At 61.2% G+C, this 57,671-nt stretch carries 53 protein-coding genes (2 of these 53 only partly in view); 25 read left to right on the top strand and 28 right to left on the bottom strand.

The features are described 5' to 3' along the window. Positions 1–297 carry the final stretch of a ribulose-phosphate 3-epimerase gene (rpe, locus tag Q1B16_RS16705; protein WP_299791358.1) on the top strand. Its footprint begins 381 nt before the window's first position, so only the last 297 of its 678 coding nucleotides appear in the window; its start codon lies beyond the left edge, outside the window; the stop codon is at positions 295–297. Here rpe and Q1B16_RS16700 read toward each other — a convergent pair. Together Q1B16_RS16700 and Q1B16_RS16695 are read right to left on the bottom strand one after the other, a co-directional pair. Next, positions 294–728, bottom strand: a complete 435-nt coding sequence (locus Q1B16_RS16700; RefSeq protein WP_299791355.1) for a MaoC family dehydratase — start codon at positions 726–728, stop codon at positions 294–296. The two genes, rpe and Q1B16_RS16700, sit on opposite strands and share 4 nt — an antisense overlap. Then, positions 718–2,349 carry a long-chain fatty acid--CoA ligase gene (locus Q1B16_RS16695; protein WP_299791352.1) on the bottom strand — a complete coding sequence of 544 codons (1,632 nt, stop codon included), beginning with the start codon at positions 2,347–2,349 and terminating at the stop codon, positions 718–720. The genes Q1B16_RS16700 and Q1B16_RS16695 overlap by 11 nt, the downstream gene beginning before the upstream one ends. Before the next feature lie 91 nt (positions 2,350–2,440). Here Q1B16_RS16695 and Q1B16_RS16690 point away from each other — a divergent pair, with 91 nt between their 5' ends. Further along, positions 2,441–3,460 (top strand): NADP-dependent oxidoreductase, encoded by a 1,020-nt coding sequence (locus tag Q1B16_RS16690; RefSeq protein ID WP_299791349.1) that lies wholly within the window; start codon positions 2,441–2,443, stop codon positions 3,458–3,460. On the opposite strand, the gene Q1B16_RS16685 is transcribed toward Q1B16_RS16690, so the two are convergent. The 5 genes from Q1B16_RS16685 to Q1B16_RS16665 all read right to left on the bottom strand — a co-directional run bounded on the left by Q1B16_RS16685 (position 3,457) and on the right by Q1B16_RS16665 (position 9,668). Beyond that, complete coding sequence (locus Q1B16_RS16685) at positions 3,457–4,989, bottom strand: AAA family ATPase (RefSeq protein ID WP_299791346.1); 1,533 nt, start codon at positions 4,987–4,989, stop codon at positions 3,457–3,459. The genes Q1B16_RS16690 and Q1B16_RS16685 overlap by 4 nt on opposite strands. Positions 4,990–5,027: 38 nt before the next feature. Further along, positions 5,028–5,666, bottom strand: coding sequence for an acyl-homoserine-lactone synthase (locus Q1B16_RS16680; protein ID WP_299791343.1), 639 nt, complete (start codon positions 5,664–5,666; stop codon positions 5,028–5,030). 123 nt (positions 5,667–5,789) lie between these two features. Further along, positions 5,790–6,491 carry an autoinducer binding domain-containing protein gene (locus Q1B16_RS16675; protein WP_299791340.1) on the bottom strand — a complete coding sequence of 234 codons (702 nt, stop codon included), beginning with the start codon at positions 6,489–6,491 and terminating at the stop codon, positions 5,790–5,792. Positions 6,492–6,875: 384 nt separating this feature from the next. Further along, positions 6,876–8,162 carry a crotonyl-CoA carboxylase/reductase gene (gene ccrA, locus Q1B16_RS16670; protein ID WP_299791337.1) on the bottom strand — a complete coding sequence of 429 codons (1,287 nt, stop codon included), beginning with the start codon at positions 8,160–8,162 and terminating at the stop codon, positions 6,876–6,878. Between the two features lie 162 nt (positions 8,163–8,324). Continuing rightward, a complete protein-coding gene (locus Q1B16_RS16665) occupies positions 8,325–9,668 on the bottom strand; it encodes a 1-acyl-sn-glycerol-3-phosphate acyltransferase (protein ID WP_299791334.1) in 1,344 nt (447 codons plus the stop codon). 270 nt (positions 9,669–9,938) lie between these two features. Here Q1B16_RS16665 and Q1B16_RS16660 point away from each other — a divergent pair, with 270 nt between their 5' ends. The 4 genes from Q1B16_RS16660 to Q1B16_RS16645 all read left to right on the top strand — a co-directional run bounded on the left by Q1B16_RS16660 (position 9,939) and on the right by Q1B16_RS16645 (position 13,911). Next, on the top strand, positions 9,939–11,915 hold the full coding sequence (locus tag Q1B16_RS16660) for a protein meaA (RefSeq protein WP_299791331.1): 1,977 nt from the start codon (positions 9,939–9,941) through the stop codon (positions 11,913–11,915). A 273-nt stretch (positions 11,916–12,188) separates the two neighbouring features. Further along, the gene (locus tag Q1B16_RS16655; protein WP_299791329.1) at positions 12,189–12,500 is read left to right on the top strand and encodes an H-NS histone family protein; all 312 of its coding nucleotides are present in this window, start codon (positions 12,189–12,191) and stop codon (positions 12,498–12,500) included. 1 nt (position 12,501) lies between these two features. Then, positions 12,502–13,206: a purine-nucleoside phosphorylase gene (deoD, locus tag Q1B16_RS16650; protein WP_299791326.1), complete on the top strand. Its 705-nt coding sequence runs from the start codon at positions 12,502–12,504 to the stop codon at positions 13,204–13,206. An 81-nt stretch (positions 13,207–13,287) separates the two neighbouring features. After that, positions 13,288–13,911 (top strand): hypothetical protein, encoded by a 624-nt coding sequence (locus tag Q1B16_RS16645; protein WP_299791323.1) that lies wholly within the window; start codon positions 13,288–13,290, stop codon positions 13,909–13,911. Here the strand turns inward: Q1B16_RS16645 and Q1B16_RS16640 are convergent. The 13 genes from Q1B16_RS16640 to Q1B16_RS16580 form a co-directional block, all read right to left on the bottom strand. Further along, positions 13,908–14,762: a DUF1989 domain-containing protein gene (locus Q1B16_RS16640; RefSeq protein ID WP_299791320.1), complete on the bottom strand. Its 855-nt coding sequence runs from the start codon at positions 14,760–14,762 to the stop codon at positions 13,908–13,910. The genes Q1B16_RS16645 and Q1B16_RS16640 overlap by 4 nt on opposite strands. Positions 14,763–14,887: 125 nt before the next feature. Continuing rightward, positions 14,888–16,057, bottom strand: coding sequence for a type III PLP-dependent enzyme (locus tag Q1B16_RS16635; protein WP_299791317.1), 1,170 nt, complete (start codon positions 16,055–16,057; stop codon positions 14,888–14,890). 205 nt (positions 16,058–16,262) lie between these two features. Next, positions 16,263–16,469, bottom strand: a complete 207-nt coding sequence (locus Q1B16_RS16630) for a hypothetical protein (RefSeq protein WP_299791315.1) — start codon at positions 16,467–16,469, stop codon at positions 16,263–16,265. A 33-nt stretch (positions 16,470–16,502) separates the two neighbouring features. Continuing rightward, positions 16,503–17,213, bottom strand: a complete 711-nt coding sequence (locus tag Q1B16_RS16625) for a divalent cation transporter (protein ID WP_299791312.1) — start codon at positions 17,211–17,213, stop codon at positions 16,503–16,505. Positions 17,214–17,219: 6 nt separating this feature from the next. Then, positions 17,220–17,999 carry a succinate dehydrogenase iron-sulfur subunit gene (locus Q1B16_RS16620; protein ID WP_299791309.1) on the bottom strand — a complete coding sequence of 260 codons (780 nt, stop codon included), beginning with the start codon at positions 17,997–17,999 and terminating at the stop codon, positions 17,220–17,222. A gap of 10 nt (positions 18,000–18,009) precedes the next feature. Beyond that, complete coding sequence (locus tag Q1B16_RS16615; RefSeq protein ID WP_299791306.1) at positions 18,010–18,318, bottom strand: hypothetical protein; 309 nt, start codon at positions 18,316–18,318, stop codon at positions 18,010–18,012. Further along, complete coding sequence (gene sdhA / locus Q1B16_RS16610; protein ID WP_299791303.1) at positions 18,318–20,123, bottom strand: succinate dehydrogenase flavoprotein subunit; 1,806 nt, start codon at positions 20,121–20,123, stop codon at positions 18,318–18,320. The genes Q1B16_RS16615 and sdhA overlap by 1 nt, the downstream gene beginning before the upstream one ends. A 21-nt stretch (positions 20,124–20,144) precedes the next feature. Next, positions 20,145–20,516 (bottom strand): succinate dehydrogenase, hydrophobic membrane anchor protein, encoded by a 372-nt coding sequence (gene sdhD, locus Q1B16_RS16605; RefSeq protein ID WP_299791299.1) that lies wholly within the window; start codon positions 20,514–20,516, stop codon positions 20,145–20,147. A gap of 10 nt (positions 20,517–20,526) precedes the next feature. Beyond that, entirely contained in the window at positions 20,527–20,913 is a 387-nt protein-coding gene (sdhC, locus tag Q1B16_RS16600) for a succinate dehydrogenase, cytochrome b556 subunit (protein ID WP_299791296.1), read from the bottom strand. Between the two features lie 234 nt (positions 20,914–21,147). Beyond that, on the bottom strand, positions 21,148–22,227 hold the full coding sequence (locus Q1B16_RS16595) for a MaoC family dehydratase (RefSeq protein ID WP_366140160.1): 1,080 nt from the start codon (positions 22,225–22,227) through the stop codon (positions 21,148–21,150). Further along, positions 22,214–22,417 carry a DUF1737 domain-containing protein gene (locus Q1B16_RS16590; protein ID WP_299791294.1) on the bottom strand — a complete coding sequence of 68 codons (204 nt, stop codon included), beginning with the start codon at positions 22,415–22,417 and terminating at the stop codon, positions 22,214–22,216. Before Q1B16_RS16590 ends, Q1B16_RS16595 begins: the two co-directional genes overlap by 14 nt. A 3-nt stretch (positions 22,418–22,420) precedes the next feature. Continuing rightward, on the bottom strand, positions 22,421–22,969 hold the full coding sequence (locus Q1B16_RS16585; RefSeq protein ID WP_299791607.1) for an NnrU family protein: 549 nt from the start codon (positions 22,967–22,969) through the stop codon (positions 22,421–22,423). A 6-nt stretch (positions 22,970–22,975) separates the two neighbouring features. After that, positions 22,976–23,833: a CoA ester lyase gene (locus tag Q1B16_RS16580; protein WP_299791291.1), complete on the bottom strand. Its 858-nt coding sequence runs from the start codon at positions 23,831–23,833 to the stop codon at positions 22,976–22,978. 190 nt (positions 23,834–24,023) lie between these two features. On the opposite strand from Q1B16_RS16580, the gene Q1B16_RS16575 reads away from it, so the two are divergent. Beyond that, positions 24,024–24,338 carry a hypothetical protein gene (locus Q1B16_RS16575; RefSeq protein WP_299791288.1) on the top strand — a complete coding sequence of 105 codons (315 nt, stop codon included), beginning with the start codon at positions 24,024–24,026 and terminating at the stop codon, positions 24,336–24,338. On the opposite strand, the gene Q1B16_RS16570 is transcribed toward Q1B16_RS16575, so the two are convergent. Continuing rightward, positions 24,335–25,090 carry a sulfite exporter TauE/SafE family protein gene (locus Q1B16_RS16570; protein WP_299791285.1) on the bottom strand — a complete coding sequence of 252 codons (756 nt, stop codon included), beginning with the start codon at positions 25,088–25,090 and terminating at the stop codon, positions 24,335–24,337. The two genes, Q1B16_RS16575 and Q1B16_RS16570, sit on opposite strands and share 4 nt — an antisense overlap. A gap of 148 nt (positions 25,091–25,238) precedes the next feature. Between Q1B16_RS16570 and mdh the strand changes: the two genes are divergently transcribed. From mdh to lpdA, 8 genes are all read left to right on the top strand, one after another. Further along, on the top strand, positions 25,239–26,201 hold the full coding sequence (mdh, locus tag Q1B16_RS16565) for a malate dehydrogenase (protein WP_299791283.1): 963 nt from the start codon (positions 25,239–25,241) through the stop codon (positions 26,199–26,201). Between the two features lie 482 nt (positions 26,202–26,683). Beyond that, a complete protein-coding gene (gene sucC / locus Q1B16_RS16560; RefSeq protein ID WP_299791281.1) occupies positions 26,684–27,877 on the top strand; it encodes an ADP-forming succinate--CoA ligase subunit beta in 1,194 nt (397 codons plus the stop codon). Positions 27,878–28,052: 175 nt separating this feature from the next. Next, a complete protein-coding gene (sucD, locus tag Q1B16_RS16555) occupies positions 28,053–28,937 on the top strand; it encodes a succinate--CoA ligase subunit alpha (protein WP_299791278.1) in 885 nt (294 codons plus the stop codon). Between the two features lie 110 nt (positions 28,938–29,047). After that, positions 29,048–32,014 carry a 2-oxoglutarate dehydrogenase E1 component gene (locus Q1B16_RS16550; protein ID WP_299791275.1) on the top strand — a complete coding sequence of 989 codons (2,967 nt, stop codon included), beginning with the start codon at positions 29,048–29,050 and terminating at the stop codon, positions 32,012–32,014. A gap of 3 nt (positions 32,015–32,017) precedes the next feature. Then, positions 32,018–33,568 carry a 2-oxoglutarate dehydrogenase complex dihydrolipoyllysine-residue succinyltransferase gene (odhB, locus tag Q1B16_RS16545; protein ID WP_299791272.1) on the top strand — a complete coding sequence of 517 codons (1,551 nt, stop codon included), beginning with the start codon at positions 32,018–32,020 and terminating at the stop codon, positions 33,566–33,568. A gap of 74 nt (positions 33,569–33,642) precedes the next feature. Beyond that, positions 33,643–34,044, top strand: coding sequence for a hypothetical protein (locus Q1B16_RS16540; protein WP_299791269.1), 402 nt, complete (start codon positions 33,643–33,645; stop codon positions 34,042–34,044). 4 nt (positions 34,045–34,048) lie between these two features. Next, on the top strand, positions 34,049–34,438 hold the full coding sequence (locus tag Q1B16_RS16535) for an MAPEG family protein (RefSeq protein ID WP_299791266.1): 390 nt from the start codon (positions 34,049–34,051) through the stop codon (positions 34,436–34,438). A gap of 89 nt (positions 34,439–34,527) precedes the next feature. Further along, positions 34,528–35,916 (top strand): dihydrolipoyl dehydrogenase, encoded by a 1,389-nt coding sequence (gene lpdA / locus Q1B16_RS16530; protein ID WP_299791263.1) that lies wholly within the window; start codon positions 34,528–34,530, stop codon positions 35,914–35,916. Positions 35,917–36,275: 359 nt separating this feature from the next. Here lpdA and Q1B16_RS16525 read toward each other — a convergent pair whose 3' ends face one another. The 4 genes from Q1B16_RS16525 to Q1B16_RS16510 are packed head-to-tail and all read right to left on the bottom strand — an operon-like array spanning position 36,276 to position 39,181. Beyond that, positions 36,276–36,881 (bottom strand): pyridoxamine 5'-phosphate oxidase family protein, encoded by a 606-nt coding sequence (locus Q1B16_RS16525; RefSeq protein ID WP_299791260.1) that lies wholly within the window; start codon positions 36,879–36,881, stop codon positions 36,276–36,278. Further along, positions 36,868–37,602, bottom strand: a complete 735-nt coding sequence (locus Q1B16_RS16520) for a lysophospholipid acyltransferase family protein (protein WP_299791257.1) — start codon at positions 37,600–37,602, stop codon at positions 36,868–36,870. Before Q1B16_RS16520 ends, Q1B16_RS16525 begins: the two co-directional genes overlap by 14 nt. Beyond that, the gene (locus Q1B16_RS16515; protein ID WP_299791604.1) at positions 37,602–38,477 is read right to left on the bottom strand and encodes an FtsX-like permease family protein; all 876 of its coding nucleotides are present in this window, start codon (positions 38,475–38,477) and stop codon (positions 37,602–37,604) included. Before Q1B16_RS16515 ends, Q1B16_RS16520 begins: the two co-directional genes overlap by 1 nt. A gap of 26 nt (positions 38,478–38,503) precedes the next feature. Continuing rightward, a complete protein-coding gene (locus tag Q1B16_RS16510) occupies positions 38,504–39,181 on the bottom strand; it encodes an ATP-binding cassette domain-containing protein (RefSeq protein ID WP_299791601.1) in 678 nt (225 codons plus the stop codon). Positions 39,182–39,364: 183 nt separating this feature from the next. Here Q1B16_RS16510 and Q1B16_RS16505 point away from each other — a divergent pair, with 183 nt between their 5' ends. The 10 genes from Q1B16_RS16505 (at position 39,365) to Q1B16_RS16460 (ending at position 55,759) form a co-directional block, all read left to right on the top strand. Further along, the gene (locus Q1B16_RS16505; RefSeq protein ID WP_299791254.1) at positions 39,365–40,225 is read left to right on the top strand and encodes a zinc-ribbon domain-containing protein; all 861 of its coding nucleotides are present in this window, start codon (positions 39,365–39,367) and stop codon (positions 40,223–40,225) included. A gap of 168 nt (positions 40,226–40,393) precedes the next feature. Continuing rightward, positions 40,394–41,782, top strand: a complete 1,389-nt coding sequence (locus tag Q1B16_RS16500) for an aminotransferase class III-fold pyridoxal phosphate-dependent enzyme (RefSeq protein ID WP_299791251.1) — start codon at positions 40,394–40,396, stop codon at positions 41,780–41,782. Continuing rightward, complete coding sequence (locus Q1B16_RS16495) at positions 41,779–42,489, top strand: GNAT family protein (RefSeq protein WP_299791248.1); 711 nt, start codon at positions 41,779–41,781, stop codon at positions 42,487–42,489. The genes Q1B16_RS16500 and Q1B16_RS16495 overlap by 4 nt, the downstream gene beginning before the upstream one ends. A 247-nt stretch (positions 42,490–42,736) precedes the next feature. Then, positions 42,737–45,115: a glycogen/starch/alpha-glucan phosphorylase gene (locus Q1B16_RS16490; RefSeq protein ID WP_299791598.1), complete on the top strand. Its 2,379-nt coding sequence runs from the start codon at positions 42,737–42,739 to the stop codon at positions 45,113–45,115. Then, positions 45,112–47,313: a 1,4-alpha-glucan branching protein GlgB gene (glgB, locus tag Q1B16_RS16485; protein WP_299791245.1), complete on the top strand. Its 2,202-nt coding sequence runs from the start codon at positions 45,112–45,114 to the stop codon at positions 47,311–47,313. Before Q1B16_RS16490 ends, glgB begins: the two co-directional genes overlap by 4 nt. A gap of 39 nt (positions 47,314–47,352) precedes the next feature. Next, complete coding sequence (glgC, locus tag Q1B16_RS16480) at positions 47,353–48,612, top strand: glucose-1-phosphate adenylyltransferase (RefSeq protein WP_299791242.1); 1,260 nt, start codon at positions 47,353–47,355, stop codon at positions 48,610–48,612. 1 nt (position 48,613) lies between these two features. Next, on the top strand, positions 48,614–50,050 hold the full coding sequence (gene glgA / locus Q1B16_RS16475) for a glycogen synthase GlgA (protein ID WP_299791239.1): 1,437 nt from the start codon (positions 48,614–48,616) through the stop codon (positions 50,048–50,050). Then, positions 50,047–52,155, top strand: coding sequence for a glycogen debranching protein GlgX (glgX, locus tag Q1B16_RS16470; protein WP_299791236.1), 2,109 nt, complete (start codon positions 50,047–50,049; stop codon positions 52,153–52,155). Before glgA ends, glgX begins: the two co-directional genes overlap by 4 nt. Beyond that, the gene (locus Q1B16_RS16465) at positions 52,152–54,131 is read left to right on the top strand and encodes a 4-alpha-glucanotransferase (protein WP_299791233.1); all 1,980 of its coding nucleotides are present in this window, start codon (positions 52,152–52,154) and stop codon (positions 54,129–54,131) included. Before glgX ends, Q1B16_RS16465 begins: the two co-directional genes overlap by 4 nt. Then, positions 54,128–55,759 carry an alpha-D-glucose phosphate-specific phosphoglucomutase gene (locus Q1B16_RS16460; RefSeq protein WP_299791230.1) on the top strand — a complete coding sequence of 544 codons (1,632 nt, stop codon included), beginning with the start codon at positions 54,128–54,130 and terminating at the stop codon, positions 55,757–55,759. Before Q1B16_RS16465 ends, Q1B16_RS16460 begins: the two co-directional genes overlap by 4 nt. Positions 55,760–55,768: 9 nt before the next feature. On the opposite strand, the gene Q1B16_RS16455 is transcribed toward Q1B16_RS16460, so the two are convergent. The 3 genes in view from Q1B16_RS16455 to Q1B16_RS16445 are tightly spaced (each overlapping or abutting the next) and all read right to left on the bottom strand, a layout consistent with a single transcriptional unit that may run on beyond the window. Further along, complete coding sequence (locus Q1B16_RS16455; RefSeq protein WP_299791227.1) at positions 55,769–56,617, bottom strand: metal ABC transporter permease; 849 nt, start codon at positions 56,615–56,617, stop codon at positions 55,769–55,771. Then, on the bottom strand, positions 56,617–57,519 hold the full coding sequence (locus Q1B16_RS16450) for a metal ABC transporter permease (RefSeq protein ID WP_299791224.1): 903 nt from the start codon (positions 57,517–57,519) through the stop codon (positions 56,617–56,619). Before Q1B16_RS16450 ends, Q1B16_RS16455 begins: the two co-directional genes overlap by 1 nt. Continuing rightward, positions 57,516–57,671: the end of a manganese/iron ABC transporter ATP-binding protein gene (locus Q1B16_RS16445; RefSeq protein WP_299791222.1), read on the bottom strand. The gene runs 744 nt beyond the window's last position; the window shows 156 of its 900 coding nt (coding positions 745–900); its start codon lies beyond the right edge, outside the window; the stop codon is at positions 57,516–57,518. Before Q1B16_RS16445 ends, Q1B16_RS16450 begins: the two co-directional genes overlap by 4 nt.

Genomic DNA, 57,671 nt, shown 5'->3' with positions numbered 1-57,671 from the left:
GCGGCAACCCTGATGGACATGGTGGACCTGATTTGCGTGATGACGGTCAATCCCGGCTTTGGCGGACAGAAGTTCATTCACTCCTGCGTGCAGAAAGTGACCGAGCTGCGCGAGATGATCGGCGACCGCGAGGTGCATATCGAGATCGACGGCGGCGTCGATCCAAGCACCGCGCCACTGGTCGTGGCTGCCGGAGCCGATGTGCTGGTCGCAGGCTCCGCCGTGTTCAAGGGGGGATCGGTCGAAAACCCCGCACCCTATGGCGAAAACATCCGGGCGATCCGCGACTCCGTTTAGGCTGAGACTTCGAAAACATTGATCCAGCGCGCGACCAACGCTGGCCGCGCCGACCCTTCGATCTCGATCGAAACGTCCCAAACAACATCGTACCGCCCCGGTTTTTCCGTCACCTCGGCAACACTAAACCGTCCGCGTATCCGCTGCCCCGCACGCACTGGGCTGACAAAGCGGATGCGATCAAAGCCGTAGTTCAACCCTTGCACAAGCCCGGGAATATCCGGCTGCACATCGTAGGACATGGCCGACAGCATCGACAGCGTCAGAAACCCGTGTGCCATCGTTCCGCCCTGCGCTGCCATGCGCGCTTCATCCAGATGGATGAATTGCCAATCCTCGGTCACATCCGCAAAGGCACTGATCCGCTCCTGACTGATCTCGTACCACCGCGAGAGACCGGGCGGCATGGCGCGCAAGACTTCAGCGGACATCCGGCAGCACATACTCCGCGAATTGCTGGCGCAGGGTGAGCTTGGACACTTTACCGGTGGCGGTCAGCGGCAAGGCCTCAACGCAAACAAGGTCATCCGGCAACTGCCACTTGGCGAAATGCGGCTCCATCAGCGCGTGGATATCCGCCAGCTTGGGGTCACACCCTTCCTTGGGCACCACGACCAGAACCGGGCGCTCGTCCCACTTGGGATGTGCAATCGCGATCACCGCACAATTGGCCACATCGGGATGGGACATTGCCACATTCTCGAGATCGATCGAACTGATCCACTCCCCGCCCGATTTGATCAGGTCCTTGGATCGGTCCTGAATGCTCAGATACCCGTCGGGCGTGATGCTCGCCACATCTCCGGTGCCGAACCAACCTTCGGCATCCGTCGCCGCTTCGGTCGCCTCATCATTGTGGAAATAGCCGGAAATCACCGCATTGCCGCGCACGTAAAGCTCTCCCACAGCTTTGCCGTCATGTGGCAGACGCTTGCCAGTTTCATCGACGATCTTCAGGTCCACTCCGAACATCCGACGCCCCTGAAGCGCCTTTTTCGCCATGCGCGTGTCGAAGGGCGCATCGTCCATGGAATTCGGCAATTGCCCGGTTGTGCCGACCGGGCTCATTTCGGTCATACCCCAGGCGTGGCAAACGTCGATGCCCTTCTTCTCGAAAAACTCGATCATGCTGCGCGGCGCGGCGGAGCCGCCGATTACCACCTGATCCAGTTTCGACGGTGGCGTGCCCCGCGCTTCAATCTCGGCGCGCAAGCCCAGCCAGACGGTGGGAACACCCCAGCTTGCCGTGACCTGTTCGCTCTCCATCAGGTCGTAAAGCGACGGGCCATCCAGCTTGCCGCCCGGCATGACCAGCGACGCGCCGACAATCGGCGCGGCATAGGGCATGCCCCAGGAATTGACGTGGAACATCGGCACCACGGGTAATAGGCGCGCGCCTTCATGGAGGGAACGCGGCAATGTCACCGCAATGAAAAGCGCGTGCAACACAGTCGAGCGATGGGAATAAAGCGACCCCTTTGGGTTGCCGGTGGTCCCGGATGTGTAGCACAGGCCCGCCGCCGTATCTTCGGGCAGGTCTGGCCAGTCATAGTCAGTGGGTTCACCGCCTAGCAGGTCTTCGTAGCACAGCAGGTCCAGCGCCGTGTCCGGCATATGCGCCGCATCCGTCATCGCCACCAGCTTGAGATCGTTCGGCAGATGGTCCTTCAACGCCTCAAGGATCGGCACGAAGGTCAGGTCGACGAACAGCACACGGTCTTCGGCGTGACCGATGATATACAGCATCTGCTCGGCGGACAGACGCGGGTTGATCGTGTGACAGACGGCGCCCATGCCCGAAATCGCGTAGTAAAGCTCGAAATGCCGGTAGCCGTTCCACGCCAATGTCGCGATGCGGTCGCCTTGGGTTACGCCCAGCGATTTCAACCCATGTGCCAGTTGCGCGGTGCGTTTGAACGTGTCGGCGTAGCTCTGACGGTGCAGATCGCCCTCGGTGCGCACGGACACGATCTCTCCGGCACTGTGGATTTCCGCCGCGTAGCGAAGCAATTCGATCACCGACAATGGCCGGTTCATCATCATTCCCTGCATCAAGCCCTCCCTTGCCTTCTGCGCTGTGCTTCCAGATACACTGATGATCCGACCGAACACGCGCAACCCCAAACCTTGAGGAAGAGAATTCATGTCCGACACACTGTCCCGCATCACTCTGGCCCGCCGCCCGAAAGGAGACCCGGTTCCGGAGGACTTCAAGCTTGAGACAGGCGCATGTCCCTCGCCAGCCGAGGGGGACGTTCTGATCGAGGTCACGCATCTGTCGCTTGATCCGTACATGCGAGGCCGCATGGATGAAGCCAAGAGCTATGCCCCTTCGGTCGATCTGGGCGGCACCATGACCGGCCAGGGCGTCGGGCGCGTGCTAGAGAGCAAGGCCGACGATTTTGCCGAAGGGGACATCGTGACCGGGATGACCGGCTGGGCCAGCCACGCCTGCCTGCCCGGGTCCGAGCTTCGCAAGCTCGATCCCTCTTTGCCGCCTTCCACCGCGCTTGGCGTTCTGGGGATGCCGGGGCTGACGGGCTGGGTTGGCCTGCACAGCTTCGGCAAGCCCAAGAAGGGCGAAACGCTCGTTGTCGGCGCCGCCACCGGCCCGGTCGGGTCGATGGTCGGCCAATTGGCGAAACAGATGGGACTGCGCACCGTCGCCATCGCCGGGGGTGACGAGAAATGCCGCCTTGCCACGGACACATTCGGCTTCGATGCAGCCATCGACCACCGCGCGCACGACGACGCGAAGTCGCTGCGCGCCGCCATTGCCGATGCCGCACCGGACGGGGTCGATATCTACTGGGAGAACGTGGGCGGGAAGACGCTCGAGGCTGTGATGCCGCTGATGAATGTGCACGGACGCATTCCGCTCTGCGGCATGGTCGCGTGGTATGGCGGGTCGAACATCGCCACCGAAAACCAGCTTCCCGGCATGTGGCGCAATATCCTGGTGAAGCGGCTTCAGGTGTCGGGCTTCATCATCTTCGACCATTGGGACCAATACCCGGCCTTCCTCAAGGACGTGGCACCCAAGGTCGCGGCGGGTGAAATCACGTACATCGAAGATGTCGCGACCGGTCTCGAAAACGCGCCGGATGCCTTCATCGCAATGCTGAAAGGCGGCAACACGGGCAAGCAGATCGTCAAGCTTTAGAAATCGGCTTCGACTTCCAATGCAAGCGGGGCTGCGGGAGTGGCCTTCAGGTCATCGACCCGCAGCGGTCCGGTCGGCTTCGACAGCCGGTTGCGCACGACCCAGTGTAACCGCGTCGAGGCCCGCGTGATCGCGACATAAGCCAGACGTTTCCACAAGGGCTGGCCCGCCTCGCTTCGCCCCATGCGCGCAGCGGCGTAAAGATCGGGCGCAAAGACCTGCACCTCGTCCCATTGCGACCCCTGCGCCTTGTGGATCGTCACCGCCGCGCCGTGTAGGAACGTCGCCCCCATACGCGCGGCAAAGGGGATAAAGGGTTCTTCCTCGTCAGGCTTCTCGATCTTCACGATGGACGCTGCCGACACCTGCGGGTCTTCCGCTCCGATCACGTGAAGTCGTGAAAACCCCGGCTTGCGCCCCGGCCCGAGATAGATCACCTGCGCGCCCTTGATCAGCCCCCGCGCCTCGAGATCCAGTCGTTTCTTGCGATGCTTGAGCGGCAATTCGATCCCGTCGCAAATCAGCGGCTCCCCTTCGAGCAACGAATCCTCGGGTGCCCCATGCACCGCACGGAACGCGTGGATCAGCCGAATGCGCGTCGCATTGCGCCAGACCAGAACGGGGGATCGCGCCATCAGGTCAACCTCGACCCGTTGACCCAGAACCACGCGATCATCGGTGCGCGAGATGTCCTCGACCATCCGCTCGAACCCGTCGAACTCAAGCTGGGGATCGGCAAGCGCATGGGCGAGATCGAGGATCGGATTGTCGGCGTCCTGCCGGTGGATGCGGCTCAGGTTCAGCACCTGGCTGGGTGCCAAGGTTTCGAACACCATCTTGCCCGACTGGTTGACCGGGGCGAGCTGCGCCGGATCGCCGAACAGAAGCAGATTCGGAAAAATCTCGCGCAGGTCCTCGACCTGCCGTTCATCCAGCATCGACGCTTCGTCAACGAACCCGATATCAAGCGGATCTTCACGGCGTTTCCAGCCGGTGATGAAGTCAGATCCCCGCAAGCCAGCAGCCGCTAAGGCCGCCGGGATCGACTTGTGCGACTCGAAGGAGATTTGCGCGCGGGCCAGCGCCTCTTCGGTCAGCCCTTCGATCTCGGGCTTGTCGCCATTGCCCATCAACCATTCGGCGATGCGTTCATATTCCGGGTCATAGACCGGCGTGTAGAGGATGCGGTGAATGGTGGTGGCCGGCACGCCGCGCATCCGCAACACGAATGCCGCCTTGTTCGTAGGGGCCAAAACGGCCAGCGTGCGGCGATCCTTGCGGCGGCGACCCTCATAATCGCCCGAAACGATATCGACACCGGCGGCTTGCAGCGACTTGCACAGCTCGGCCAGAAGCAGCGTCTTGCCCGAACCGGCCTTTCCGGTGATCGCCATGATCTTGGTCTTGCCGTCGCGCGGTGGCAGCAAAATTCCGTCGTCCAGGTCGATCCCCGCCTCACGCAGCATGTCGGCCACGGCGTCATGCGCGGCGGCCTGATCTTCTGAATACGTGAGCGCGGGCAATGTCATGCGCGAACCCTATAGGCCCGCGCTCAGAGGCACCAGAGTCAGGCCGCACTAACATCGGGTTGCGGCACCACGTCACCAAAGGCGGCATCGAACCAACAGCGCGAGGCGTGTAACGGGACACCTGCCACACGCGACACCTGCTTTTGCGCGGCCTCGCTGAACTCCCACAGACCGACACTGATCGCCTGGCGTCCCTCGCCCTGCGTGCCGAGCACTTCCGGGGCCGCGCCGATCCGATTGTAAATCCGCACCATGCGCGCGTCGAACACGCCGACGAAATGTTGCACGCCAAAGCCCTGCATGATCTCGCCCCCCGCCAGCATCAACGCCGCAGCCGTTCCAGGCTCGGTCTCGCGCGCGAGACAGAAGCGCGTGCATTCCCAGATCAAGGGGCTCTGAAAGGCAACGCCATCGGTGAGGTTCAAGAAATGCTCGTTCACCATGGTGCGGCCCGTCGTCGGCAAAAAGCGCATCGACCCACCGTGCAGCCCGTTCGCTTTTTCCCAGATCACGTAAAGCGGGTTCAGGTCGTCGTATTCATCCCGCTCCTGTCCATCGGCATTGACCGTGACCTCCCACCCCAACCGGGTTTTGAATTGGTCCGCGCGGTCTTCGAACATGGACCGCGCGAGGGCCGGGAAATTGGATAGTTGGTCGCCGTATAGATACCGAATCATGAGCCTGATCTCCGTTGCAGGAGCTCAGGCTGCGATCCAAAGGTGAATCGTTTCTTTCGACACCGTTCGTTGGCTATTGCTTGGCAGAATGTCGCCGACCCGGAAACAGTCCGCCGCGTTCCGTCAAACCACGATCAACCCCCGCGCCATCGCGCGCGCCACCGCATGGGTTGTGTTCAATGCGCCAAGCTTGAAGCGCGCGCTCTCGATGTAAACGCGCAAGGTATGCTCGGAAATGGAGAGCGTGTCTGCAACCTGCGCCCGGCTATAGCCAACCGCGAGGAGTGTCATCGTCTCAACCTCACGTGGCGACAGCGCCTGCGTCGGTTCAGGCGTGCGGCCGGGTTCAAGCCTCAGCGCAGTCTGATTGAAGTAGTGCGCCAGCAAAATGAGATCGCGGCGGTTCAATTCGGTAAAGCTTTTCCACGTTTCGTCGTCGCAGGTGTGACTGACCGTGAACAAGGCGAACTGACCGTTGGGCCCCCGGATCGGGATCGAATACCCCTGATTTCCGATCCCATGCGCGACCGCATCGCTCATGAGTGCACGCGCGGCCTTGCTCGACCAATCCAGACGCTTCCAATCGACCGGATGAAACCGCTGGTAACAGCCAAGCACCACCGGATCGATCCGAAGATATCCCTGATCAAGATATCGGGCGACCCACTTTGGGTCATAAGTGCCACAGCCATATTGCGTGCCGTTGCTGGACACCCAGTGATAGACCATGTCGTCGACCGCGTAATGATCACGCAGCCATTCTATGATGCTTTGTAATTCCTCAAGACGTTCTGCGCGTTCCAAACGCGCTATCACATCGTCCAACTGAGGCACTCTCTCCAAGAAGCCCACGGCCCATCCCTTTACCGCGCGACCCGAGCTCTGCCTGTGCCACCAGTTGGGTATCATCCAGCTTGGCGGCCAAGGCATCCAGATCGTTCGCGACAGCAAACGTCTTGAGGTCGGTCAACACGTCTATGATCCAATCATGTCCCATTTCAGCGTCACCTCCAGATAGTTAATAGAACGTTAATTCAACTCTAGCATGTGGTAATTTTTTGGCAAATTCCCTGATTCCAACTCCCCAGATCTGGCGAGGCGCCGGTTTCTAGAATCCTGATTTGCCTAAAACCGCCCTCATGCCACAGAAAAACCCGCGAACCGGTGTGGTCCGCGGGTCTCTGATACACTCAAGAGGTAATCAGATCGTTACGATCCGGCGGCCAACGCGTCCTCGAACGTGCGCAACCCGGTCTTCGGGGACTGGACCAAGACGGCCATATTGCCCGGCTTGTGTTCGTTGCGCAGCATCTTGGTATGAGCCTGCGGGATTTCGTTCCACGGGAACACCTCGGACATGCAGGGATCGAGACGGCGCTCCACCATAAGCTGGTTTGCCGAGGCCGCCTGTTTCAGATGCGCGAAGTGAGAGCCCTGCAAACGCTTCTGGTGCATCCACATATACCGCACGTCGAACGTACAGTTGAAGCCCGTCGTGCCGGCGCAAATCACGACCATGCCGCCCTTTTTGCAGACCAGCGTGGAAACGGGGAACGTGCTTTCACCCGGATGCTCGAACACCATGTCGACGTTCTTGCCCTTGCCGGTGATGTCCCAGATCGCCTTGCCGAACTTACGCGCCTCGGTGAACCACTCCTTATATTCAGGCGTATTCACCGTGGGCAGTTGGCCCCAGCACTTGAATTCCTTGCGATTGATGACGCCCTTGGCGCCCATCGACATGACGAAGTCACGCTTGTCTTCATCCGAAATGACGCCGATCGCGTTCGCCCCGGCCGTGTTCGCCAACTGGATCGCGTAGGACCCCAATCCACCCGACGCGCCCCAGACCAGAACGTTCTGACCCGGGCGCAATTCATGCGGCTGGTGGCCGAACAACATCCGGTATGCCGTGGCCAGTGTGAGCGTATAGCACGCGCTTTCTTCCCAAGTCAGATGCTTGGGACGCGGCATCAACTGCTGCGCCTGCACGCGGGTGAACTGGGCAAAAGAACCGTCATGCGTTTCATAGCCCCAAATGCGCTGGGTCGGGCTGAACATCGGGTCGCCGCCGTTGCATTCCTCGTCGTCGCCGTCGTCCTGGTTGCAGTGGATGACGACCTCGTCACCGACCTTCCAGCGCTTCACCTTGTCACCGACCTTCCAGACGATGCCCGAGGCATCGGAGCCCGCGATGTGATACGGCTGCTTATGACCATCAAAGGGGCTGATGGGCTGGCCAAGACCGGCCCAGACGCCGTTGTAATTGACGCCAGCGGCCATCACGAGGACCAGCACTTCGTGGCTGTCGATCTCCCACGTGTCGACCACTTCGACCTCGAAGGCCTGCTCCGGCTCGCCATGGCGCTCACGACGGATCGCCCAGGCGTACATTTTCTTTGGCACATAGCCCAACGGGGGCATTTCGCCGATCTCGTACAAGTCCTTCTCGGGCGCGTCATATGCCGCGATGCCGGTCTGCTGATCCAATGCCATCGGAGCCTCCTTCCGTGATGTCCAATCTGTGCCGCAATGCAGAATCGCGGCGTCTGATCCTGAAATATGTGCAGGATTGAAATTTTGCAATAAGATTTCGGTCAATTTTGTAATTTTATGACCGAGCGAGCGCAGCATTTCGTTCGCACATGCAGAACTTCGCTACATCAAGTGTTTGATCGAATTCGCATAGAAGCCAGCCAGCGCATCCTTTCCGTCCGAGATGCTGACCACGCCATCTTCCTCGACCACGATCCGCCTCTCCAGGAGATTGCGCAGTCCAAAATCGACCGCGTAATCAAGACTGTTTCGAGGGACATGAACCTGCGCATCTTTAAGCCGATCCATTTCTTTGCTGTATGCGATCTCTAGCGCCTCGCGCGTCATTGGCCCGTCCCGAAGCAGCAAGGACGCAATCAATGGCACCGGGAGGACGGGCACCGAAGACGAGATCCGCGACATGATCGTCGCGGAGATCGCCTCTGGCCGGTCATGCCCGCCTTCGACGGAACTCAGCAACAGGGGCTCTCCAAAGCTCACCGCCGCATAGCCGAAGCGGTGAAACCGCCCGCTGACACGCAGCCAGAGCTGTCGCAGAATGGCGCGGAACACAACGCTGATCTTGGCACGAAACTTTCGCTCACCCGTCTGTTGCGCCTTCATGAGTATCGTGTCCTCAAGCACCCGGTCGTAATTCAGGGCGACCGGGACGAAAACCACATCCCGCTTGGCGGATGCCGCGCCTTCGATGATGTATTTGAGGATACCCACCTTCGCTCGGCCGACACTTCCATCAAGGCTCAACCCACCTTCCGGGAAGACCGCCTGCGTGACCCCGGCTCCGGTGGCCTGCTGAACATATTTCGCCAGAACCTTTCGATAGAGATCGTTCCGGGATTTGCGCCTGATGAAATACGCCCCCATGGCCCGGATCAATCGCGACAGTGGCCAGACCCGCGCCCATTCGCCGACCGCGTAGGACAGCGCGGATCGATCGGCCGCGAGATAGGTCACAAGCACGTAATCCATGTTCGACCGATGGTTCATGACGAACACCACGGTTGCCTCGGGGTCCACCCCGGCCAATCCGGCATCCTGATGCACCATACGCACCCGGTACAAGGACGTGCTGAGCAGTCGGGCGGCGCGAATGGCGAAGCCGAAATAAGCCCAAGCCGAAAACGACGGCACAATCTCTCGTGCATAGCGGCGCGCACGTTCGAACGCCACATCCTCGCGCACACCTTCGGCTTGCGCGTGTTCGACAATCGCTTCCGTGACCTCGGGATCATAGATGAGGCGCTGGATCATGTCCTGCCGCCGCAGAAGCTTGAAAGGCTGGATCGGACGTTCAAGCCGTTCGTTCAGCCGCTTGACGGCACGCTCCATCCGCCTGCGAAAAAACCAGCGGACCGACGGAAACAGGAAATGCGACGCAAAGGTGACTGCCGCAAAGAGCAGGATCAAAATAAAAGCCCAAAGAGGCAGCGTCACCTGACTTGTCATGCCGCCACTCTTGCAACGAAGGCGGACAGGGTAAACCGCTTACGCAGGGTTTTGGGGCGGCTTGCCCGCTTTTTTGCAAATGGGCACGGCCCACTATGCTTGAGATAACGCGGCTTTGCCTATTCCAATGCCAGGCAGCTGGGATATGCTGTCACGCAGAAAAGTAACCGATGCCGCAACGCAGCGAATTGACAGCGATATAATGTTTCACGTATGCATCGCAAAACGTAACAAGATTACCGCGTAAACCTCGCCCTCGACGGAGCTGACATGACAGACGCCCAGACCCCGCCCCGTGACCGTCCTTGGTTGATCCGCACATATGCAGGCCACTCGACTGCGCAAGCGTCCAACGCGCTTTACCGGTCGAACCTGTCCAAGGGTCAGACCGGTCTATCGGTGGCCTTCGATCTGCCGACGCAAACGGGATATGACAGCGATCACATACTGGCGCGTGGCGAGGTGGGCAAGGTGGGCGTGCCTGTGAGCCATCTTGGCGACATGCGGACATTGTTCGATCAAATTCCGCTCGAACAGATGAACACCTCCATGACGATCAACGCGACCGCCCCGTGGCTTCTGGCGCTCTATGTCGCCGTGGCCGAGGAACAGGGCGCGGATGTGTCCAAACTGCAAGGCACCGTGCAGAACGATTTGATCAAGGAATACCTGTCGCGCGGCACCTATATCTGCCCGCCGAAACCGTCGCTCAAGATGATCGGGGACGTGGCCGAATATTGCTACACGCACATTCCCAAATGGAATCCGATGAACGTGTGTTCCTATCACTTGCAAGAGGCTGGCGCGACGCCGGAACAGGAACTGTCCTTCGCCTTGGCCACCGCGATCGCCGTGCTTGACGAACTCAAACCGCGCGTCCCCGCCAAAGACTTCCCGGCACTCTGTGGACGCATCAGCTTTTTCGTCAACGCGGGCATCCGGTTTGTCACCGAAATGTGCAAGATGCGGGCCTTCGTCGATCTCTGGGACGAGATCCTCGAACAACGCTACGACGTCACCGACCCCAAGTACCGCCGCTTTCGCTATGGCGTGCAGGTCAACAGCCTTGGCTTGACCGAACAGCAGCCCGAAAACAACGTCTACCGCATCTTGATCGAAATGCTGGCGGTCACGCTCTCCAAGAAAGCCCGCGCTCGCGCGGTGCAGCTTCCCGCATGGAACGAGGCCCTCGGCCTGCCGCGCCCGTGGGACCAGCAATGGTCGATGCGGATGCAGCAGATCCTGGCTTATGAAACCGATCTTCTGGAGTTCGATGACCTGTTCGACGGCAACCCAGCCATTGACGCAAAGGTCGAACAGCTCAAAGAGGGCGCGCGCGCCGAACTGGCGAACCTCGCCTCCATGGGCGGCGCCATCGGAGCGATTGACTACATGAAGGGGCGTCTGGTCGATTCCAATGCTGACCGCCTGAACAAGATCGAACGCAACGAAACCATTGTCGTCGGCGTGAACAAATGGATCGAAGGCGAACCGTCTCCCCTTCAGACCGAGGACGGTGGCATCATGGTTGTCGACCCGGCGGTAGAACAGGAACAAATCAAGCGCCTGAACGCGTGGCGATCCGAGCGCGACAGCGACGCGGTGCAAAAGGCGCTAGCCGACTTGCGCGCTGCCGCGAAGGAAGGCGCAAACGTCATGCCAGCCTCCATAGCTTGTGCAAAAGCCGGCGTCACCACCGGAGAATGGGCTGGCGAAATGCGAGCCGTTTACGGCGAATACCGTGGACCCACCGGCGTGTCGAAATCTGTCTCCAACAAGACCGAAGGCCTCGACGACATCCGCGAGGCGGTCAACGCCGTCAGCGATCGCCTTGGCCGCCGCCTCAAGTTCCTTGTCGGCAAGCCAGGCCTTGACGGCCATTCCAACGGCGCCGAACAGATCGCCTTCCGCGCCCGCGATTGCGGGATGGAGATCGACTATGAAGGCATCCGCCTCACCCCGGACCAGATCGTCGCCGCAGCGCGCGACAATGACGTCCACGTCGTTGGACTTTCGATCCTGTCAGGCAGCCATATCCCGCTTGTCGAGGACATGATGGCCAAAATGCGCGATGCTGGCCTCGGGCACATCCCCGTGATCGTCGGAGGCATCATTCCAGACGAAGACGCCAAACGCCTGCGCGCTATGGGAGTCTCAAAGGTGTATACGCCCAAGGACTTTGAATTGAATGCGATCATGATGGACATCGTGACTTTGGCCGACCCGCAGGCGGTTGCCGCAGAATAAGTCATCAACCATCTTATCCATTCTCGACGCGACGCTTGAACTTTCGACGCACTCGTTTTTTTTAAAGATGTTCACGATGAAATGGATGGAGGAGTCCGGAGTCATGGCATCGATGTTGCAATCCAAGGCGGGAAACTGACGCTATTGCGCGTCGATTGACATCCAAACCTTGCAAAACATTCGCTCATCAATAGTGAAATACGCCTCTCGAATTGACTTGATCTGCAATAGCGTATTCAAGAAATGCATCTTATTTAAGTCTTGGAGGGACGAATGAGCATCGATCTGAATAATATGTCCAAAGACGAGCTCAAAAAGCTCATCAAAGACGCCGAAAAAGCACTCAAAACGATTGAAACGCGGCGTCTGACAGAAGCCAAGAAAGCCGCCGAATCGGCTGCCAAGGAATATGGTTTCTCCTTGGACGACCTTTTGGGAGGTGCTCCGAAGAAAGGCTCCAAGAGCGCTCCCAAGTATCGCAATCCGGCCAATCCGGAGCAAACCTGGACCGGCAAGGGACGCAAACCCAATTGGGTCAATGACGCGCTGGCGTCCGGGAAAACCATGGAAGATCTGAAGATCTGAAATGACAGTCCATATCGGAGCCCAAAAAGGCGAGATTGCCGAAACGGTCCTCATGCCCGGAGATCCCTACCGGGCGAAATGGGCTGCGGAAACGTTTCTCGAAGATCCGCAACTGGTCAACGAAGTACGCGGAATGCTCGGTTTCACTGGGATATGGAACGGCCATCGCGTCACGATTCAGGGCTCGGGGATGGGCATGCCCTCGCTGTCGATTTACGCCAATGAATTGATCCGGGATTACGGTGCCAAAACGTTGATCCGGATCGGGTCGTGTGGCGGAATGCAGCCCCATGTCGGAATTCGTGATGTCATTCTGGCAATGACCGCGAGCACTCTGTCGACACCGTCGCGCGGCATATTCAAGGAATTGAACTTCGCACCTTGCGCCGACTGGACCCTGCTGAGCGCAGCCGCCAAGGCCGCAAAGGCGAAAGGCACCAAAACTCATGTCGGCGGCATCTATTCCTCTGACGTGTTCTACGATGAACGCCCGGATCTGAATGAACAGATGACACGGCACGGTATTCTGGGCGTCGAAATGGAAGCCGCGGAACTCTACAACCTCGCCGCGCGCCATTCGGTCCGCGCACTGGCGGTTCTGACCGTCTCGGACCATCTTCAAACCGGAGAAGCTTTGCCGTCGGAAGATCGCGAACGCAGCTTCGGCGATATGGTAGAAATCGCGCTGACGGCGGCGTTTACCTGAATTGGAAACAACGGGCCGGGAAACCCATGATTTTCCCAGCCCGTTCCCATTTCCGCCACAATCTCTTGCGACACAATTCTGATGCCGCATTGGTTGATCGATATCTATGTCCTGCTGACAAGCCGCGTGCCAATTCCACGCATGTTGTTCCTTTTCAGCGTCGTGACCTTGTCACTCTTCACCCTGACAGCACATCATTCCGCAGCACTCTCACAGGTCGGCCTTGTCCTGCCGGTAATGTGTGCCCTCTTCGGGCACGTCGCCGTCGTCGCGGTCAAGCTGCCGGACACGCTCGAAACCTTTGACCGGATCGGCATTCCCAATGCCTCCGGCAAGCTTCTTCTGATCTGGCTTGCAGCTTACGCGGGGATCATGGCGCTTCCGTCTCTTGCGGTGGCGCAGCTTGCGCTGACACTGGCGATCGCCATTTACCTCGCCCTTTTCGTCGTGACCGTTTACCTCTTTGACGATGGCGGCAAGGTTGGCTGGTTCGCCCGTGATTGGGATGAAGGGCAGCGCAACGCTGCCAACTGGAATGTCATTCGCCTGCTGGGGTTGATCCTGTTAAACGAAGCCGCGGCGCGACATGGCACAGCCTTCGACTGGATCGTCGCGATCACGCTCGGGGCGATCGCGCTGCACTACCTGATGTATTGGACGATCCTCGCCACACACCCTTATGACAAGACCACGCGGTCGGATTAGGTTTCGCGCCCGTGGCTGCGGTCGTAACCGTTGACCGGTGGTGAACTCCAGCCAGTGAGCGCGCCCTGTGCAGGCTTCAAAATCTCGACCCTCAAGGGATAACAAACCGCGACATCGCTCGTATGTTCAGCCGAGCAATCTCCGCCGGGACAGGCTGACAGCGCGCCCAACAGGTCGATTTCGGCAAAAAATGTCAAATGATCACCTGGCCGGACCGGGCTTGCCTTCATGAAATACTGGCCCGTGTCTCGTGTGAAACCGGTGCACATGAAGACATTCAACACGTCATGCACATGCGGTTCCGCCTCTTCCACCGACAGTCCCGTCGCATCCGCCAAAGCCCGCGTCAGGTTCGAATGGCAGCAATGATGGTACTGGACTCCGGATAACAAGTTGCCGGTATACGGATCGCACCGCGTCCCGATCACGTCATGCACCGACCCTCCAAAGGTGTCGATCCCGTACCAATCCAACGTATCCTCAACAACCGTCGCCATCGGCCGCAGGGTCGGGAAAGACGACCAAAGTCGCTCTGCGGTCGTTACATGCGTCCCGTGCAGCGCGCGCGTCTTGCCGGAATAGAACCGCTCTGACAGGTCATTCGCGTTCCAAAGGTTCAGATCGCCAACCTGCGGCCCGTCCACACTCACGATCCTGAAAAACGATCCGGCAGGCACGCGAAAACTGCACGCGTCACGCGGAGCGGCCTCAACTGTTTCGACGAGTTCTGCCCCGGCCAGCGCGCGCGCATAGAGCGCGAGGTCCGGACTGGGCAGCGTGTCATTGGGATAGCAAATCACCGGCGCAACCGCGCGGCGCGCTTCGGCATCTTCTGGGGCAGCATGGCTCATCGCGAATTCCGTTTTTTTTCGCAATGAACGACACGTCGGTTCGAAAGACAACCGTAGGCCGGACAAATTTGCCCGACCTACTGACGCCCGCCGCGCACCTCCCCGATTGCAGCGGGCAGGAGACTTCAGATAGCGATCACGTCCAGCGGAGGAAAGCCATTGAACCCGACCGATGCATAGGTCGAGGTGTAGGCCCCGCAGTTGCGGATCACGATACGGTCTCCGGATTGCAAACCCAGCGGCAATTGCACGGGTTGCTTTTCGTACAGCACATCTGCGCTATCGCAGGACGGGCCGGCCAGAATGCACGCACCTGTCGGCTCGTGATCGCGGTCGGTGATGAACTGGTAGCGGATCGCTTCATCCATTGTTTCTGCCAGACCCGAAAACTTGCCGATGTCGAGGTAAACCCAACGATGCAACTCGCTGTCCGACTTGCGCGATACCAGAAGGACCTCGGCGGCGATAGCGCCAGCTTCGGCCACCAGACCACGGCCCGGCTCTGCCATGATGGCAGGGATGTCGCCAAAGCGGTCGTGGATTTGGCGCATCACGGCACCAGCGTAATTCTGAGGCGCGTCCAGTTCCTGACCGTAGAACGCAGGGAAACCACCACCGATGTTGAGAAGCGACAGCTCGAAGCCCTGCGCTTTGAGCCCGTGCCAAACCTCGGCCACCTGGTCGAGCGTTTCACCCCACATCTCGGCCTGGCGGGTCTGCGAGCCAACGTGGAACGACAGACCAACCGGTTTCAAACCCAGTTCGATGGCGAGCGCGAAAAGCGACGGTGTCTTGTCCAACGCACAGCCGAACTTGCGCGACAGCGGCCAATCCGCGTGCAGCGACCCGACGATGAGGCGGATATAGACCTCTGCACCCGGCGCATGTGCAGCCAGCTTGTGCAGTTCCTCTTCGGAATCGGCGGCGAAATGAGTAATCCCCTGCTCATGCGCCCAGGCAATATCAGAGGCACGTTTGATGGTGTTGCCGAAGGAGATGCGCGACACGTCGGCACCGGCGGCGAGACACATCTCGATCTCGACGCGGGATGCTGCGTCGAAATTGCTGCCCATCTCCACCAGCGTGCGCAGGATTTCCGGAGCCGGGTTCGCTTTGACCGCGTAGTGAATGCGTGCCCGACCCAGACCCTGGGCCAGCGCCGCGTATTGGCGTGCGACAGCCTCGGTGTCGATCACAAGCGTCGGACGCTCGAAACGGTTGCTCAGGATGAATGCTTCTGCACGGGATACAGATGCGTCTTCGCGGGCGGAAAGCCCGGTTACGTATGCGTTCATTGGTCATCTCCAATAGACCCGGCCATTCCGATTGCTCGGCACAGACCGCTCAGTTCTTTCAGAGACGTTACCGTCGCTACGTAACCGCGTGGGTGCATCGCTTGCGCTGTGCTTGCCCACCTCGCCAGAGGCGCGTGCGTTGGCGTCACTAATCGCGCATATGGAGTCGATTTTGAGTCGGCGCAATAGAAAATATCAGCCGAGCTCACATTTTTTTCGAGGGTCCGTTTTCTCGTCGCAAACACACGATCGGGCTGTCCTCCGACACCATCTCCGCCCCGCAATAGGCGCAGCGCCATTGCCCGGGTGCCGTGCGTCGCCATCGGCATTCGCGTGTCAGGGTCGTCGTCTTGTGCTGCCAATAGAGATAGGCCAGCACACCAAGCAATAGGAGGATCAGAAGTATCGGCATGGATGCGCGCTTAACAGAAGTGATCGCAAATCGCTACATGACCGCAAGATGGCCTCCCAAGCCAAGCATGAACCCGAGCACCGCCCCCAACGGCGGCCCCCATTTCCGGTCCAAAGGCACCTGCGGCGCCACGTCTTCGAAAAGCAGGTAGAGAATGCCGCCAGACGAGAACAACATAATCGTGCCCAGGATCGCAGGCATGTCCGCCAGGACCCATAATCCGAAAAGCGCCGCCAGTGGCCCGAGAGGCACCATCGCCACGAAGACCCAGATCAATCTGGATTGCGCCGCATCTGTTGCCATTTCGCGCCACGCGTTGAACGCCTCAGGCAGGTTCTGCAACGCGATCAGGGCCGCCAGCAGCACGGCCACATCCGCCTGCCCGACAAGCATGGCACCAAGCGCCATCGCTTCGGGGATGAAGTCGAGCATCATCGCCATGAATTGCGACACGCGCCCGGTACTGCGGGACAGGAGGTGGTCGAGGAACCCAAAGACCAAGCCACCGGCACCAAAGGCCACAAGCGCGGTAAGCGCACTGACCCGGGTGATGCCTTCCGGGACCAGCACCAGCGCGATCGCCGAGAACAGCGCACCGCCACCGAAGGCAATCACCGAGTGCCGGAATTCGTCTTTGGCCCATCCGGGCAGAAGCCCGTCGAACCGGGCCAGAAACGCGCCGGCCGGGATCGTGATCCCGGCCAGTGTCGTTAGTAGAACAGCTTCAAGAACAGAGCCATCCACCGCCGATCAAACGTGCCGTTCGACCATCATCTTCTTGATCTCGGCAATCGCTTTCGCCGGGTTCAAACCTTTCGGGCATGTCTTGGCACAGTTCATGATCGTGTGGCAGCGGTAGAGCTTGAACGGATCTTCCAGATCGTCCAACCGCTCCCCCGTCGCCTCATCCCGGCTGTCGATGATCCAGCGATAGGCATGGAGCAAGGCAGCCGGTCCAAGATACCGATCGCCGTTCCACCAATAGGACGGGCACGCCGTCGAACAGGACGCACACATCACGCATTCATACAGACCGTCGAGCTTCTTGCGGTCCTCGATGGACTGCCGCCACTCTTTCGCGGGACGGTTCGTCTTGGTCTCGAGCCACGGCATGATAGACGCGTGCTGCGCATAGAAATGCGTGAGATCGGGGATCAAATCCTTCACCACCGGCATGTGCGGCAACGGATAGATCTTCACGTCACCGCTGATCTCGTCGAGACCGTAAATACAGGCCAGCGTGTTGATCCCGTCGATATTCATCGCGCAGGACCCGCAGATCCCCTCGCGGCAGGACCGGCGGAAGGTCAACGTCGGATCGATCTCGTTCTTGATCTTGATCAGCGCATCCAGAACCATCGGCCCGCATTTGTCCATGTCGACATGATACGTGTCCACACGTGGGTTTTCGCCATCATCCGGGTTCCAGCGATAGATGCTGAACTTCCGAACATTCGTGGCGCCTTCCGGTTTGGGCCAGGTCTTGCCCGTGCGGATGGTCGAATTCTTGGGGAGGGTCAGTTGAACCATGGTTCTCTCCTTAGCGAAGCAAAGCTGGCAAGCCTTGGGCCGCCAGGCATGTGAGTGTCTCGGGCTGCGAGACGATGTCCGTCACGATCTGAACTGTGCTTTCCGTCGGCCCGGTCACACTGTCCAACGCGAGCGCGCGGATTTGCACCGCGCTCGCGTTGTCGATCACGCAGTTCAAGGTTGGCTCAAGCGGAACACCGGGGAACCGGTCTACCAGCACGGGCGTGATTGCCGATCGCGCTGCGTCGCGTGCAAGCTGATCCTGCTGTTGCACGGTGCAACCAGCCAGGATCAGTGCAGAGGCGAGCGCAAGGCGCATCAGAACGTCCGTTCTTTCGGTTTGATCTTTTCGAGAGCGATGCCGCCCTCTTTTTCGGTGGTCAACGGATCGGTCACGACAGGACGATAGCTGAGATCGGTCTTGTTGCCCTCGACCCGCGCAATCGTGTGGACGCGCCAGTTCTCATCGTCGCGTGTGGTGTAATCCTCGTGCGCATGGGCGCCGCGGCTTTCCTTGCGCGCCTCGGCCCCGGCAATTGTTGCCAAAGCATTGGGCATCAGGTTGGCCAGTTCCAATGTCTCCATCAGATCGGAGTTCCAGACCAGGCTGCGATCCGTGACCTGAAGATCATCCATCTTGCCCGCGATCGCGACCATTTTGTCGAGACCTTCTTTCATCGTCTTTGAGGTCCGGAACACGGCCGCGTCAGCCTGCATCGTCTTCTGCATCTCAAGCCGCAGTTCCGCCGTCGGCACAGTACCCTTGGCGTTGCGCAACCCGTCGAAGCGGTCGAAGGCCTTGTCCACCGAAGCCGTGTTGGTCGACGGCACTGCGCTGTCGCGGTCCACAACCTTGCCCGCACGGATCGCCGCGGCGCGGCCGAAGACCACCAGGTCGATCAGCGAATTCGACCCAAGCCGGTTCGCGCCATGCACCGACGCACAGCCCGCCTCGCCCACGGCCATCAGGCCGGGAACAACCGCGTTCGGGTCTTTCTTCGTCGGGTTCAGCACTTCGCCCCAATAGTTCGTCGGGATACCGCCCATGTTGTAGTGCACCGTGGGCAGAACCGGGATCGGTTCCTTGGTGACATCGACACCGGCAAAGATCTTGGCCGATTCCGAAATGCCCGGCAAACGTTCGGCCAAAGCCTCTTTCGGCAGGTGCGACAGGTTCAGGTGGATGTGATCCGCCTCGTCACCAACACCACGGCCTTCGCGGATCTCCATCGTCATTGACCGGCTCACATAATCGCGCGGAGCCAGGTCTTTGTAGTTCGGCGCATAGCGCTCCATGAACCGTTCACCTTCGGAGTTGGTGAGGTAACCACCCTCCCCGCGCGCGCCCTCGGTGATAAGGCAACCCGAGCCATAGATTCCTGTCGGATGGAACTGCACGAACTCCATATCCTGAAGCGGCAGACCCGCGCGGGCCACCATGCCACCACCGTCACCGGTGCAGGTATGCGCTGACGTCGCGCTGAAATAGGCGCGGCCATAGCCACCCGTCGCCAGCACCACCATCTTCGCGTTGAAGACGTGCATCGTGCCATCGTCCAGCTTCCAGCAGACAACGCCGGTGCAAGCGCCGTCGTCTGACATGATGAGATCAATGGCAAAGTACTCGATATAAAATTCCGCGTTGTTCTTGAGCGACTGCCCATAGAGCGTGTGCAGGATCGCGTGGCCGGTCCGGTCGGCGGCGGCACAGGTGCGCTGCACGGGCGGGCCTTCACCGAACTCGGTCGTGTGCCCGCCAAACGGACGCTGGTAAATCTTGCCTTCCTCGGTCCGCGAGAACGGCACGCCGTAATGCTCGAGCTCGTACACCGCCTTGGGCGCTTCGCGGGCCAGATACTCCATCGCGTCCGTGTCACCCAGCCAGTCCGAGCCCTTGACGGTGTCATACATATGCCACTGCCAATGGTCCGGTCCCATGTTCGACAGCGACGCCGCGATGCCGCCCTGTGCCGCCACCGTGTGCGACCGGGTCGGGAACACCTTGGTCACGCACGCGGTGCGTAAACCCTGTTCCGCCATCCCCAGCGTGGCGCGCAACCCTGCGCCGCCCGCACCGACGACCACGACGTCATATTCATGCGTCTCGTATTCGTAAGCAGCCATAGTCTGTTTAGCTCCGATATCTCAAAGGGCCATTTTGGCGATTGCAAAGACGCCGACGGCGGCCGCGCCGTAGCTGATGCAGGTCATGCCAAGGATCAGGATCTTTTCCCACACGCCATGCACGTAGTCTTCGATCAGTGTCTGGAAACCGTCATTGAAGTGCTTGAACCCGACGATCAGCGTCAGACCCGCGATGATCGCCGGGAAGGGGCGCGCGTAATAGGCCTGCACCTCTTCAAAGGAGGACCCGAGAATGCCTCCGAACGTGAAAACGAAAAACGGGATCAGGATCAGCAGCGCGACGGACGATTTTTTCATCGACCAGAAATGCTCGGTCCCTGATTTTGCAGCACCCCATCCGATGGCGCGTTTGCGATCAGTCAGAAAAGCCATGTTGCGCACCTCACCAAAGAACGACGACAGAGAAAACGGTCAGAACACCGGACCCGATGATCACCATCCAACCCAGCATCTCGGCCCGGTCGATTTCGAGCATCTTCGCGTTGTCCCAGATCAGGTGCCGGATACCGGCGAGCGTGTGATACCACAGCGCCCAAAGCGACAGGAACATGACGATATCGCCGAACCAGCTTGTCACAAAGCCATTCGCGACCGCGAAATATTCCGGCCCGGTCGATGCCGCGAGCAACCACCAGACAATCATCAGCGACGCGACAATCAGGGCATTGCCAGTGATGCGCGTCAGGATCGATGTGATCGATGTAAGCTGGGGGCGATAAACTTGCAGGTGTGGTGACAGGGGACGATTGCCCCGATTGACGTCAGCCATGATCTGAGTCCTTTCCAGTTCCTGACAGTCTTTCTATTGCTTTTCTAAGCCGTGTCACGCCGACCCACCAACATTAGGCGCGGTTTTTTGGCGCAAGCGACCAGTTTTCTCTGATTTAGTGATCACACGTCGGAAAGCTGTGATCACAGATTGTGCGCGCCGAGAATCATGTTAGCGCAACCCTGATTTTTCGCGGAAGATCGCTCACTGTATGACAATAGTCCGGCGCGCGTGTCAGACGGGCATCAATGCCCAATAGTCGAGATCAAGCAGTACATGAGGCAGGTACTTCCCGTCCTCACCCTTGAGTTCGAACGCGCCATCAGCCAACGTCGCCACCAGTCGCAGCCGCACCGCGCCAACGCCGGGGGCCGACGTTTCCGCCTTGTCCAGAACCTCCGACCACGCCCGCACCGTGGTGCCACTGAAGCACGGGTTCGCATGCGCCCCGCCGTTCAGCCCAATAATCATCTGCGCGTTGGCCAGCCCGTTGAAGGACAGCGCCCGCGCCATGCTGATCACATGCCCGCCGTATATCAGCCGCTGACCATCGGGCCGGAAGGTGGCGTCGAAATGCACTTTGGCGGTATTCTGCCAAAGCCGTGTCGCCATCATGTGCTCGGCTTCCTCGATGGTCACACCGTCCACGTGGTCGATGGTCTCGCCAATCTCGTAGTCGCCCCAGCGATGCGGTTCTCCGGCCAGTTCGAAATCGTAATCCGTGAAATCGAGCCCGCGCGGGATGCTCAGGTCTTCGATCGCCAGCACCGGCTTCAGGTCGGGGACCACGGTCTCGGGCGCCGCCGCCTCCGCGTCGCGCTTGCGCACCATCACCCAGCGAACGTACTCCATCACCACTTGGTCGTTCTGGTTCAAACCGCGCGTCCGCACCCAAACGACACCCGTCTTGCCGTTCGAGTTCTGCTTGAGCCCGATCACCTCGGATTCAGACCGCAAGGTATCGCCCGCATAAACCGGAGTGAGCCAGCGGCCCTCGGCATACCCCAGATTGGCCACCGCATTCAGCGATACATCCGGGACCGACTTGCCGAAGACCACGTGAAACGCCGCCAGATCGTCGATCGGCGAAGATGGTAGCCCGCAACTTTGCGCAAACACATCTGACGAATACAGCGCATGACGCGCCGGGTACAAAGCGTGGTACAGCGCCCTTTCTCCACCCGACACCGTGCGCGGCACTGCGTGTCGGATCACCTGTCCAACCGAATAATCTTCGAAAAAGCGGCCCGGATTGGTCTTCGTCATCGCGTCGCCCCGCACCGTGCTTCGTTCGAGTGTGTCACTGTTCGCCAAGTTTCATCTCCGGACTGTAAGGGGTGTCGACCTCTTTCGTGACCGCCTGACCACAGCGCATCACGCCATTGGCCTGATCGAACGCATAGGTCGGATCGCCATAAAGCTCCCAGCCCTTGCTCAATGCGAGAGACACTTTGTGGCAAAAGGCCGACGTGTCGTCTTCGGTCAGAAATCTATAAATCTTCATGCCTCACCCCGGAAAAGGCCAAACGCCGAGCCACGCGTGGATTGCCGTCATGACGCCGTAGGCGACGAGCGAGATCACGACCAGAAGAACATCCTTCTTCGCCTCACCCGGCTGCGGACGATCCCAGACCGGCACTGCGCGATTGATCAAGATCACCTCGAGCACCGCCCAGGCCAACATCCCGCCGAACAGGATGATCGACGCCACATCCCCGTTCACCAAAAGGTGCGCCACCGCCCAGATCTTGACCGCTGTCAGCTGCGGATGCCGCATCTTGCCGCGTAGACGCCCCGTTGTGGCGCTCATCCCGAAAACGAAAACCGCAATCAGCATCAGCAGGTTGTTCACATGCGTCAGGAACGCTGGCGGATACCAGACAGGGATGAACTCTGCTCCGCGATAGCCCCAGATCATCAGAACAAGGCTGATCAACAACGCAACGGCCACCACGCCCTTGCCGGTGTCGCCCATCGCAGCGCGTTGCTCTGGCGCAACGCGCTTGAAGATATGGGCGCCAACCCAAATCAGCAGTCCGAGAACAAGAAGACCCATCATGGCTTACCCCGTTTGGATGGTTTCGATTGCCTCTGCTTTTGCCAGTATTTCACGCGCCGTGGCAACGTGAAGGTTTTCGACGATCTTTCCATCCACCACGGCAACGCCCTGCCCGGCCGCCTCGGCCTCTTCGAACGCGGCGATCTGGCGGCGCGCAAGGTCGATCTCTTCGGGCGCTGGCGCAAAGGCGGTGTTTGCGATGTCCACCTGCGCCGGGTGGATCAGCGTCTTGCCATCGAAGCCCATGTCGCGCCCCTGCGCGCACTCGGCTTTCAGCCCCTCGTCATCCTTGAACGCGTTATAGACACCATCTACGATCACCAGCCCCTCGGCCTTGGCCGCGAGAAGGCACATCGCCAGCGACGTCAGCAGCGGCAAACGGTCGGCACGGAACCGGGTCTGCAACTCCTTGGCCAGGTCATTGGTGCCCATCACCATTCCAGCCATCTTTGGATGCGCCGCGATCTCGGCGGCGTTCAGCATGCCGCGCGGTGTTTCCATCATCGCCCAGATCGGCAGGTCGCCGGTGATCTCGGCCAGCGCATCCAGTTGCGCGACGGATTCGACCTTGGGCAACAGCACCGCGTCGCAATCCATCTGCGCCACGGCCTCGGCATCGGCCCGGCCCCAGTCGGTGTCCAGCCCGTTGATCCTGACGATCTTGACCCGCGCGCCATACCCACCCTCGGCCAACGCCTTTTTCAGCGTCGCCCGCGCGGCTGGTTTTTCATCGACCGCCACCGCATCCTCGAGATCGAAGATAATCGCATCGACCGGCAATCCCCGCGCCTTGTCCAGCGCCCGGTCCTTCGATCCCGGGATATATAGAACCGAGCGGTAGGGGCGGCTGCGCATGTCCATTGCGGTCTCCTGAGCGAGTCTGCGAAATAATGTTGCGCCAGAGAGCTACATTCTTTTGCAAAAACTGCAACACCTGATTTGCCGCAACGCAGAAAAAAGCATCGCACTTGTACGCCGCGCGCCCCGTTAACCAAATTTAAGGGCCCGCGCCGGACGCTCTGCCCCATCACAGCCGAAAAGGGGTAAGGCGATGAAACAGGCTTTCTGGAAGATGACGGCACTCGCGATCGGGGCACTCGCGGCATCCACGACATTTACACAGGCCCAGCAAAACTGCGCACCGCGCGATCTGGTGATTGAACGATTGGCCAGCGCCTATGGCGAAGCGCGCCAGTCCATTGGCCTCGCACAGAACAACACGATGGTGGAGGTTTTCGCTTCGACCGAAACCGGCACATGGACGATCACCGTCACAAACGCATCCGGCCTCACCTGCCTTGTTGCCAGCGGCCAGGCATTCGAGCGCCTGACGGAAACCCTGCCCACCCCGGCCGAGGACGCCTAGGTCAGCGCATCCCAAATGAGCTTTGACCCGGTGATTGTCAGCAGCACATAGGTCAGGCCAAAGAACACGCGTTCGGGCACGATATGATGCGCCCGAACGCCCAGATAAGTTCCCAGAACCGCGAACGGTGCCAGCGCCAGATTGAGCGTCAGCGTCTCCAGCGTGAAAAAGCCCATCGCGGCATAAATCCCCGCTTTCAGCACATTCATCGCCCAGAAAACGATCACCGTTGTCGCCTGGAACGCGGTTTTGCTCAGCTTTCGTCCCAACAGATACACCGCCGCCACCGGCCCGCCTGCGTGGCTGACGAAACTGGTAAACCCCAGCGCCACACCCGCCGACACACCTGCGGTGGGTGACATCGGCCGCTCTCCGATCCGCAGCACTCCGGCCGCTTGCGCCAATTGCCAGACCACGAAACCGATAGAGATCCCGCCGATCAGCAGCCGGATTGCGTCGTCATCCGCCCAGCCGAAAAACAGCGCCCCGAGAAAAGTTCCCGGCACTCCGCCCCAGAGCAATAGCCGCGTTTCAGGCCAGCTCCACTTTTTCCAATAGGCCGGCAGGCTTGCGACGTCGATCAGCATCAGAAGCGGGAGCATGATGCCCAGCGCGATGGCAGGCTCCACCACAAGCGCCAGAATCGACGCACTGGCAAAGGCCGCGCCGGACCCGAACCCGCCCTTGGACACCCCGGCAAACACGACCGCAGGCACGCCGATCGCAAAAACTGTCCAGCTCAGAGCGTCCATGAAAGCCTCGTTTTCCGACGGGATTTCATTGACATATCGCGTCCCGCCGCCCTTCGCCAGCCGAACCGTGCCGCTCCGCCGCACTTGCGAAAGGCCCCAAGTCGGACTAGCACAGCGCAAATTCAAAAACGGACCGGAGACAAATTCCATGGCCAGACCCAAGATTGCCCTTATCGGCGCGGGACAGATCGGTGGCACCCTCGCCCACCTCGTGGCACTCAAAGAACTGGGCGACGTCGTTCTCTTCGACATCGCCGAAGGCACCCCCGAAGGCAAGGCGCTCGACATCGCGGAATCCGGCCCCTCCGAAGGGTTCGATGCGTCGCTCAAGGGCACGCAGGACTACGCCGATATCGCGGGCGCAGACGTCTGCATCGTCACCGCCGGTGTGCCCCGCAAGCCGGGCATGAGCCGCGATGACCTTCTGGGCATCAACCTCAAGGTCATGAAATCGGTCGGCGAAGGCATCGCCGCCAACGCACCCGACGCTTTCGTGATCTGCATCACCAACCCGCTCGACGCGATGGTCTGGGCGCTTCAGCAATTCTCCGGCCTGCCGACGCATAAGGTCTGCGGCATGGCGGGTGTCTTGGACAGCGCGCGGTTCCGCCACTTCCTCAGCCTCGAATTCGACGTGTCCATGAAAGACGTCACCGCCTTCGTTCTGGGCGGCCACGGCGACACGATGGTGCCGCTGACACGCTACTCCACCGTTGCCGGTATCCCCCTGCCCGATCTGGTGAAGATGGGCTGGACCACGCAGGAAAAGCTCGACGCCATCGTCCAGCGCACCCGCGACGGCGGCGCCGAGATCGTCGGCCTGCTGAAAACCGGCTCCGCCTTCTACGCCCCCGCGACCTCGGCAATTGAAATGGCCGAAGCGTACCTCAAGGACCAAAAGCGCCTTCTGCCCTGCGCGGCCTATTGCGACGGCGAATTCGGCCTTGACGGCTTCTACGTCGGCGTCCCCACCATCATCGGCGCGGGCGGCATCGAAAAGGTCGTCGACATCAAGCTGTCCAAAGACGAGCAAGCCATGTTCGACAACTCGGTCAACGCCGTCAAAGGCCTGGTCGAAGCGTGCAAAGGCATCGACGAGAGCCTGGCGTAAGGCGCGACACACCGAAGAACTGACCAAGCCCGGCATTTTTGTCGGGCTTTTTTTGTCGTCTCTTCAAAGTTAATTCGGCAATGGCCAGAAAAAGTCACGTATCTCATCAGGATCGGCTCCGACGAATTCCGGACTGTGGAGAATGATAGTGACGACCGCCCTTCTGAAATGCTGAGTCCCTTGGTATCGGAAGAAATCATCCGAAGGATCCTGAACCCCGTGGAAGGGTCGGAATTGTCGCTGGCACACAGCCATTGCGTCGTTCATGCCTTGAAAGGCATCTCTTGATAGCTCAAGTCGCACAGAGCTCCCGATTCGAGTTCCGATCTGCAATCGGTTTGTGATCACACGATTTTTGACTGTGATCACAATTGTCGCTTTTTCGCCTTCTAAGCCGCTGTGCGGCAAAAAATCGTTTAAACTGGCATCGTATACCATCGTATATCGCCACAAATCGCAGCAAAAGACGGGACAGTTGACCGATGAACATCCACGAGTATCAGGCGAAAGCTCTGCTACGCAGCTACGGCGCCCCGGTGTCGGACGGCCGCGTGGTCCTCAAGGCCGAAGAGGCCAAGACCAAGGCAGGCGAAATGGACGGCCCGCTCTGGGTGGTCAAGGCGCAGATCCACGCGGGTGGCCGCGGCAAGGGCAAGTTCAAGGAAGAGTCCGCTGGCGAAGCAGGCGGCGTCCGCCTTGCCAAGTCGGTCGAGGAAGCCGCTGAGGAAGCCAAGAAGATGCTGGGCCGCACCCTTGTCACCAAGCAGACGGGCGATGCCGGCAAGCAGGTCAACCGCATCTATATCGAAGACGGCTCCGGCATCCAGACCGAGATGTATCTCGCGCTGCTGGTCGACCGCCAGACCTCGCGCGTGTCGTTTGTCGCCTCCACCGAAGGCGGCATGGACATCGAGGAAGTGGCCGAAAGCACGCCTGAAAAAATCCTCAGCTTCTCAGTCGATCCCGCGACCGGCTATCAGCCGTTCCACGGGCGCCGCATCGCGTTCAACCTCGGCCTTGAAGGCAAGCAGGTGAAGCAATGCGTGCAACTGATGGGCACGCTTTACAAGATGTTCACCGAAAAAGACATGGAGATGCTCGAGATCAACCCGCTCATCGTCACCGATGAAGGCGATCTCAAATGCCTCGACGCCAAGATGGGCTTTGACGGCAACGCGATCTACCGCCACCCCGACATCGCGGAACTGCGTGACACCACCGAGGAAGATCCCAAAGAGCTCGAGGCGTCCAAGTACGACCTCAACTACATCGCGCTCGACGGTGAAATCGGCTGCATGGTCAACGGCGCGGGCCTTGCCATGGCGACAATGGACATCATCAAGCTCTACGGGGCCGAGCCCGCCAACTTCCTCGACGTGGGCGGTGGGGCTACCAAGGAAAAGGTGACCGAAGCGTTCAAGATCATCACCTCCGATCCGCAGGTCAAAGGCATCCTCGTCAACATCTTCGGCGGCATCATGCGCTGCGATGTGATCGCCGAGGGCGTCGTCGCCGCGGTCAAGGAAGTCGGCCTGAAGGTGCCGCTGGTCGTGCGTCTTGAAGGGACCAATGTCGAAGCGGGCAAGAAGATCATCAACGAAAGCGACGTTGACGTGATCGCCGCCGACGACCTCAAGGATGGTGCCCAGAAGATCGTTAAGGCGGTCAAGGGGTAAGGAATGACACATTTGCCGACATGCCGCGAAAGGGCGCAAAGGGCTGCGCCGACCCGGGGGGTGGCGCAGTTGCGCCGCCCTGTGGGGGCGGGTCGGCGCAGCCCGGTGGATCTCACCGGGCAGGACATCAATTCAACGTCTCTCAAGGACGTCAACGCATAAGGGAGCCAACAACATGGCCGTCCTCATCGACGAAAACACCAAAGTCATCTGCCAGGGCCTCACCGGGTCGCAAGGCACATTCCACACCGAACAGGCCATCGCCTATGGCACCAAGATGGTCGGCGGCGTGACCCCCGGCAAAGGCGGTCAGACCCATCTCGACCTGCCGGTTTTCAACTCGGTCCACGAGGCCAAACACCAGACCGGCGCGAATGCATCCGTTATCTACGTGCCGCCCCCCTTCGCTGCGGATTCAATCCTCGAGGCAATCGACGCCGAGATGGACGTGATCTGCTGCATCACCGAAGGCATCCCGGTCATGGACATGATGAAGGTCAAGCGCGCGCTGGAGACCTCGAAGTCCATCCTGATCGGCCCGAACTGCCCCGGTGTCATCACGCCCGACGCCTGCAAGATCGGCATCATGCCCGGCCACATCCATCGTCGCGGCAGCGTCGGGGTTGTGTCCCGCTCGGGTACGCTTACCTATGAGGCCGTGAAACAGACAACGGACGTTGGCCTTGGCCAGTCCACCTGCGTGGGCATCGGCGGCGACCCTATCAAGGGGACCGAGCATATCGACGTGCTGGAATGGTTCCTCGCCGATGACGAAACCGAGAGCATCATCATGATCGGTGAAATTGGTGGTTCTGCTGAAGAAGAAGCAGCGCAATTCCTGGCCGACGAGAAGAAGAAAGGCCGCTGGAAACCGACCGCTGGCTTCATCGCAGGCCGCACAGCCCCTCCGGGCCGCCGCATGGGCCACGCTGGCGCGATCGTCGCCGGTGGCAAGGGCGGTGCCGAAGACAAGATCGAAGCGATGAAATCCGCTGGGATCGTTGTCGCCGAAAGCCCGGCGGGTTTGGGCGAGGCGGTGCTGGAAGCGATTGGCAAATAAACACCTGCACAGGGCGCACCGAACACTGCGCCCTGTGCAAAGCCGCGCGATGGCGGATCGCCTTGATCCTCTTTCCCGCTGCTAGATCCAACCCGGTCGGAGGACCCAACATGACCGATCAGAGCTCCAACGATCTCTTCCACGCCTCCAGCTTCATGCAGGGGCACAACGCGGCGTATCTCGAACAGATGTACGCGCGCTATGCCAATGACCCGAACGCGGTCGATGAGGCGTGGCAGGCGTTCTTCAAGCAGCTGGGCGACGACGATGTCAGCGTCAAGAAAGAGGCGTCGGGTCCAAGCTGGGCACGCGCCGATTGGCCGCCCGTCCCGAACGACGATCTGACGGCAGCCCTTGACGGCCAATGGCCCGTCGCGCCCGCCGAGGCGAAAGGCGCGGGCGACAAGATCAAGGCGAAGGCACAGGAGAAGGGTGTCGAAGTCACCGATGATGCGATCCAGCGCGCCGTGCTCGACTCCATCCGCGCGCTGATGATCATCCGCGCCTACCGCATCCGTGGCCACTTGGCCGCCGACCTGGATCCGCTGGGCATGCGCGAACAGACGCCGCACCCGGAGCTGGACCCCAAGTCCTACGGCTTTACCGAGTCGGACATGGATCGTCCGATCTTCATCGACAACGTTCTGGGCCTCCAGATCGCGTCGATGCGCGAGATCCTTGATATCGTCAAACGCACCTATTGCGGCACCTTTGCGCTGCAATACATGCACATTTCCGACCCCGAGCAATCCGCTTGGCTCAAGGAACGGATCGAAGGGTTCGGCAAGGAAATCGCCTTCACCCGCGAGGGCCGCAAGGCGATCCTCAACAAGATGGTCGAGGCCGAAGGCTTCGAGAAATTCCTGCACGTCAAATACATGGGCACCAAGCGCTTTGGCCTTGATGGCGGCGAAAGCCTGATCCCGGCGATGGAGCAGATCATCAAGCGCGGCGGCAGCCTCGGGGTGAAGGAAATCGTCATCGGTATGCCGCACCGGGGCCGCCTGTCGGTTCTGGCAAACGTCATGGGCAAACCCTATCGCGCGATCTTCAATGAATTTCAGGGCGGCAGCTTCAAGCCCGAAGATGTCGATGGCTCGGGCGACGTGAAATACCACCTCGGCGCCTCCAGCGATCGGGAGTTTGACGGCAACTCGGTCCACCTGTCCCTGACGGCGAACCCGTCGCACCTCGAAGCGGTGAACCCGGTTGTGCTGGGTAAGGTGCGCGCCAAACAGGACCAGATGGGCGACACCGAACGCCGTAAGGTCATGCCGATCCTGCTGCATGGCGACGCGGCCTTTGCCGGTCAGGGCGTCGTAGCCGAATGCTTTGCCCTGTCGGGCCTGCGCGGTCACCGCACCGGCGGGACGATCCACATCGTCGTGAACAACCAGATCGGGTTCACCACCGCCCCGCACTTCTCGCGCTCGTCGCCCTACCCGACGGACAACGCGCTGGTGGTCGAAGCTCCGATCTTCCACGTCAACGGTGACGATCCCGAAGCGGTCGTGCACGCCGCCAAGGTCGCAACCGAGTTCCGCCAGAAGTTCGGCAAGGACGTGGTCATCGATATGTTCTGCTACCGCCGCTTCGGTCACAACGAGGGGGATGAACCGATGTTCACCAACCCGTTGATGTACAAGAAGATCAAGCAGCAGAAGACAACCCTGTCGCTTTACACCGAACGTCTGGTGAAGGATGGCCTGATCCCCGAAGGCGAAATCGAGGACATGAAGGCCGCGTTCCAGTCGCACCTGAACGAAGAGTTCGAGGCCGGCAAGGAATACCGCCCCAACAAGGCCGACTGGCTGGATGGCCGCTGGTCGCACCTGGATCGGCAGAAACAGGGCAAGTACCAGCGCGGCAAGACCTCGATCACACCGGAAACCCTGGCCGAGATCGGCGACGCCCTCACCCGGACCCCGGATGGGTTCCCGGTGCACAAGACGATCTCGCGCCTGCTCGAGTCGCGCAAGGAGATGTTCGACAAGGGCGAAGGGTTCGACTGGGCCACCGCCGAGGCGCTCGCCTTCGGGTCGCTTCTGACCGAAGGCTACCCGGTGCGCCTTGCCGGTCAGGACAGCACACGCGGCACGTTCAGCCAGCGTCACTCCGGCCTGATCAATCAGGACACAGAAGAACGCTACTACCCGCTCAACCACGTCCGGGACGGTCAGTCGCGTTACGAAGTGATCGACAGCGCCCTGTCGGAATACGCGGTTCTGGGCTTCGAATATGGCTATAGCCTCGCCGAACCCAATGCCCTGACGCTCTGGGAAGCCCAGTTCGGCGATTTCGCCAATGGCGCTCAGATCATGTTCGACCAGTTCATCAGCTCGGGCGAAAGCAAATGGCTGCGCATGTCGGGCCTCGTCTGCCTGCTGCCGCATGGCTACGAAGGCCAGGGTCCGGAACACTCCTCCGCGCGGCTGGAACGCTTCTTGCAGCAATGCGGTCAGGACAACTGGATCGTGGCCAATTGTTCCACACCGGCCAACTACTTCCACATCCTGCGCCGTCAGCTGCACCGCTCGTTCCGCAAGCCGCTGATCCTGATGACGCCGAAATCGCTCCTGCGGCACAAGATGGCCGTCTCGAAGGCGGATGAGTTCACCACCGGATCGAGCTTCCACCGCGTGCTCTGGGACGATGCGCAATATGGCAACTCGGACACCAAACTGGTCGATGACGACAAGATCAAGCGCGTCGTGATGTGTTCCGGCAAGGTCTACTACGACCTGCTCGAGGAACGCGATTCCCGCGGCATCGACGACATCTACATCCTACGGTTCGAACAGTTCTATCCCTTCCCGGCGATCTCGGCCGTGAAGGAGCTGGAACGCTTCCCGCAGGCCGAGATGATCTGGTGCCAGGAAGAACCGAAGAACCAGGGCGGCTGGACCTTCATGGAGCCGAACCTCGAATGGGTGCTCGGACGGATCAAGGCCACTCACAAACGCCCGCGCTATGTGGGTCGCGCCACATCGGCCTCACCTGCCACAGGTCTGGCCAGCCAACACAAAGCACAGCAAGCAGCACTCGTTGACGAAGCGCTGACGATCGAAGGGAAGTAAGACATGACAACCGAAGTGCGCGTGCCCACACTGGGCGAATCCGTAACCGAGGCCACGGTCGCCACATGGTTCAAGAAACCGGGCGACAGCGTCGCCGTGGACGAAATGCTGTGCGAGCTGGAAACCGACAAGGTGACGGTCGAAGTGCCGTCGCCCGTTGCCGGGAAGCTGGCCGATATCGTTGCGGGCGAAGGCGAAACCGTGGGCGTCGATGCCCTTCTCGCAAACATCGCCGAGTCAGGCGAGGCCGGGGCCACAACCCCCGAGGAGCGGCCGTCCGAGAAAAAACAGTCATCCGCCAAGGCCGACTCCACGCCCGAACCGAAACAGGGCGGCGATGACCAATCCGTGGACGTGATGGTGCCGACACTGGGTGAATCCGTGTCCGAGGCAACCGTGTCCACATGGTTCAAAAAGGTGGGCGACACCGTCGCGCAGGACGAAATGCTCTGCGAGCTGGAAACCGACAAGGTCTCCGTCGAGGTCCCCGCGCCCAGCGCCGGTGTTCTCTCCGAGATCACCGCCGAAGAAGGCAGCACCGTCGCCGCCGGAGGCAAACTTGGTGTGATCGGCGCCGGCGCCGACGCCGCCGCCTCGGCCCCCGCGCAGGAAACCGCCCCAGCCCCGGCAGCCCAGCCATCCTCGACCCCGTCGTCAGACGTCGAAGACGCGCCCTCCGCCAAAAAGGCGATGGCCGAAGCAGGCGTGAGCCGCGATCAAGTCGAAGGCTCGGGCCGCGACGGACGCATCATGAAGGAAGACGTCGCCAAGGCCGTCGCCGCCGCCTCCAGCGCCCCGGCACAAACCTCTGCCCCCGCCTCGGCGCCCCGCGCGCCGGTCAGCGCCGATGACGCCGCGCGCGAGGAACGGGTCAAGATGACCCGCCTGCGCCAGACCATCGCCCGCCGTCTCAAGGACGCGCAGAACACCGCCGCGATCCTCACCACCTACAACGAGGTCGACATGACCGAGGTGATGGCCCTGCGCAACCAGTACAAGGACCAGTTCGAGAAGAAACACGGCGTGCGCCTCGGCTTCATGTCCTTCTTCACCAAGGCCTGCTGCCACGCGCTGAAAGAGGTGCCCGAGGTCAATGCCGAGATCGACGGCACCGACATCGTCTACAAGAACTTCGTCCACTTGGGCGTCGCCGCAGGCACGCCGCAGGGCCTGGTGGTTCCGGTGATCCGGGACGCCGATCAGATGAGCTTCGCCGAGATCGAGAAAGCCATCGCCGAAAAGGGCCGTCGCGCCCGCGACGGCAAGCTCAGCATGGCCGAAATGCAGGGCGGCACCTTCACCATCTCCAACGGCGGCGTCTACGGCTCGCTCATGTCCTCGCCGATCCTGAACCCGCCGCAGTCGGGCATTCTGGGCATGCACAAGATCCAGGACCGCCCGATGGTCGTGGACGGTGAGATCAAGATCCGCCCGATGATGTACCTCGCCCTCAGCTACGACCACCGCATCGTCGACGGCAAAGGTGCCGTGACGTTCCTCGTCCGCGTCAAAGAGGCGCTCGAAGACCCGCGCCGGTTGTTGATGGATTTGTGAGGAAACGGTGCGTGTGAACACGCACCCTACACCGTCGTAGGGTGCGTGATCTCACGCACCATTTGAGTTGACCAATGGATGACATACAAAAATCAGAGATCGTCATATCAAAGATTCTTGGTCTTCTGATGGAATGGGGCATTCAGGAATGTGATCTAGAATTCGACGAACTTGAATTGGACGAGAGCTATCGGCCCTTCTTTTTTGCGTGTATCAGTTGGCTCGAAAACGAAGGCGTTATCCGTACTGACGAAGTCGTCAGAACCTTGGACAATGTTGCCGCGGGTGTCGTCATCCGCCCAGTGCTCACTTCCTACGGAATGCGCATCATGGAAGCGGAGGTCGACCTTCCCGGCGTTCCTTCGCAACCCGTTTCCAAAGCGGTGCAAGAGGTCCAGTCTGGTAATGCTCAATACGCCAAAGCAGGAAACTTTACTGGCGGCCTACTCGCCTCGTTTATAAAGTCACTTGGTTAACAAAATGACCCCCGAACTCACCGCCCTCACCCTCGCCGCTCTGCTGCAAATCCTGCAATTCGTCGCCTACTCCGTCACCGCACAGATGCAGGTCGGCACCGGCAAGGCGCTTAGCCCGCGTGACACCCCGGTGCAACTCACCGGCAAGGCGGGGCGCCTGCAACGGGCGATGAACAACCATTTCGAAGGGCTGATCCTCTTCGGCATCGCCGTCATGGTCATCACCTATTCCGGCCAGAACAACGATACGACGGCGATGGCCAGCGGTCTCTACCTGCTCGCACGCGTGCTTTACGTTCCGGCCTATGTCTTCGGTTGGGTGCCGTGGCGCTCGCTCATTTGGGCGGTCGGGTTCCTGGCCACGGTCTACCTGTTGATCGCGGCGCTCATATAGCTTCATCTTGCCCATAAACTCCGGGGGAGTCGCCCAGCGGGCGACGGGGGCAGCGCCCCCGCCCCACCCAAAACAAAGGACACCGCAAAATGGCACAATACGACGTCATCGTCATCGGCTCCGGCCCCGGCGGCTACGTGGCCGCGATCCGCTGCGCGCAGCTGGGCCTGAAAACCGCCTGCGTCGAGGGCCGCGAAACCTTGGGCGGCACCTGTCTCAACATCGGCTGCATCCCGTCCAAGGCGTTGCTCCATGCCAGCCATCAGTTGCACGAGGCCGAACACAACTTCGCCAAGATGGGTCTCAAGGGCAAAAGCCCGTCTGTCGATTGGAAACAGATGCTGGCCTACAAGGACGACGTGATCGGCCAGAACACCAAGGGCATCGAGTTCCTGTTCAAGAAGAACAAGATCGACTGGCTCAAGGGGTGGGGCTCCATCCCCGAGGTGGGCAAGGTCAAGGTCGGCGACGACGTGCATGACGCCAAGAACATCATCGTCGCGTCGGGGTCGGAACCCAGCAGCCTGCCGGGGATCGAGATCGACGAAAAGGTCGTCGTCACCTCCACCGGCGCGCTGGAGCTGGGCAAGATCCCGAAAAAGATGATCGTGATCGGTGCGGGCGTGATCGGGTTGGAACTGGGCTCGGTCTACAGCCGCCTCGGCACTGAGGTGGAGGTGATCGAATTCCTCGACACCATCACACCGGGCATGGACGGCGAGGTCGCAAAAAGCTTCCAGAAAATCCTGATCAAGCAAGGCCTCAAATTCACCCTCGGCGCCGCGGTCCAGAAGGTTGATGCGTCCAAGACGAAGGCGAAGGTGACATACAAGCTGCGCAAGGATGACAGCGAACATGAGATGGACGCGGACGTCGTGCTCGTCTCCACTGGCCGCCGCCCCTATACCGACGGTCTGGGGCTCGACGCGTTGGGGATCGAGATGTCCGAGCGTGGCCAGATCAAGACCAACGACCAGTGGCAAACGAATGTCAAAGGCATCTATGCGATCGGTGACTGCATCGATGGCCCGATGCTCGCCCACAAGGCCGAGGACGAAGGCATGGCCTGCGCCGAGGTTATCGCGGGCAAGCATGGTCACGTGAATTACGGCGTCATTCCGGGGGTGATCTATACGCATCCCGAAGTCGCGAATGTCGGCATGACCGAAGAACAGCTCAAGGAAGCGGGCCGCAACTACAAGGTCGGCAAGTTCAGCTTCATGGGCAACGGCCGCGCCAAGGCGAATTTCGCGGCGGATGGGTTTGTGAAAATTCTCGCCGACAAGGACACCGACCGCATCCTGGGCGCGCATATCATCGGCCCGATGGCGGGCGATCTCATTCACGAGGTTTGTGTGGCGATGGAATTCGGAGCCTCGGCCGAGGATCTGGCCCTCACCTGCCACGCGCACCCGACCTATTCCGAAGCCGTGCGCGAAGCCGCATTGGCCTGTGGTGACGGCGCCATTCACATGTAAACGCAGAACACGCGGGACGCCTTGTCAAAAGGCGTCCCGCAAGCGCGTCCCAACGCGCTTGGTCACGCGGTTTCGAAACCGCGCATCAAGGCTCTTCGAAGAGCCTTCCGATATCCAGATAAAGAAGCGGCGCCGCCCCCGGTCGGGCTGACGGTTCTCTTGAAATCGGGGGTGTCCCCCCGGACCTGTGCCCGTTTCCGGGCCTGATGAAGCCGGCTTCTCATGGTCGGCGCGTCACCGCCGGATCAGAAAACCATCATTGGATCGCGGTGTGGGAGTGACCCTCTCCGCTCGTTGCGCAACGTGAGGGCACCTTGCGCACTACGCGTTAAGGTTTTCGAAAGCGACCGTACGCTGCCCTACCAGAGCTTCGGGATCGACCGCTCTTCGTAGCCCTCGTCGTAGGCGGATCCATCGATCTCGCCCGAGGTCATTTCGGCCAGGATTTCGCCGATCGTGGGCAGCCCGGCAGGCGCCTCGGCACCGTCCCAAAGCCCCGATCGCATGAGTGCCTTGGCGCATTGCGAATAGACCTCGGCCACTTCGGTGACGATCACCGTCGCGGGTTGGCGGGCCTTCTTCTCAAAGGACGCGCGCAGGTCGGCATCGTCGGTGATCCACGCGCGGCCATTCACCCGGACGGTCGTTTTCGAACCGGGGATCATGAACAGGAACGCGATGCGCGGATCCGCGATCAGATCGCGCAGCGCATCCAGTCGGTTGTTCCCCTGCCAATCGGGCAACAGGATCGTGTGCGGATCGGCCACCCGGACCACCGGATCGACATCGCCGCGCGGCGTGCCATGCGTCCCGTTCGGTCCCACGGTCGACAGAATGCAGAACCGCGCCGCCTCGATCCAACGCCGGTAAGTCGGGGTCAGGTGATCTGCCACTTTGCTCAGCGCGGCAGGCACCGGATCGCCATAGAGCGCGTCCAGATCCGCAAGCGTCTCAATGCGGCGCATGGAAACCGGCCTCTTCGTTCAAACGGGTCGAGGCGGTTTCGATCCGCGTTTCGAGCAGTTTCAGAAATTCATCCCGCGCCAGCCCCGGCTGGATGGGATCGAGAAATTCGACGATGGCCGTTCCCTGTTTGCGGTAGATCCCGCGCTTGGGCCAGAAAAGTCCGACATTGGCGGCCACCGGAACGCAAGGCTGGCCCAACTGTTCGTAAAGCACCGCCGTCCCGATTTTGTACGGCGCTTTCACCCCCGGTGCGATGCGCGTGCCTTGGGGGTAGATGATCAACTGACCCGGCGTCGCGGTGCCGTTGCGCACGGCTTCGACCATCTGTTTGATCGCCGCGCCGCGTTTGCCGCGATCGACCGGGATGCAGCCGATGCGCAGCCCGTACTGCCCCACGATAGGCGCATACATCAGGATGCGCTTCATGATGAACTTGCCAGCTGGCAACGCAGAAAACACAAGGAAAACATCAAGAAAGCTCTGATGCTTCGACGCGACAAGGCATTCGTAATCGGGCGGTGTGCCACGGATTTCCGTCTTGAGACCGATCATCCACGGCGCTGCCCAGCGCACGAAGCGACAAACGGTCATACATCCGGTCCGCGCCCCCCTGCGCGACACCAGCGCCCAGGGAAACAGCACGAGACCGACAACCGCGATGGAAAGATAGACCGAGATAATGAAGATCAGCGACCGGACCCACTGGATTGCATATGCCATCAGGCCAATTCCTCTAAAACGCGGCCTGCGGCAAACCGGGTGGCGACAAAGGCGACAAGTCCCGAAAGCGGCGGGATCAGGACCGCCCAAAGCCACCCGATGCCCTGAAGCCTGAGATCGGTCAGAAAGCCGGTCTCGTCACTGCCCGCGGGGATCAGGAACAGCGCGATCACACCGACAAGCGTGCCGACCGCTGCTCCGGTCAACGACCGCAACGCGAACCGCCGGACAAAGGCTCTGGCGATATACGTGTCCTTTGCGCCAACCAGCCGGAGCACCGCGATGACCTGCGCATTCGCGGCGAGCGCGGCATTGGCGGCCAGCGTAACCATCGCCGCCGTGGCCGACGCGATCAGCAGGATCGACAGCCACCCGAGAAGGCGCAGACGCGCGGCGGCGTCGACCAAGGGGCGTCGCCAGCGGGCGTGATCGTCCAGCACCGCCGCCGGGGCTTCGGCGGCAAGGCGCAGGCGCAGGCCAGCGGCGTCGTAGCCACCTTCGGTTTCGGTGATGTCGATAAGCTGTGGCAGCGGCAGATCTTCGATCGGCAAATCCGGACCGAACCAAGGCGTCAAGAGCGCGCGCTGCTCCTCGGCGGTCAGGGCGCGGGCGTCCTCGATACCGGGCGTGGTGCGCAGCACGCGCAGCGCGGCTTCGGTCTGGGTTGCGACCTCACCGGCCGGGGCCGAGATACGAAGGGTGGACGACTGTGCCAGTTCCTCGCCCCAGCGATCCGCGACGCGCCCCGCCGCGAGCGACAGGGCCAGCGCGAAGACAGCGAGGAAGGCCATCGCGAAGGAACTGAACAGTGTCAGTCGCGCGGTAAAGCCCGTCGGCGGAACGACGCGATCCGCTTTTTCATCAAATTGCAGCATTTTCGCGGTAGAGCGCCAGTCAAGGATCACAGGTCCGCCCCCGCCATTTGGAGCCGCCGGTTCGAAATCCGCAGAACCCGTGTCTGCACCTGCGCCTTGGCGGCGCGGATCAGCCCAAGATCGTGGGTCGCCACGAGGATGGTCTTGCCCATGCGGTTCAATTCGACCAGCAGGGTCAGCAGGCGCTGCGACATCTCCCAGTCGATATTGCCCGTCGGCTCATCCGCGAGGATCACATCCGGTGACATGATGACGGCCCGCGCCAGAGCCGCGCGCTGGCGTTCGCCGCCCGACAGTTCCGGCGGCAGCGCATCGGCGCGCGATGTCAGACCGACCCAGGCCAGCAATTCCTTTAGGTTCGCGTCCGCGCTGCTGGCGTCCTGACCGGACACGGCCAGCGGCAGGGCGACGTTTTCGGTCACCGGTAGATGGTCGAGGAACTGGCAGTCCTGATGCACCACGCCGATCTTGCGGCGCAGGACAGCAACGTCATCGCGGCTTAGCCCGCGCACGTCCCGGTCGAACAGGCGCACATGCCCCGCCGTCGCCTGGAGCGCGCCGTAACACAGTTTGAGGAACGTGGTCTTGCCCGATCCCGACGGTCCGGTGAGGAAGTGAAACGACCCCGGCGCAACTTTGAGGGTCATGTCCGTGAGCAACTCGCCACCGCCATAACTGTAGGCCACATTTTCCAGCTCGATCACGGTGGTGGTGTTCCCTGCCCTTGGTTCGGCGTTGTTGTGCCTGAGCATCGTGCCGGTTTCAATGCGCCGGTGGGCTCAGAATAGGGTTTTACAAGCGGAAACGCGCGCCTATGGTGCATTAAAACGAGGAACAAGGCGGTTGGTCGCAAAATCCAGACCAGCCGATGAGGGGCAACAGGCAATATGCGGCTGACATGTCCAAGCTGCGGGGCACAATACGAAGTCCCCGATGATGTCATTCCCGAGGACGGTCGGGACGTCCAGTGTTCCAATTGCGGCAACACCTGGTTCCAGGAACGTGACACCAGCAACACGCCTGAAGCCCTTGCCGCAGAGGCGGCGGCCCCGAAGGATGCTGTCTGGCACCCGGAGGTTGAAAGCGACGTCGACAGCCGCCCGTCGGTCAACCAGGAACCCACCCCCGGAAACACACCCCCACCCGCGCCGCCGAAGCGCCGCGAGCTTGACCCGTCGGTCGCGGACATCCTGCGCGAAGAGGCCGAGCTTGAGGCGCGTGCCCGCGAGGCCGAGGCCGGAAGCCTGGAAGAGCAGCCCGAACTGGGCTTGCAGGAACCCGAGGACGAAGCCGCGAAACGTGCGCGCCAGGCACAGGACCGGATGCGCAAGCTGCGCGGCGAAGACCCGGATGCCGCAGCGGCGGCAGCGGCTGCCTCGGCGGTCACTGATCGTCCGAAATCGCGCCGCGATATGCTGCCCGACGTGGAAGAGATCAACCAGACCCTGCGCGCCTCGACCGAGCGGCGTGAGATGCGCACGCTGCAAGGCGACCTGGACGACGATGAGGACGACGCCGGCAGTTTCGGGCGTGGTTTTGTGCTTACCTTCCTGATCTTCGCCATTGCTGCAGCGTTGTACGTCTTTGCGCCCCAGCTTGGGGACACCGTCCCGCAGCTCAAGGCACCTCTCGACACCTATTCCGCGCTGGTCGATCAACTGCGCCTTTGGCTGGATGCACAGGTTGCATCCCTGTTCGGGATGTTCGGCGGGACTCCGGCAGACGCTCCGCCGACAGACGGCAGCTGAACCTCAAACGATACGGCGACCGATGCGCGTATCGGCTGGACGTGCAAATTGGACCTATCTGTGATATTGGTCTGGCCCTAACGCGCGCCTGCCGATCTGATCAAGATGCACCTGCCAGAGCGCGGCGCGCGTCGGGCGTTCATTGATTCTCAGACGGAGGTGACGACCATGGACGGTACATTGTCCCAAAACGATCTTAGCCATGTGGTCGAAGCCGACCGCGCCCATGTGTGGCACCACCTGATCCAGCACAAGCCGTTCGAAACCAATGATCCGCGGATCATCGTCGAAGGCAAGGGCATGCGGGTTTGGGACCAGAAGGGCAAGGAGCATCTGGATGCCGTGTCCGGTGGCGTCTGGACAGTGAACGTGGGCTACGGCCGCGAAAGCATCGCCAAGGCGGTCTACGACCAGCTTTTGAAACTCAACTATTTCGCCGGATCGGCAGGGTCGATCCCCGGCGCTCTGTTCTCGGAAAAGCTGATTGCCAAGATGCCAGGCATGACGCGCGTCTATTACACAAACTCGGGATCCGAGGCGAACGAAAAGGCGTTCAAGATGGTCCGCCAGATCGCGCACAAGCGCTATGGCGGCAACAAGCACAAGATCCTCTACCGCGACCGCGATTACCACGGCACCACCATCGGCTGTCTGAGTGCGGGCGGTCAGGACGAGCGCAACGCGCAGTACGGGCCGTTCACGCCCGGTTTCGTGCGCGTGCCGCATTGCCTTGAGTACCGCGCCGCCGATCAGGGCGCCCCGACCGAGAATTACGGCGAATGGGCAGCAGACCAGATCGAACAGGTGATCCTGCGCGAAGGCCCGGACACCGTGGGCGCGCTCTGCCTTGAGCCGGTGACGGCAGGTGGCGGCGTGATCACCCCGCCGCAGGGCTATTGGGACCGCGTGCAGGAGATCTGCCGCAAATACGACATCCTGCTGCATATCGATGAGGTCGTTTGCGGCGTCGGTCGCACCGGCACATGGTTCGGCTACCAGCAATACGGCGTTCAGCCTGACATGGTGACAATGGCCAAAGGTGTCGCGTCGGGCTATGCCGCGATTGCGTGTCTGGTGACCACCGAGGACGTTTTCTCGATGTTCAAGGACAATGCCGACGATCCGATGAACTATTTCCGCGATATCTCGACCTTTGGTGGCTGCACCGCCGGGCCGGCAGCGGCGTTGGAGAACATGCGGATCATCGAAGACGAGAACCTGCTCGAAAACACCACGGCGATGGGCGAGTACATGCTGGGCGAGCTTCATGCGCTGGCCGAGAAGCACACGGTCATCGGCGACGTACGCGGCAAGGGTCTGTTCCTGGGTGCCGAGTTGGTCGAGGATCGGGACACCCGCAAACCGATGGCGGAAAAGCGTGTTCAGAAGGTGGTGGCCGACTGCATGAGCCAGGGCATCATCATCGGCGCGACCAACCGGTCGCTACCGGGCATGAACAACACGCTGTGCTTCAGCCCCGCGCTGATCGCCACCAAGGATGACATCGACCAGATCATCGCCTCGGTGGACGAAGCCTTGGGTCGCGAATTTGCGTGACTGATCCCCTGATCACCGGCCAGCGCTTGAATGCGCTGGGCCAACCGATCGGCTTGCCCCTCGAGGATACCGCGCCTCGTCAAACGCCTCCCCGCACCGCGATGGTTGGGCGGTATTGTTCGGTCGTGCCCCTGTCGGTGGACCATTCAGACGACCTTTACGCGGCCTTTCGTCAGGACAGCGAGGACCGGATCTGGACGTACCTGCCAAACGGGCCTTACCACGATTTCGCAGCGTTCCGCGCCTGGGTGCAAGACGCCGCGACGTGGAGCGATCCTTTGATGCACGCGATTAAAGTCGATGGCCATGCCTTGGGCCATGCCAGCTATCTGCGCATCTCCCCGGCCAGCGCCTCGATCGAGGTTGGTTTCATCAACCTGTCCCCCGCGCTGCAACGCAGCCGTGCCGCGACCGAATTCCAGTACCTGATGATGGCGCGCGCCTTTGATGAATTGCGGTATCGCCGGTACGAATGGAAATGCGACGCGCTGAACGCGCCGTCGCGCAAGGCGGCGCAACGGCTGGGTTTTGCCTATGAAGGCACGTTTCGTCAGGCGACCCACTACAAAGGCCGCAACCGCGACACGGCGTGGTTTTCCATTCTCGACAGCGAATGGCCCGCACTGAAGGCTCGTTTCGAGCGTTGGCTGGCGCCCGAAAATTTCGATAGCAAAGGGTATCAGATCCAGTCACTTGCCCGGATCTGAGGCCGCCAAACGCGGGCCTTTGGGAACCGCGCAGACGCTTGATCTGTTCGGCAATCGGCCCTAGCCGTTGGGGATATGCCGCGCAAAAAGGCTGAAGCCATGCTGACCGTGACCTACACGTTTGCATAAAGTGCAGTGGTGTTTCTGTCGAAATTCGCTATTAGAGGCGATGTTAGCGCTATCGAAACGACTGAAGCACCGCAATTTGCCCTGAATCGAGCCTTCCAGAGGACGCATCCGGATGACCATGAAAACCGATATTCTGAACCGCCTGAAATATTCGCTGGGCAAGGACGCCGAGCATGCGTCCACCTATGACTGGCGCATCGCGCTGTCGCTGGTCCTGCGCGACGAGATGGTCGAAACATGGTTCCGTTCCACCAAGGAAACCTACGCGGCCTCGCCCAAGCGGGTGTATTATCTGTCGATGGAGTTTCTGATCGGACGGTTGATCGAGGACATGATCTCGAACCTTCAGCTCGAGGACACGGTCAAGACCGCGATAGCCGAGCTGGGTCAGGACTACGACACGATCGTGCATGACGAACCCGATGCGGCGCTTGGCAACGGTGGTTTGGGGCGTCTTGCTGCGTGTTTCATGGATTCGCTTGCGACGCTGGGTATTCCGGCCTTTGGGTACGGTATTCGCTATGAACACGGACTGTTTGAACAGAGCTTTGCGCAGGGCCAGCAGGTCGAAAAGCCAGAGACATGGCTGACCCAACGCCACGCCTGGGAATTCGAGCGCCCCGAGGCGCAGTATCGCATCGGCTTTGGCGGGCATGTCGATCACCACGAGGGCAAGGCCTATTGGCATCCCGGCGAAGTGGTCATGGCAACGGCGCATGACACCCCCATCGTCGGGTGGAAGGGTGACTGGGGCAACACCCTGCGGCTATGGTCGGCGGAACCGGCCAAGGAATTCGACCTCGAAAGCTTCAATCGGGGCGATTACCTCGCCGCCGGTCGGTCCGAGGCGCTGGCGCGCACGATCAGCCGCGTGCTGTATCCCGACGACACCACCGAAAGCGGCAAGGAACTCCGGCTCAAGCAGGAATACTTCTTTACCGCCGCGTCGATCATGGACCTGCTGCGCCGTTATCTGGCGGCTCACGACGACATCCGCGCCCTTCCCGATTACGTGGCGATCCAGTTGAACGACACGCACCCGGCCATTGCCGGGCCGGAACTGGTGCGCATTCTTGTGGATGAGCACGACATCCCGATGGACGAAGCGATTCCGCTGGCGCGCAAGTGCCTGGCCTATACCAACCACACGCTTCTGCCCGAGGCGCTGGAACGCTGGAGCGAGCATTTGATGGGCCGCATCCTGCCGCGGCATCTTGAGATCATTCGCGCCATTGAGCACGCGCATCAGGCCGAGTTCCCGGACAGCCCGCGCATCCTCGACCACGGTGACGTGCGCATGGGCGAGTTGGCCTTCATCATGGCACACAAGGTCAACGGCGTGTCGGCGTTGCACACCGAGTTGGTCAAGGAAACGGTGTTTGCCGATCTGCACCGCATCCACCCGACGCGGATCATCAACCAGACCAACGGTATCACCCCACGCCGCTGGCTGTACGGATGCAACCCCTCCCTGCGCAACCTGATCACCGACACGATCGGCGAAGGCTGGGTGACCGACCTCGAACAGTTGAGCGCGCTGAAATCCAGGCGCGAGGATGCTGCCTTCGTCGACGCGTTCACCACCTCGAAGCGCGAGAACAAGGTGAACCTGTCGAACTGGATCAATGAAACGATGGGCGTGTCGCTGGACCCGGACGCGATGTTCGACGTGCAGATCAAGCGCATTCACGAATACAAACGCCAGTTGATGAACCTGCTCGAAACCGTCGCGCTCTGGAACGAGATGCGGGACAATCCCGATGCCGACTGGACCCCGCGCGTCAAGATTTTCGGCGGTAAGGCCGCGCCGGGATATTTCGTGGCCAAGGACATCATTCGCCTGATCAACGACGTGGCGAACGTGATCAACAACGATCCGGTAACCGGCGACAAGCTCAAGATCGTGTACCCGCCGAATTACAACGTCACGATGGCCGAACGGCTGATCCCGGCGGCGGATCTGTCGGAACAGATCTCGACCGCGGGCAAAGAAGCGTCTGGCACCGGCAACATGAAATTCGCCCTGAACGGCGCGCTGACCATCGGCACGCTGGACGGCGCGAACGTGGAAATCCGCGAACACGTGGGAACCGAAAACTTCTTCCTCTTCGGCCTGACAGCCCAGGAGGTGATGGAGCGTCGCGCGCAGCATGGATACGCCCGCGCCGCGATCGAGTCGAGCCCGCGTCTGCAACGGGTTCTCGGACAGATCGCCGAGGGCCGTTTTGCACCGCAGGACCCAAGCCGCTATCATGGGCTCGTGGGGATGCTTTATGATCATGACTATTTCCTCGTGACCTGTGATTTCGACAGCTATTTCGACACGCAGCGCCGCGCGGACACCGCCTACCAGAACCCGCAGAACTGGGCGGCTATGGCGATTGCCAATACCGCCAGCATGGGCTGGTTCTCGTCGGATCGGACGATCAAGGGCTACGCACGAGACATTTGGGGGGCAGAGAGCGTGACCAAGGCAAAGCTCGAGAAGTCGGCATGACCGATGCGGATCATCTGATCGACGCAACCACGGCAGAGGCCATCGCACAGGGCCGCCACGGTGATCCCTTTGCAGTGCTGGGCCTGCATGAGTTGGACGGGAAGCTTGTCATGCGCGCGATGCGGCCCGAAGCCGACGCGGTGGAGGTGATCGACGCCAAGACCGGGCGTGCGCTGGCAGAGCTCGACCGCGTTGCCGATGGTCTTTTTGCCGGGGTGATCCCGCGCCGGAAGAAACGGTTTCCCTACCGCCTGCGCATGACGCGCGGCGCCGATACGTGGGAAGAGCAGGATGCCTATGCGTTTGGCCCAAAGCTGGGCGAGATGGATGAATACCTGCTTGGCGAAGGCACCCATCACCAGCTTTGGGACGCGCTTGGGGCGCATGTCGGCGAGCACGAGGGCGTCACCGGCACGCATTTCGCCGTCTGGGCGCCAAATGCCTTGCGGGTGTCGGTCGTTGGCGATTTCAACGGCTGGGACGGTCGTCGGCACGTGATGCGCCGACGCGGGGCCACGGGTGTGCACGAGATCTTCGTCCCCGCTTTGGGCGACGGCACGGTTTACAAATACGAGATCCTCGATGGTTCGGGCAATCTCCTGCCGCTCAAGGCCGACCCCGTGGGGTTCGGAGCAGAGCTTCCACCCCGGACCGCCTCAGTCGTGCGCGATCTCGATGGTTACGACTGGTCGGATGGCGGTTGGTTGTCCAAGCGCGGCGCGAAACAGAAGATCGACCAGCCGATCTCGATTTACGAGGTGCATCTGGAAAGCTGGCGGCGCGTCCCGGAAGAGGACAATCGGTCGCTGACCTATCTCGAACACGCCTCCATGCTGGTCGATTACGCCAAGGACATGGGCTTCACCCATATCGAGCTGACGCCGGTATCCGAGTACCCGTTCGGCGGGTCGTGGGGCTATCAACCCGTGGGCCTGTTCGCGCCGACGTCACGGTTCGGCACACCGCAGGAGTTTCGCCAATTCGTCGATGCGTGCCACGCTGCGGGGCTTGGTCTGATCATCGACTGGGTGCCGGGACATTTTCCGACCGACCAGCACGGGCTTGGCCGCTTCGATGGCACACCGCTCTATGAACATGCCGACCCGAAAGAGGGCTTCCACCCCGACTGGAACACGCTGGTCTACAACTATGGCCGGACGGAGGTGCAGAACTTCCTGATCGCCAACGCGCGGTTCTGGTTCGAGGAATACCATATCGATGGGCTTCGCGTGGATGCCGTGGCGTCGATGCTCTATCGCGACTACTCGCGCAAAGAGGGCGAATGGGTGCCCAACAAGGACGGCGGCCGCGAGAACCTTGAGGCCATCGCCTTCATGCAGCGGATGAACGAGGTGGTCTACGCCGCCGATGACAGCATCCTGACCGCCGCCGAGGAAAGCACCGCCTTTCCGGGGGTCAGCGCACCGACCGACGCGGGCGGTCTTGGGTTCGGCTTTAAATGGAACATGGGGTGGATGAACGACACCCTGCGGTACATGGCAGAAGACCCGATCAACCGGAAATATCACCACGACAAGATGACCTTCGGTCTGCACTACGCGTTTTCCGAAAACTTCATCCTGCCGATCAGCCACGACGAAGTGGTGCACGGCAAAGGGTCGATGCTGAGCAAGATGCCGGGGGACGACTGGCAGCGCTTTGCCAACCTGCGGGCCTATTACGGGTTCATGTGGGGGCACCCGGGCAAGAAACTGCTCTTCATGGGGTGCGAATTTGCCCAAGGCCAGGAGTGGAACAACGAGACCAGTCTGGATTGGCACCTTCTGGATCACGCGCCGCATCAAGGGATGCAGCGGCTGGTGCGCGACCTGAACACGCTCTACCGGGACACCCCCGCGCTTTACCAGAAGGACAGTTCCGAAGACGGGTTCCGCTGGATCGATGGCGGTAACGCGGCGGATTCGGTGTTTTCCTGGGTGCGCTATGGTGCCGACGGCCAAAAACCGGTTCTGGTGGTGTCCAACTTCACGCCCGTTCCGCGCACCAACTTCATGATCGGCGTGCCGAACGACGGGCATTGGGACGAAAAGCTCAACACCGATGCCGCGATTTACGGGGGTACGGATACCGGCACCCCGGGCGGCGCAAATGCACAAGACATCTCGATGCACGGATGCCCGTATGCCATCGAGATCACCGTGCCGCCACTGGCAACCGTGTTTTTCCAGCTGTCATAGGGCCGGGGGAACCGCATGAGGATCAAGGGGAGGAAAGACATGAAAGAAGACAGGTTCAGCCTGGCGCAGCAATCCATGGCGTTTATTCTTGCAGGTGGGCGGGGGAGCCGCCTGAAAGAGATGACAGATGTGCGCGCCAAACCGGCTGTCTATTTCGGCGGCAAGACGCGGATCATCGACTTTGCGCTGTCTAACGCGGTGAATTCCGGCATCCGCCGCATCGGCGTGGCGACGCAATACAAGGCGCACAGCCTGATCCGGCACATGCAGCGCGGCTGGAGCTTTTTCCGCGCGGAACGCAACGAGTCTCTAGATATCCTGCCAGCCTCCCAGCAGCTGAGCGAAGACAACTGGTACAAAGGCACCGCTGACGCCGTGACCCAGAATATCGAGATCATTCGGGGCTACGGCCCGAAATACGTGCTGATCCTCGCGGGCGATCACATCTACAAGCAGGACTATTCCTTCATGATCGAGGAACACGTCCGGTCGGGTGCGAAAGTGACTGTCGGCTGCATCGCCGTTCCGCGCGAAGAGGCCAAGGGGTTCGGCGTGATGCATGTCGACGAGAACGACAAGATCCTGGACTTCGTCGAGAAACCCGCCGATCCGCCCGCGATGCCTGACAATCCGGACAAGTCACTGGCGAGCATGGGCATTTACGTGTTCGAGGCGGAATACCTTTACGAGGTCCTGCAAAAGGACGCCGAGAACCCGAATTCCGAAAACGATTTCGGCAAAGACATCATTCCGGGCATCGTCGCCGAAGGCGGCGCACGCGCGCATCCGTTCAGCCGGTCCTGTGTCATGTCCGGTCTGGAAACCGAACCCTATTGGCGCGATGTCGGAACGATCGACGCCTATTGGCAGGCGAATATCGACCTGACCGACTTCAAGCCGGACCTCGATATCTACGCGACCGACTGGCCGATCTGGACCTATTCCGAATTGGTCCCACCGGCCAAGTTCATCCACAACGAAGAAGGCCGACGCGGACAGGCGGTGTCGTCGATGGTGTCCGGTGGATGCATCATCTCGGGATCGTCGCTCTATCGGTGTTTGCTGTTCACGGGTGTGAAAACGCATTCCTATTCGCAACTCGAAGGCGTGGTCGCCCTGCCCTACGCCGAGGTGGGCCGCCGTGCCTATCTCAAGAACGTGGTGCTGGATCGCGGCGTGAAGATCCCGCCGGGGCTGATCGTGGGCGAAGATCCCAAAGCGGATGCCAAACGCTTCCGACGCTCCGAAGGGGGCATCTGCCTGATCACCCAAGCGATGATAGACAAACTGGATAGCTGACATGCAGGTGTTGATGGTCGCCTCGGAAGGCGCGCCTTTCGTGAAGACGGGAGGATTGGCGGATGTGGTCGGAGCACTTCCGGCGGCGCTGTCACCGCTCGGGGTCGAGACACGGGTCGTCCTGCCCGCCTATCCGGCGCTGTTCCCACTTTTGCCCACGGGCAAGGAAGTGGCGCGGTTCGACGATCTGCCGGGTGGCACGGGGCGAATTGTCGAAGTCACATCCGGTGGCATCACGCTATTCCTGCTCGACGCGCCGCAATTGTTCGATCGACCCGGCGGGCTTTACGTCGATGAGGCGGGCAAGGACTGGACCGACAACCACCTGCGCTTCGCGGCCCTGTCGATGGCGGGCGCGCGGATCGCGATGGGCGCAGTCGACGGATACCAGCCGGACGTGTTGCACGCGCATGACTGGCAAGCCGCACTCGCCCCCGTCTACCTGCGCATGTCCGGGCGTGACATGCCGCGATCGGTCATCACGATCCACAACATCGCCTTCCAGGGGCGTTTCGGGCCGCAGGTCCTCGACAGGCTGCACCTCAAGACGGACTGGTTCCATCCCGAGGGGCTGGAGTTTCACGGCGATCTGAGCTTTTTGAAGGGCGCATTGATGTTCTCGGACCGGATCACCACGGTCAGCCCCACCTACGCGCGCGAAATCCTGACGCCGGAGTTCGGCATGGGCCTCGAAGGTGTGCTTCAGGCCCGATCCAACGTGCTGAGCGGGTTGCTCAACGGGATCGACACCGACGCATGGAACCCCGCGGATGACGCTGCACTGGCCGAAACGTATGACGTCAAGACGCTGAAACGAAAGGCGAGCAACCGCATAGCGCTGAGCGAACGGCTGGGTCTTCAGGTCAGAACCGACGGGCCGCTGTTCTGCGTCATCAGCCGATTGACCAGCCAGAAGGGCCTCGACGCTTTGCTCGAGGCGGTGCCGCATCTGGTGTCGCGTGGCGCGCAACTGGCCGTTTTGGGCACCGGACAGCCCGAGCTGGAACAGGGGTTCCGCGATGCGGCCGAACTCAATCCCGGGCAGGTTGCAGCCTATATCGGCTATGACGAGCCGCTGTCGCATCTCTTTCAGGCGGGCAGCGACGCGATCCTGATCCCGTCCAGGTTCGAGCCCTGCGGCCTCACCCAGCTTTACGGGTTGCATTACGGCACCTTGCCCGTCGTCGCTCGTACCGGCGGTCTGGCCGATACCGTGATCGACGCCAATGTCGCCGCCATCGCCGCCAAGGCCGCGACCGGGTTTGTTTTTTCTGATGTCAGCGCCGTCGGCCTAGCCGCCGTGATCGACCGAGTGGTCGATGCCTATGCCGACACCAAACTCTGGCAAGCCATGCAGCGCGCCGCGATGCGCCATCCGGTCAGTTGGGAAAGCTCGGCCAAGGCGTATCGAGACCTTTATTCCGACCTCGTGTCATGACCTATCACGCCACCGTTTCCGCCAAGCTTGAACCCGGCACACCGTCCCGGCTGGGCGCATATTTCGACGGCAGTGGAACCAACTTCGCCGTGTTCTCGGAACACGCGGAACAGGTCTTTCTGTGTCTGTTCTCGCCAGACGGCAAAACCGAAGAGATGCGCCTGCCCCTGCCCGAACGCACCGGCGCGGTGTGGCACGGGTATGTTGCGGGGCTGAAGCCGGGCACGCTTTATGGGTATCGGGCCGCTGGGCCGTATGACCCGGAGGCCGGTCATCGGTTCAACCGCAACAAACTACTGATCGACCCCTACACGCGCGAGTTCCACGGCAGCTTTGCCGATCACACCGCCACGTTCGGCTATCAGCACGCATCCCCGGATGCGGACCTGTCCTTCGACAACCGAGACAGCGCGCCTTTCGTGGCCAAATCGGTGGTGTCGGACCCGGATCTCTTCCCGCTGGACGCACAGCCTTTTGGGAACGGCTGGAATGAAACGCTGATCTACGAAGCCCATGTCAAAGGGCTCACACAGCTGCACCCCGACGTCCCCGAGGCGCTGCGCGGCACATACGACGGCATGGCGTCGCCCGCGATGCTGGAACATCTGACGCGGCTTGGCATCACGGCGGTTGAACTTCTGCCGGTGCAGGCGATCAAATCTGAAGGCGCCTTGTCGGAGCGCGGGCTGATCAATTACTGGGGCTACAACACGGTCGGCTTCTTCGCCCCCGAGCCGCGCTACTTCGGACCGGCGGGCGTGCGCGGGTTCCGCGCGATGGTGGACCGCTTCCATGCCGCCGGGATCGAGGTCATTCTGGATGTGGTCTACAACCATTCTGCCGAAGGCGATCAGTTGGGACCGACCCTGTCGTTCCGCGGCTTGGACAACGCGGCCTATTACCGGCTTCAGGACGATGCACCCCGCTATTACGTCAACGACACCGGATGCGGCAATACGTTGAACGTGGCACATCCGTTTGTCACGCGGATGATCCTCGACAGCCTGCGCTTCTGGGTGCAGGCGATGGGCGTCGACGGCTTCCGGTTCGACCTCGCAACCACGCTTTGCCGCGAGGCGGACGGGTTCGACCGAAACGGGAGTTTTCTGACAGCCCTGCGGCAGGATCCCGTCCTTTCCGGTGTGAAGATGATTGCTGAGCCGTGGGATATCGGCCCCGGCGGATACCAGCTTGGCGGTTTTCCGGCGAAGTTCGCGGAGTGGAACGACCGCTATCGCGACACGGTGCGCAAGTTCTGGCGCGGTGATATCCACGGCGCGCAAGAGTTGGGGTCCGCGCTTCTGGGAACGGCGCACGTTTTCGACAAGCGTGGCCGCCGGGTGTGGTCGTCGATCAATTACGCCGCTTCGCATGATGGCTATACTCTGGCCGACACGACGCAGTTCGAGAAGCGCCACAACCACGCCAATGGCGAAGGCAACCAGGACGGGCACAAGGCGAATTTCAGCGACAATTTCGGCATCGAAGGCCCGACGGACGATCCGCTGATCCGGGAAGATCGCGCGAGGCGACAACGCAATATGCTGGCCACCGTGTTTCTGTCGCAAGGCACGCCGATGCTGCTTGCCGGGGACGAAGGCGGGCATTCGCAAAACGGCAACAACAACGGCTATTGCCAGGACAACGAGATCACCTGGATCGACTGGTCCGAACTCGATCCCGAACAGATCGCGTTCACGGCCGCCCTGTCGCGGGTCCGGCGTGACACGCCTGTGCTGCGACAAATGGATTTCCTGCACGGCGCGACTCGGGAAACCGATCATCGCAAGGATGTGGAATGGCGCGGTTTTGACGGCAAGGCGTTGAACTGGGGTGACGAGAACCTATCGAGCCTGTGCCTGCATTTGCGCGGCAATGCCGAAAGCCTGACTGGAAGAACCCTGACCGACGAAGTCCTGCTGGCTTTCAACGGTACGAATGACGACATGGACCTCTGTCTGCCTCGGTCAGGCGAGGCGCCTTGGGTGCGCGAGATCGAGACTTCCGTGGCAGACCAGCGGCCGACGACCATAACGGGCAAGAGCGTGCGCGTCCCTGCCCATTCGGTCAGCGCGTTCGTTCTCAGGACCGGGTCCGACGGATGAGCACCGCAGACGACAGGGTGCGCCAGCTCGCCGGGGCGCAGGGCATCTACCTTGATTTCTTTGACCTGCACGGCGTGCGGCACGAGGCAAGCCCCGACACTCTGCGCGCGCTTCTCAAGGCGCTGCGCACCGAAGCCGACACCCCGGCATCGGTGGAAGACGCGTTGGCGGCGCAGGACGCGCATAAGCTGCCCCTGGAATTGATTGCCTTCGCCGGGGAAGGCCCGACGCTGCCTGTCGATGGCATGTGCGATTGGTCCCTGCTGGACGAAACAGGTGCGCTGATCGCCGAAGGCCGCGCGGCAGAGCTGATCGAATTGCCGCGTCTGGGCGTCGGGTACTATGACCTTCACGTCGAGCAGGCGGGAAGCCAGCTCTCTACCTTCATCATGGTGCGCCCGCGTCACGCGCCACGTCTGGACGAGCGCGCCGCGATGGAACGGTGCTGGGGCACGACCGGGGCGCTTTACGGACTGCGGTCTCGGCACAACGGTGGGCTTGGAACCTACACCGATCTGGGCGCGATTGCCGCAATCTTCGGGCAGGCCGGTGCACAGTTCTTCGGCGTGAACCCGTTGCACGCTCTGGGCTGGGCGATGGAGGACATCATCAGCCCCTATTCGCCGTCGCATCGTGGCATGTTCAACATCGACCACATCGCGTCGAAAGCCGGGCTTGGGCCGACGCCGGACGCGGAGCTGATCGACTATGCCGCATATCGGACCGTCCAACGCGCGGCGTTGGAGCGCGAGTTCGAAGCATACGACAGATCGGCTTTTGCGCGCTGGGCAAAGACCTGTTCCGCAGACACCCGCCGGTTTGCCGAGTTCGAAGCGATCAGCGAAATCCACGGGCATGATTTCCGCACTTGGCCGATCGCGTTGCAAACACCCGGCCCCGATGCGCGCAAAGCGTCGGGCGACAGGGCGGAGTTCCATCTCTGGCTGCAATGGCTGGCCGAACAGCAGATCGACGCTGCGCAACAGGCTGCAACCGGTGCTGGCATGGGGCTTGGCCTCTACCTAGACCTTGCCGTTGGCCCACGTCCTGATGGGGCCGAGGTCTGGATGAACGCCGACACCATCGCTAAAGGCGTCACCATCGGCGCGCCGCCTGACCACCTGAGCCCCGAGGGCCAATCCTGGGCACTGGCCGCGCACGCACCGGGACCGCTGGCACGGGCGCACTATGCGCCGCTGCGGTCCATGTTGCGGCGGTTGATGGCCAAGTGCGGGCTTTTGCGGATAGACCACGCGCTCGGTCTTCTGCGCAGCTACTGGTTGCCGGACGATGGCAGCCCGGGGGGCTATATCACACAGCCGCTGGAGTCGCTTCTGGCCGTGATCACCATCGAAGCGCATCGCGCGGGCTGTGTCGTGGTGGGCGAAGACCTGGGGCTTGTGCCCGACGGGTTCCGTGAGGCGATGAACGGGTCCGGGCTTTACAGCTACGCGGTCTGGCAATTCGAGACGAACCATCTGGGCGAGATTCGCCCCGTCGACACCTTGCCCCCCTACAGCCTTGCCTGCTTCGGCACACACGACACACCGACGCTCAACGGGTTCTGGTACGGCACAGATATCGAATGGTGGCGGAAGGTCGGCTGGCTGAATGGCCGCGACCGCGACGCCCGCCATGCACAGCGGTCGCGCCAGCGCGCGAGCTTGCGCGATGTTTGTCACCTTTCCTCCGACGCAACCTCTACCGAGATCGCCGATGCGATCCACGGCGAACTGGCGTGTGCGCCCGCCGCCCTCGTGTCGGTACAACTCGACGACGTGTTCGGCGCTCTTGACGCGCAGAACCTGCCGGGAACGATTGACGAGCACCCCAATTGGCGCAGACGATTGAGCGTGCCGATCGAGGACATGGGCCACAACCCGGCGCTTCGGCACGTTGCCGATGTGATGAACGCGCAGCGCGGCCCGATCCCACAGCACGACGAGACGGACCACCCGAAGGAGGCAACCGCATGACGATCCTGACCCAGACCTGCACCCCGTTCGAGGGCCAGAAGCCCGGCACATCCGGCCTGCGCAAGAAAACCCGTGTCTATATGCAACCGGACTACGTGGAATGTTTCGTGCAATCGATCTTCAACGCGATCGACGGGGTCGAAGGCAAGACACTGGTGATCGGCGGGGATGGGCGGTTTTTCAACGCCGAAGCGATCCAGACGATCCTGCGCATGGCCTCGGCCAACGGGGCGGCGCAGGCGATTGTCGGTCAAGACGGGTTGCTGTCCACCCCTGCGGCGTCGCACCTGATCCGCAAGCGCGGTGCGGATGGGGGTCTGATCCTGTCAGCCAGCCACAATCCCGGCGGGATCGACGAGGATTTTGGTCTGAAATACAACACGTCCAACGGTGGCCCGGCGCCCGAGGCGATCACCGACGAGATCTTTGCGCAGACCAAGACCATCGACAGCTACCGAACGCTCGACACGGCGGATATCGATCTTGGCCAGGTTGGAACGGTCAATCTTGGTGACATGACCGTGGAGATCGTCGACCCGGTGACGGATTACGCCGCGCTGATGGAAGACCTGTTCGATTTCGACGCGTTGCGCGCGCTCTTCGCCGATGGCTTCACCATGCGGTTCGACGCGATGCACGCGGTCACGGGGCCTTATGCCAAGGCGATCCTCGAAGACACCCTGGGCGCAGCTTCGGACACAGTGATGAACGGCACTCCGTCGGTCGACTTCGGCAAGGGGCATCCCGATCCCAACCCGATCTGGGCCAAGCCGCTTGTCGATCTGGTCATGTCCGATGACGGGCCGGATTTCGCCGCCGCTTCGGATGGGGATGGCGACCGCAACATGATCCTGGGGCGCGGCATCTACGTGACCCCGTCCGACAGCCTTGCCGTTCTGGCCGCGAACGCGCATCTCGCCCCCGGATACGAACGCGGCATTGCCGGGGTGGCCCGGTCGATGCCCACGAGCGGCGCCTGTGACCGTGTCGCCGAGGCACTTGGCGTGGAATGCTTCGAAACGCCAACCGGGTGGAAATTCTTTGGCAACCTCCTGGATGCCGGGCGCGTGACGCTCTGCGGTGAGGAAAGCGCGGGCACCGGCAGCGACCATGTGCGGGAAAAGGACGGGCTTTGGGCCGTGCTGCTCTGGCTTAATATATTGGCTGTGCGCAAGATGTCCGTGAAGGAGATCCTGCAGGACCATTGGCAGACCTATGGCCGCAACTATTATTCCCGCCACGACTACGAAGCCGTGGACAGCGCCATCGCCAACGGGTTGATGGCGGACCTGACAGCGAAGCTCGGCGATCTCGCCGGGCAAAGCTTTGGCGCGTGCACGGTCGCATCGGCGGATTCGTTTTCCTACCACGATCCGGTCGATGGGTCGGTGAGCCACAATCAGGGGCTGCGCATCAATTTCGAGGGCGGCGGGCGTGCGGTGCTTCGGCTGTCCGGTACCGGGACGGAGGGTGCGACACTGCGCGTCTATCTTGAGCGTTACGAAGCCCCCGACGGCGATCTGACCATCGAAACGCAAACGGCGCTGCGCGACATCGCCGAGGCCACCGCGATGATCTGCGAATTGCAGGAGCGCACCGGGCGCACCAAGCCCGACGTCATGACCTGAGGAACGTCTCTATCCGTGCCGCACGCGCAGCCGCGAGGCCCGGCGTGTCAGAACCTGTCGTCGAATGAAGGCCAGGATGAACAGGGCCGTGAGGATCAGAATGATCGTCGGTGCCGGCGCGCTGTCGAGGAAAAAGCTCAGATAGGTGCCAAGCAGCATCGCCCCAACGTTTATCAGAACCGCCATCCACAGCATCGCCCGGAATTCACGCACCAGAAGGAAGGCGATTGCGCCCGGTGCGATCAGAAGCCCGATGGCGAGGATCAGACCAGCGGCGGAGAGCGTCGCGACGATGGTGAGCGACAGCACGGTCAGAAGCCCGTAATGCAGCACGTTGACCTGCAAACCGGACGCCTGTGCCTGTGCCGGGTCGAAGCTGTGCAGCAACAGGTCTTTCCATTTGAGGACCAGCACGGCAGCGACCAGTGCGGAGATGATGCCTGCCGTCCAAAGCTCGTGCGTTTCCACGCCCAACATGTTGCCGAACAGGATATGATCCAGATGCGCATTGGTTTCGATGGACACGTACAGAACGATCCCTAAGCCGAACATGCCCGAGAACACGACACCCATCACCGTATCCTCTTTGACGCGGCTGTTGCTTGACAGGTAGCCAGTCGCCAGCGCGCAGGTCATGCCAGCGACAAAGGCCCCGATCAGAAGCGGAATGCCGATGATATACGCCAATACGATCCCCGGCAGCACCGCGTGGCTGACCGCGTCGCCCATCAGCGCCCAACCTTTCAGCACCAGGAAACAGGACAGCAAGGCGGTCGGCACGGCGACCATCATGGAGATCAGGAAAGCGTTTTGCATAAATGCAAAGCGGAACGGCAAAAGCAGTGTTTCAGCGTCCATCACACACCGCCTTTTGCAGGGTCTGCCGTTACGAGGCTGTCCGTCGGCCCGTCCCGCAAGGCCGCGTCCGCCTTGCGGCGGGCTGCCAGAAGGCCGTGGCGGGGTGCGAAGACGAAAGCCAGAAGGAAGATCAGCGTTTGCAGGCAGACGATGATCCCGCCCGTCGCACCATCGAGGAAGTAGCTGGCATAGGCCCCCACGAAACTCGTAAGCGCGCCGATGGCGACGGAGGTCACGATCAGGCGCGGGAACCTGTCACACAGCAGGTAGGCGGTGGCCCCCGGAGTCACCACCATCGCGATCACCAGGAACGCGCCCACGGTCTGCATCGCTGCGACGACCGAGGCCGACAGCAGCACAAAGAAGATCGCCTTGAGCACTTGCGGGCGCAATCCGATGGTGCGGGCGTGGTTTTCGTCGAAGAACGTGACCATCAGGTCCTTCCACTTCGCCAGAAGGACAGCCAGAGACACGAACCCGATGATCGCGAGTTGCAGCGTGTCTTCGGGCGTGATGGCAAGGATATTGCCCATCGTGATGGTCTGCACGGACACCGACATTGGATTGATGGACACCATGAAGAGGCCCAACCCGAAGAACGACGTGAAGATCAGTCCGATGATGACATCGGGTTTCAAGCCCGACCTTTCGGACAGGAACAGCATCGAGGCCGCCGCCAGACCGCCCGCGATAAACGCGCCCAGTGCGAAGGGCAGTCCGAGGATGTAGGCCCCCGCAACCCCCGGCACGACCGAGTGGGACAGGGCGTCCCCGATCAGCGACCACCCCTTGAGCATGAGATAGGCGGACAGGAACGCACAGACGCCGCCGACCAAAGCGGACACCCACATGGCGTTGACCATGTAATGATAGCCGAAAGGTTCCAGGAGCGCGGATATCATGCGTTGGGATCCGTGCGCTGGGTCTTTTCGCCGTACTGAACGAAGGGGCGTTCATCGTCGGTGAAGATCGTCACCTCACGCGCGTCCTCGTCGTCGTGCAGCGTATCACCGCCAAGCGTGAAGTGACGCAGCACTCCGCCAAAGGCCTTTTC

It is taken from the genome of uncultured Marivita sp. (assembly GCF_947488135.1).
GTDB lineage: Bacteria > Pseudomonadota > Alphaproteobacteria > Rhodobacterales > Rhodobacteraceae > Marivita.
Note: the sequence above shows the minus strand (reverse complement) of the source record. Positions and strands in the feature narration are given on the sequence as shown.

Bases quoted from the DNA above. Each gene is read 5' to 3' on its own strand.
- Q1B16_RS16700 (WP_299791355.1), bottom strand. From the start codon at position 728: ATGTCCGCTGAAGTCTTGCGCGCCATGCCGCCCGGTCTCTCGCGGTGG.
- Q1B16_RS16695 (WP_299791352.1), bottom strand. From the start codon at position 2,349: ATGCAGGGAATGATGATGAACCGGCCATTGTCGGTGATCGAATTGCTT.
- Q1B16_RS16690 (WP_299791349.1), top strand. From the start codon at position 2,441: ATGTCCGACACACTGTCCCGCATCACTCTGGCCCGCCGCCCGAAAGGA.
- Q1B16_RS16685 (WP_299791346.1), bottom strand. From the start codon at position 4,989: ATGACATTGCCCGCGCTCACGTATTCAGAAGATCAGGCCGCCGCGCAT.
- Q1B16_RS16680 (WP_299791343.1), bottom strand. From the start codon at position 5,666: ATGATTCGGTATCTATACGGCGACCAACTATCCAATTTCCCGGCCCTC.
- ccrA (WP_299791337.1), bottom strand. From the start codon at position 8,162: ATGGCATTGGATCAGCAGACCGGCATCGCGGCATATGACGCGCCCGAG.
- Q1B16_RS16665 (WP_299791334.1), bottom strand. From the start codon at position 9,668: ATGACAAGTCAGGTGACGCTGCCTCTTTGGGCTTTTATTTTGATCCTG.
- Q1B16_RS16660 (WP_299791331.1), top strand. From the start codon at position 9,939: ATGACAGACGCCCAGACCCCGCCCCGTGACCGTCCTTGGTTGATCCGC.
- Q1B16_RS16655 (WP_299791329.1), top strand. From the start codon at position 12,189: ATGAGCATCGATCTGAATAATATGTCCAAAGACGAGCTCAAAAAGCTC.
- deoD (WP_299791326.1), top strand. From the start codon at position 12,502: ATGACAGTCCATATCGGAGCCCAAAAAGGCGAGATTGCCGAAACGGTC.
- Q1B16_RS16645 (WP_299791323.1), top strand. From the start codon at position 13,288: ATGCCGCATTGGTTGATCGATATCTATGTCCTGCTGACAAGCCGCGTG.
- Q1B16_RS16640 (WP_299791320.1), bottom strand. From the start codon at position 14,762: ATGAGCCATGCTGCCCCAGAAGATGCCGAAGCGCGCCGCGCGGTTGCG.
- Q1B16_RS16635 (WP_299791317.1), bottom strand. From the start codon at position 16,057: ATGAACGCATACGTAACCGGGCTTTCCGCCCGCGAAGACGCATCTGTA.
- Q1B16_RS16630 (WP_299791315.1), bottom strand. From the start codon at position 16,469: ATGCCGATACTTCTGATCCTCCTATTGCTTGGTGTGCTGGCCTATCTC.
- Q1B16_RS16620 (WP_299791309.1), bottom strand. From the start codon at position 17,999: ATGGTTCAACTGACCCTCCCCAAGAATTCGACCATCCGCACGGGCAAG.
- Q1B16_RS16615 (WP_299791306.1), bottom strand. From the start codon at position 18,318: ATGCGCCTTGCGCTCGCCTCTGCACTGATCCTGGCTGGTTGCACCGTG.
- sdhA (WP_299791303.1), bottom strand. From the start codon at position 20,123: ATGGCTGCTTACGAATACGAGACGCATGAATATGACGTCGTGGTCGTC.
- sdhD (WP_299791299.1), bottom strand. From the start codon at position 20,516: ATGGCTTTTCTGACTGATCGCAAACGCGCCATCGGATGGGGTGCTGCA.
- sdhC (WP_299791296.1), bottom strand. From the start codon at position 20,913: ATGGCTGACGTCAATCGGGGCAATCGTCCCCTGTCACCACACCTGCAA.
- Q1B16_RS16590 (WP_299791294.1), bottom strand. From the start codon at position 22,417: ATGAAGATTTATAGATTTCTGACCGAAGACGACACGTCGGCCTTTTGC.
- Q1B16_RS16585 (WP_299791607.1), bottom strand. From the start codon at position 22,969: ATGGGTCTTCTTGTTCTCGGACTGCTGATTTGGGTTGGCGCCCATATC.
- Q1B16_RS16580 (WP_299791291.1), bottom strand. From the start codon at position 23,833: ATGGACATGCGCAGCCGCCCCTACCGCTCGGTTCTATATATCCCGGGA.
- Q1B16_RS16575 (WP_299791288.1), top strand. From the start codon at position 24,024: ATGAAACAGGCTTTCTGGAAGATGACGGCACTCGCGATCGGGGCACTC.
- Q1B16_RS16570 (WP_299791285.1), bottom strand. From the start codon at position 25,090: ATGGACGCTCTGAGCTGGACAGTTTTTGCGATCGGCGTGCCTGCGGTC.
- mdh (WP_299791283.1), top strand. From the start codon at position 25,239: ATGGCCAGACCCAAGATTGCCCTTATCGGCGCGGGACAGATCGGTGGC.
- sucC (WP_299791281.1), top strand. From the start codon at position 26,684: ATGAACATCCACGAGTATCAGGCGAAAGCTCTGCTACGCAGCTACGGC.
- sucD (WP_299791278.1), top strand. From the start codon at position 28,053: ATGGCCGTCCTCATCGACGAAAACACCAAAGTCATCTGCCAGGGCCTC.
- Q1B16_RS16550 (WP_299791275.1), top strand. From the start codon at position 29,048: ATGACCGATCAGAGCTCCAACGATCTCTTCCACGCCTCCAGCTTCATG.
- odhB (WP_299791272.1), top strand. From the start codon at position 32,018: ATGACAACCGAAGTGCGCGTGCCCACACTGGGCGAATCCGTAACCGAG.
- Q1B16_RS16540 (WP_299791269.1), top strand. From the start codon at position 33,643: ATGGATGACATACAAAAATCAGAGATCGTCATATCAAAGATTCTTGGT.
- Q1B16_RS16535 (WP_299791266.1), top strand. From the start codon at position 34,049: ATGACCCCCGAACTCACCGCCCTCACCCTCGCCGCTCTGCTGCAAATC.
- lpdA (WP_299791263.1), top strand. From the start codon at position 34,528: ATGGCACAATACGACGTCATCGTCATCGGCTCCGGCCCCGGCGGCTAC.
- Q1B16_RS16525 (WP_299791260.1), bottom strand. From the start codon at position 36,881: ATGCGCCGCATTGAGACGCTTGCGGATCTGGACGCGCTCTATGGCGAT.
- Q1B16_RS16520 (WP_299791257.1), bottom strand. From the start codon at position 37,602: ATGGCATATGCAATCCAGTGGGTCCGGTCGCTGATCTTCATTATCTCG.
- Q1B16_RS16515 (WP_299791604.1), bottom strand. From the start codon at position 38,477: ATGCTGCAATTTGATGAAAAAGCGGATCGCGTCGTTCCGCCGACGGGC.
- Q1B16_RS16505 (WP_299791254.1), top strand. From the start codon at position 39,365: ATGCGGCTGACATGTCCAAGCTGCGGGGCACAATACGAAGTCCCCGAT.
- Q1B16_RS16500 (WP_299791251.1), top strand. From the start codon at position 40,394: ATGGACGGTACATTGTCCCAAAACGATCTTAGCCATGTGGTCGAAGCC.
- Q1B16_RS16490 (WP_299791598.1), top strand. From the start codon at position 42,737: ATGAAAACCGATATTCTGAACCGCCTGAAATATTCGCTGGGCAAGGAC.
- glgB (WP_299791245.1), top strand. From the start codon at position 45,112: ATGACCGATGCGGATCATCTGATCGACGCAACCACGGCAGAGGCCATC.
- glgC (WP_299791242.1), top strand. From the start codon at position 47,353: ATGAAAGAAGACAGGTTCAGCCTGGCGCAGCAATCCATGGCGTTTATT.
- glgA (WP_299791239.1), top strand. From the start codon at position 48,614: ATGCAGGTGTTGATGGTCGCCTCGGAAGGCGCGCCTTTCGTGAAGACG.
- glgX (WP_299791236.1), top strand. From the start codon at position 50,047: ATGACCTATCACGCCACCGTTTCCGCCAAGCTTGAACCCGGCACACCG.
- Q1B16_RS16465 (WP_299791233.1), top strand. From the start codon at position 52,152: ATGAGCACCGCAGACGACAGGGTGCGCCAGCTCGCCGGGGCGCAGGGC.
- Q1B16_RS16460 (WP_299791230.1), top strand. From the start codon at position 54,128: ATGACGATCCTGACCCAGACCTGCACCCCGTTCGAGGGCCAGAAGCCC.
- Q1B16_RS16455 (WP_299791227.1), bottom strand. From the start codon at position 56,617: ATGGACGCTGAAACACTGCTTTTGCCGTTCCGCTTTGCATTTATGCAA.
- Q1B16_RS16450 (WP_299791224.1), bottom strand. From the start codon at position 57,519: ATGATATCCGCGCTCCTGGAACCTTTCGGCTATCATTACATGGTCAAC.